At 40.9% G+C, this 57,671-nt stretch carries 36 protein-coding genes, 1 tRNA gene, 1 other RNA gene and 1 pseudogene (2 of these 39 running past the window's edge); 21 read left to right on the top strand and 18 right to left on the bottom strand.

Features of this window, described 5'->3' with window-relative positions:
• Positions 1–1,394: the 5' portion of a recombinase family protein gene (locus CAL6303_RS08230; RefSeq protein ID WP_015197381.1), read on the bottom strand. The gene continues 79 nt to the left of window position 1, outside the view; only the first 1,394 of its 1,473 coding nucleotides appear in the window; the start codon lies at positions 1,392–1,394; its stop codon lies off the left edge, out of view.
• 37 nt (positions 1,395–1,431) lie between these two features.
• Between CAL6303_RS08230 and CAL6303_RS08225 the strand changes: the two genes are divergently transcribed.
• From CAL6303_RS08225 to CAL6303_RS08200, 6 genes are all read left to right on the top strand, one after another.
• Positions 1,432–6,558, top strand: a complete 5,127-nt coding sequence (locus CAL6303_RS08225; protein WP_015197380.1) for a type I polyketide synthase — start codon at positions 1,432–1,434, stop codon at positions 6,556–6,558.
• A gap of 356 nt (positions 6,559–6,914) precedes the next feature.
• Positions 6,915–7,433, top strand: a complete 519-nt coding sequence (locus CAL6303_RS08220; protein WP_015197379.1) for a carboxypeptidase-like regulatory domain-containing protein — start codon at positions 6,915–6,917, stop codon at positions 7,431–7,433.
• A gap of 129 nt (positions 7,434–7,562) precedes the next feature.
• Positions 7,563–9,287, top strand: a complete 1,725-nt coding sequence (locus tag CAL6303_RS08215; protein WP_041740352.1) for an SDR family NAD(P)-dependent oxidoreductase — start codon at positions 7,563–7,565, stop codon at positions 9,285–9,287.
• A gap of 141 nt (positions 9,288–9,428) precedes the next feature.
• The gene (locus CAL6303_RS08210; protein WP_041739263.1) at positions 9,429–14,117 is read left to right on the top strand and encodes a PfaB family protein; all 4,689 of its coding nucleotides are present in this window, start codon (positions 9,429–9,431) and stop codon (positions 14,115–14,117) included.
• A 253-nt stretch (positions 14,118–14,370) separates the two neighbouring features.
• On the top strand, positions 14,371–16,038 hold the full coding sequence (locus CAL6303_RS08205; protein ID WP_015197376.1) for a PfaD family polyunsaturated fatty acid/polyketide biosynthesis protein: 1,668 nt from the start codon (positions 14,371–14,373) through the stop codon (positions 16,036–16,038).
• Positions 16,039–16,239: 201 nt separating this feature from the next.
• Positions 16,240–17,751, top strand: coding sequence for a thioester reductase domain-containing protein (locus CAL6303_RS08200; RefSeq protein ID WP_015197375.1), 1,512 nt, complete (start codon positions 16,240–16,242; stop codon positions 17,749–17,751).
• 401 nt (positions 17,752–18,152) lie between these two features.
• On the opposite strand, the gene CAL6303_RS08195 is transcribed toward CAL6303_RS08200, so the two are convergent.
• A complete protein-coding gene (locus CAL6303_RS08195) occupies positions 18,153–18,896 on the bottom strand; it encodes a 4'-phosphopantetheinyl transferase family protein (protein ID WP_041740351.1) in 744 nt (247 codons plus the stop codon).
• A gap of 820 nt (positions 18,897–19,716) precedes the next feature.
• On the opposite strand from CAL6303_RS08195, the gene CAL6303_RS08190 reads away from it, so the two are divergent.
• Positions 19,717–20,622 carry an amino acid ABC transporter substrate-binding protein gene (locus tag CAL6303_RS08190; protein WP_015197373.1) on the top strand — a complete coding sequence of 302 codons (906 nt, stop codon included), beginning with the start codon at positions 19,717–19,719 and terminating at the stop codon, positions 20,620–20,622.
• A 133-nt stretch (positions 20,623–20,755) separates the two neighbouring features.
• On the opposite strand, the gene nadA is transcribed toward CAL6303_RS08190, so the two are convergent.
• Complete coding sequence (gene nadA, locus CAL6303_RS08185; protein ID WP_015197372.1) at positions 20,756–21,730, bottom strand: quinolinate synthase NadA; 975 nt, start codon at positions 21,728–21,730, stop codon at positions 20,756–20,758.
• Between the two features lie 190 nt (positions 21,731–21,920).
• On the opposite strand from nadA, the gene CAL6303_RS29820 reads away from it, so the two are divergent.
• From CAL6303_RS29820 to CAL6303_RS08175, 3 genes are all read left to right on the top strand, one after another.
• Positions 21,921–22,103, top strand: a complete 183-nt coding sequence (locus CAL6303_RS29820; protein ID WP_015197371.1) for a hypothetical protein — start codon at positions 21,921–21,923, stop codon at positions 22,101–22,103.
• A 275-nt stretch (positions 22,104–22,378) separates the two neighbouring features.
• A complete protein-coding gene (locus CAL6303_RS08180; protein WP_083866362.1) occupies positions 22,379–23,308 on the top strand; it encodes a TIGR04168 family protein in 930 nt (309 codons plus the stop codon).
• Positions 23,309–23,383: 75 nt separating this feature from the next.
• Positions 23,384–23,468: transfer RNA gene (locus CAL6303_RS08175), tRNA-Ser, on the top strand.
• Positions 23,469–23,511: 43 nt separating this feature from the next.
• On the opposite strand, the gene CAL6303_RS08170 is transcribed toward CAL6303_RS08175, so the two are convergent.
• The 6 genes from CAL6303_RS08170 to groL all read right to left on the bottom strand — a co-directional run bounded on the left by CAL6303_RS08170 (position 23,512) and on the right by groL (position 30,147).
• Positions 23,512–24,543: a Gfo/Idh/MocA family protein gene (locus tag CAL6303_RS08170; protein WP_015197369.1), complete on the bottom strand. Its 1,032-nt coding sequence runs from the start codon at positions 24,541–24,543 to the stop codon at positions 23,512–23,514.
• 125 nt (positions 24,544–24,668) lie between these two features.
• Entirely contained in the window at positions 24,669–25,388 is a 720-nt protein-coding gene (rnc, locus tag CAL6303_RS08165) for a ribonuclease III (RefSeq protein WP_015197368.1), read from the bottom strand.
• 247 nt (positions 25,389–25,635) lie between these two features.
• Positions 25,636–26,099: RNase P RNA component class A (gene rnpB / locus CAL6303_RS28730), an RNA gene on the bottom strand.
• A 113-nt stretch (positions 26,100–26,212) separates the two neighbouring features.
• Positions 26,213–26,929, bottom strand: a complete 717-nt coding sequence (locus tag CAL6303_RS08160; RefSeq protein ID WP_015197366.1) for a hypothetical protein — start codon at positions 26,927–26,929, stop codon at positions 26,213–26,215.
• A 63-nt stretch (positions 26,930–26,992) separates the two neighbouring features.
• On the bottom strand, positions 26,993–28,195 hold the full coding sequence (corA, locus tag CAL6303_RS08155) for a magnesium/cobalt transporter CorA (RefSeq protein ID WP_015197365.1): 1,203 nt from the start codon (positions 28,193–28,195) through the stop codon (positions 26,993–26,995).
• Positions 28,196–28,467: 272 nt separating this feature from the next.
• On the bottom strand, positions 28,468–30,147 hold the full coding sequence (groL, locus tag CAL6303_RS08150; RefSeq protein WP_041739258.1) for a chaperonin GroEL: 1,680 nt from the start codon (positions 30,145–30,147) through the stop codon (positions 28,468–28,470).
• A gap of 175 nt (positions 30,148–30,322) precedes the next feature.
• Between groL and CAL6303_RS08145 the strand changes: the two genes are divergently transcribed.
• From CAL6303_RS08145 to CAL6303_RS08130, 4 genes are all read left to right on the top strand, one after another.
• Positions 30,323–31,453, top strand: coding sequence for an MraY family glycosyltransferase (locus CAL6303_RS08145; RefSeq protein ID WP_015197363.1), 1,131 nt, complete (start codon positions 30,323–30,325; stop codon positions 31,451–31,453).
• 646 nt (positions 31,454–32,099) lie between these two features.
• On the top strand, positions 32,100–32,981 hold the full coding sequence (gene cysT, locus CAL6303_RS08140) for a sulfate ABC transporter permease subunit CysT (RefSeq protein WP_015197362.1): 882 nt from the start codon (positions 32,100–32,102) through the stop codon (positions 32,979–32,981).
• A complete protein-coding gene (gene cysW / locus CAL6303_RS08135) occupies positions 32,968–33,813 on the top strand; it encodes a sulfate ABC transporter permease subunit CysW (RefSeq protein ID WP_015197361.1) in 846 nt (281 codons plus the stop codon). Before cysT ends, cysW begins: the two co-directional genes overlap by 14 nt.
• Before the next feature lie 537 nt (positions 33,814–34,350).
• Positions 34,351–35,361, top strand: a complete 1,011-nt coding sequence (locus CAL6303_RS08130) for a sulfate/molybdate ABC transporter ATP-binding protein (RefSeq protein WP_015197360.1) — start codon at positions 34,351–34,353, stop codon at positions 35,359–35,361.
• 169 nt (positions 35,362–35,530) lie between these two features.
• Here the strand turns inward: CAL6303_RS08130 and CAL6303_RS08125 are convergent, their stop codons facing one another.
• The gene (locus CAL6303_RS08125; RefSeq protein WP_015197359.1) at positions 35,531–36,061 is read right to left on the bottom strand and encodes a Fur family transcriptional regulator; all 531 of its coding nucleotides are present in this window, start codon (positions 36,059–36,061) and stop codon (positions 35,531–35,533) included.
• Positions 36,062–36,309: 248 nt separating this feature from the next.
• Positions 36,310–36,795, bottom strand: coding sequence for a phosphoribosyl-AMP cyclohydrolase (gene hisI, locus CAL6303_RS08120; protein ID WP_015197358.1), 486 nt, complete (start codon positions 36,793–36,795; stop codon positions 36,310–36,312).
• A gap of 169 nt (positions 36,796–36,964) precedes the next feature.
• Between hisI and CAL6303_RS08115 the strand changes: the two genes are divergently transcribed.
• A complete protein-coding gene (locus tag CAL6303_RS08115; RefSeq protein ID WP_041739255.1) occupies positions 36,965–38,107 on the top strand; it encodes an alanine--glyoxylate aminotransferase family protein in 1,143 nt (380 codons plus the stop codon).
• An 8-nt stretch (positions 38,108–38,115) separates the two neighbouring features.
• On the opposite strand, the gene CAL6303_RS08110 is transcribed toward CAL6303_RS08115, so the two are convergent.
• The 3 genes from CAL6303_RS08110 to CAL6303_RS08100 all read right to left on the bottom strand — a co-directional run bounded on the left by CAL6303_RS08110 (position 38,116) and on the right by CAL6303_RS08100 (position 42,322).
• Entirely contained in the window at positions 38,116–39,081 is a 966-nt protein-coding gene (locus tag CAL6303_RS08110) for a 50S ribosomal protein L11 methyltransferase (protein WP_015197356.1), read from the bottom strand.
• A 168-nt stretch (positions 39,082–39,249) separates the two neighbouring features.
• Positions 39,250–41,763 carry a response regulator gene (locus CAL6303_RS08105; protein WP_015197355.1) on the bottom strand — a complete coding sequence of 838 codons (2,514 nt, stop codon included), beginning with the start codon at positions 41,761–41,763 and terminating at the stop codon, positions 39,250–39,252.
• Positions 41,753–42,322: a heme NO-binding domain-containing protein gene (locus CAL6303_RS08100; protein WP_015197354.1), complete on the bottom strand. Its 570-nt coding sequence runs from the start codon at positions 42,320–42,322 to the stop codon at positions 41,753–41,755. Before CAL6303_RS08100 ends, CAL6303_RS08105 begins: the two co-directional genes overlap by 11 nt.
• 511 nt (positions 42,323–42,833) lie before the next feature.
• On the opposite strand from CAL6303_RS08100, the pseudogene CAL6303_RS08095 reads away from it, so the two are divergent.
• A pseudogene (locus CAL6303_RS08095) lies at positions 42,834–44,454 on the top strand (IS1182 family transposase).
• 407 nt (positions 44,455–44,861) lie between these two features.
• Here the strand turns inward: CAL6303_RS08095 and CAL6303_RS08090 are convergent.
• The 3 genes from CAL6303_RS08090 to gyrA form a co-directional block, all read right to left on the bottom strand.
• Positions 44,862–45,296, bottom strand: coding sequence for a ferritin-like domain-containing protein (locus CAL6303_RS08090; protein WP_015197353.1), 435 nt, complete (start codon positions 45,294–45,296; stop codon positions 44,862–44,864).
• A 385-nt stretch (positions 45,297–45,681) separates the two neighbouring features.
• Complete coding sequence (lnt, locus tag CAL6303_RS08085; RefSeq protein WP_015197352.1) at positions 45,682–47,259, bottom strand: apolipoprotein N-acyltransferase; 1,578 nt, start codon at positions 47,257–47,259, stop codon at positions 45,682–45,684.
• A gap of 107 nt (positions 47,260–47,366) precedes the next feature.
• Positions 47,367–49,967 carry a DNA topoisomerase (ATP-hydrolyzing) subunit A gene (gene gyrA / locus CAL6303_RS08080; protein ID WP_015197351.1) on the bottom strand — a complete coding sequence of 867 codons (2,601 nt, stop codon included), beginning with the start codon at positions 49,965–49,967 and terminating at the stop codon, positions 47,367–47,369.
• 354 nt (positions 49,968–50,321) lie between these two features.
• Between gyrA and CAL6303_RS08075 the strand changes: the two genes are divergently transcribed.
• A complete protein-coding gene (locus CAL6303_RS08075) occupies positions 50,322–51,254 on the top strand; it encodes a histone deacetylase family protein (RefSeq protein ID WP_015197350.1) in 933 nt (310 codons plus the stop codon).
• Positions 51,255–51,396: 142 nt separating this feature from the next.
• On the opposite strand, the gene CAL6303_RS08070 is transcribed toward CAL6303_RS08075, so the two are convergent.
• Positions 51,397–52,467, bottom strand: coding sequence for a glycoside hydrolase family 10 protein (locus CAL6303_RS08070; protein ID WP_041739246.1), 1,071 nt, complete (start codon positions 52,465–52,467; stop codon positions 51,397–51,399).
• A 30-nt stretch (positions 52,468–52,497) separates the two neighbouring features.
• Between CAL6303_RS08070 and CAL6303_RS08065 the strand changes: the two genes are divergently transcribed.
• The 4 genes from CAL6303_RS08065 to CAL6303_RS08050 form a co-directional block, all read left to right on the top strand.
• Entirely contained in the window at positions 52,498–53,361 is an 864-nt protein-coding gene (locus CAL6303_RS08065) for an alpha/beta fold hydrolase (RefSeq protein ID WP_015197348.1), read from the top strand.
• 561 nt (positions 53,362–53,922) lie between these two features.
• The gene (locus CAL6303_RS08060) at positions 53,923–54,378 is read left to right on the top strand and encodes a pentapeptide repeat-containing protein (protein ID WP_015197347.1); all 456 of its coding nucleotides are present in this window, start codon (positions 53,923–53,925) and stop codon (positions 54,376–54,378) included.
• A gap of 805 nt (positions 54,379–55,183) precedes the next feature.
• Entirely contained in the window at positions 55,184–56,254 is a 1,071-nt protein-coding gene (locus CAL6303_RS08055; protein ID WP_015197346.1) for an LOG family protein, read from the top strand.
• 473 nt (positions 56,255–56,727) lie between these two features.
• Positions 56,728–57,671, top strand: partial view of a hypothetical protein gene (locus CAL6303_RS08050; RefSeq protein ID WP_015197345.1) — the 5' portion only. The gene runs 394 nt beyond the window's last position; 944 of the gene's 1,338 nt are visible here — the first part of the coding sequence; it begins with the start codon at positions 56,728–56,730; its stop codon lies beyond the right edge, outside the window.

The raw sequence follows: 57,671 nt of genomic DNA, 5'->3' as shown, positions 1-57,671 counted from the left end.
GGAGAACAGACGAATGATTCTATTAATTCGGGAAACAGTACACAAAGTTCTTCAATTTCTATATCAAATATCCAGTCTTTATCCAAAGAAAATAAGCCTTTAATAGCTTCTAAATAGTTAACATTCCCAACTTGCACTTGGTTCTCTATTTCCAATCTTCCATAGGCACTTGATAATTTAAATTCTTTGCTCCTGATTACAGGGTCGAGGTCTGGGTCATTGAGTGCTTTTAATTGGGAAATCTGTTGTTTCAGTTCAAGTATTTCAATAGTTTCCCTACGGGGAGAGGATTCTACATCTAGTCGTTTAGCTATTTCCACTGAGGCTAGTTGAATGTGTTTACAGGCAAACGCGATCGCATCTTCCAGCCTGTAGTATTTACGATTATCACAAACTTGTGGTTTACCAGGCTTATTGTAAGCTCCCAAACAACGTAGATGTTGGTGAGATTTTTTAACGTCATCGACGATTCTATCGTATGAGTGAAACTCTAACCTATTACCACATACCCCACAAATTGCAATGTTAGCCAGTGGGTTTTTGCGTTTCTTTTTCCTTTGTCCTACTGGTTTCTTGAGTAATCGAAGAACCTCTTCATGGTCAGACTGAGAGATGATTCCTTCATGTTCAGACTTAACTATTATCTTTCTTCGGCTATCAGTTGGGTAATAACAAATACCTCCCCACAGTTGAGGGTTTAACAACCACCTTTTAAAGGCTGAGATATCACGGGGAAAGTCTTTGTAATTAAGATGGGAAACCCTCTCAACACCATACTTTTCAACTAGTTTACGGATGGTTCCCCCTATCTCTCCAGTTGATATAAATATCTGTATGGCTTCAACTGCGATCGCGGCGTGAGATTTACCAGTGGAACGATACTCTTCTCGATTAGGCTCAACGGTTTCACCTACTTTGACAAACCCGAAAATAGCCTGATATATCTTTTTTTTCTCCCGAAAGTATTTAGCACCTTGAAGGGCATTATACTTATTTTTATCTCTTAATTGTGCAGCCATAGCCGCAAGAATTCGTGATGTAAAAAGCCCTTCAGGTGTTTCTAGGTCTAAGCTTCCCCCATCAAGGAACTGGAGTTCAACATTATACTCCTGAAGTTCGGCTCTGGCTTTTTCCCAACCTAAAGCGCTACGGGTAAAGCGGTCAAAACAGGGAACGATAATTGTATCTACAGCCCGACAGCGTACCAAATCAAGGACGCGGTTATAGCCTGCACGAGTTTCGCTATCTCCAGACTCAATATCATAGTAAATATTGTCATCCGTAAGCCCGAATTCTTTCAACCTGAAGATGTACCGTTCTAGCCCATGACCATCTGTAACCTGGCGTTGAGTAGAGACTCGACAGTAACCAATAGCCCGTGATAAGTCTCTCAAAATCCTTTAAAACCAACTCGATGCAATTGATTTTATCATGGGAAAACTAGCAAGAGGTAAACAACTAGCAATGCCTTTAGCTGCACGCCTAGAATACCCAGTTTGGGAAAAGGTTCTCAGAACTAGCGGACTTTCTGAAGAAGATACTCAGAAAATCATTGCTAAATTCAAAACAGCTTATGTGAAATGGGATGAAAACGCTTTCCCAGGAATGTTAGCAAATGTCGTCGCGGGGAGAATCGCTAACCGTCTCAACTTTGGTGGTACAAATTGCGTTGTTGATGCTGCTTGTGCAAGTTCCATTGCTGCTTTGAAAATGGCAATTAGTGAACTCCTGGAACACCGCGCTGACATCATGTTAACCGGGGGAGTTGATACAGATAACTCCATCATGGCTTATATTTCCTTCAGCAAAACCCCCGCTGTCACCCCTGGTGATAACGTCAAACCCTTTGATGCTAAATCTGACGGGATGATGTTGGGTGAAGGTATCGGTATGATTGTGTTGAAGCGGTTAGCTGATGCCGAAAGAGATGGTGATAAAATTTACGCCGTCATCAAAGGTATTGGTACCTCCAGTGATGGACGCTACAAGAGTATCTATGCACCGCGCCAAGAAGGACAAGTTAAGGCATTACAACGTGCCTACGAGGATGCAGGTTTCAGCCCTGCCACCATCGGATTGGTGGAAGCACACGGAACTGGAACCATGGCAGGCGACCCCACTGAGTTCGCATCTTTACGGGAATACTTCAGTGTAGATAACCCCCGCAAACAATATATTGCCTTGGGAAGCGTAAAATCCCAAATTGGACATACCAAAGCCGCAGCAGGTGCCGCAAGTCTAATTAAAACAGCTTTGGCATTACATCACAAAGTTCTTCCTCCCACCATCAACGTTACTGAACCCAATCCCAAACTCAACATCAAAAATTCAGCTTTCTACATCAACACCGAAACCCGTCCCTGGATTCGTGCAGAAGGTGAAGCACCCCGTCGTGCTGCGGTGAGTTCCTTTGGATTTGGTGGTACCAACTACCATGTGGTTTTGGAAGAGTACACACAAGAAACAGGGAAAAATTCCTACCGCATTAATAATGCACCCTTTGAAGTGCTGTTATCTGCGTTAAATCCTGGTTTGTTGCTAACACGTTGTCAGGAAGTATTAGCAAACTTGCAGTCAGGTAATAGTGAGAAACAATATGTAGAATTGGTGGAGGAATCCAAAACTAAAAACATCCCCCTGAATAATGCAAGGGTAGGTTTCATTGCCGAATCCCCCCAAGAAGCCATCAAGTTTCTGAAAATGACAGTAGACTTGTTGCACAAACAGCCAAACTCCCCAGCTTGGGAACATCCCCAAGGCATTTTCTACCGTGAAAGTGGTTTAGAATTGGGTGGTAAAGTAGTATCTTTGTTCTCTGGGCAAGGTTCCCAATACTTAGAAATGGGTAGGGAATTGGTGATGAACTTCCCTGCACTACGAAACCTTTACGGTTACATGGATAGTTTGTTGCTGAAAGACAACATGCAACCACTATCAGAAATCGTCTTCCCCCATCCAGTATTTGAAGACGCAGAGAAAAACGCGCAAATTGCCGCTTTGCAGCGTACCGAATATGCACAACCTGCCATCGGCATGTTAAGCGCAGGTATGTATAAAATACTGCAACAAGCTGGCTTTAAAACTGACTTCGTAGCGGGACATAGTTTTGGTGAAATTACCGCACTTTGGGCAGCAGGAGTATTTAACGATGAAGATTACTGTAAGCTGGTGAAGGCGCGGGGACAAGCAATGGCACCTCCTCAAGACCCAGATTATGATGCTGGGGCGATGTTGGCAGTTAAGGAAGATCTGCATAAAGTGGAAGCTGTGCTTAGGCATTTTCCACGGGTAATGATTGCCAATTATAACAGCCAAAAGCAAGTAGTCCTCGCCGGACCCACAGCCGAAATCAACCGCGTCAAACAAGCCTTACAAGACCAAAGCTACTCGGCAGTTTCATTACCAGTATCAGCAGCCTTCCACACCCCCTTGATAGCCTTTGCTCAAAAATCATTTGCGATCGCGCTTAAATCGGTACAGTTCCAAACCCCGAAACTACCAGTTTACAGTAATACTACGGGGAATCAATACGCGAACGAACCGCAAACAATTCAGCACATCCTCGAAAGTCACCTATCGAGTTCAGTATTATTCAAGCAAGAAATCGAACACATTTATGCTGCGGGTGGCAGTTGCTTCGTGGAATTTGGTCCACGGAAAATCCTTTCCAACCTCGTAAAAGAGATTTTAGGAGAACGTCCCCACCTAACAATAGCGTTAAATAGCAACAGCCAGAAGAATAGCGATCGCACTCTCCGCGAAGCGGTTGTCCAGCTTAGGGTTGCGGGGATGAATCTGCAAAATCTCGATCCTTTCCAACAACCTCTCACTGTTCCCCCAGTAACCGCAGGGAATAAGACGTTAACTATTAAGTTGAATGGTGCTAACTTTATTTCTGAGAAAACCCGCAAAGGTTGGGAAGAGACATTAAACAGTACCGACAAAGTTCAACTAATGGGTACATCTGACACTGTTGTCACCTCCACCCAGGAAATTCAACCTGTCATCTCTGCAAAGGAACTAGAAACAGTCATTAATTCCCCTGTTTCCAGCAATGGACATCATTTACCCACCGTCAGCAACGGTAAACAACCTAAATTTTCAATTCCTCAACCTGATTCCACTGTGTCGAAAGTAATTTGTTCTGAAGTTTCCCAGAATGAAGATTTCTCCGGAAACTCTGTCGTAAATCCTCAATACTCTGAACTACCTCAACTTACCTCATCCACAAATCAACCAGTTCGAGAGTCCAAAATGCAAACAATACCCAACAACCCCGGCGATTATCAACAAATTTTAGGTAGCCTAGAATATGTGTTGACACAATTCCAGCAAAATCAAACCGAAAATTTACAGGTACATGGGTTGTATCTGAATAATCAAAAGGAATATGCACAAACTTTCTTCCAATTGATGCAGCAGCAAAATGGATTGTTTGCTAAAAATGGCAACAGTGATATTAAACCTGTGGTGATGGAAAGTTTGGAACGTAGTATGATGCAGTTCCATTCCCAACAAGGTGAAACCCTGCGGATTCACGAACAATATCTGCAAAATCAAATTGAATATACTCAAAGCTTCTTGAAGTTGATTCAGCAAGAGTATAAACAGTTGATTGCTGGGGAAGTAACTGTAAGTTCCACAATTTTAACTGAAAGTAAATCTACTCCGGTGTTTGCAAGTGTTCCCACACCAACTCAAGTCACACCAGTTGTTGAAGGTGTTCCCACACCAACTCAAATCCAACCAGTTGTTGAAAGTGTTGCCGCACCAACTCAAATCAAACCAGTTGTTGAAAGTGTTCCCACACCAACACAAATCCAACCAGTTGTTGAAACAACTCCCGCACCAACTCAAGTCACACCAGTTGTTGAAAGTATTCCCGCACCAACTCAAATCCAACCAGTTGTTGAAAGTATTCCCGCACCAACACAAATCCAACCAGTTGTTGAAAGTGTTCCCACACCAACTCAAATCCAATCAGTTGCTGCAAACATCCCCACAGTCACCATCGACTTATCAGACTTAGGTGATAAACTCCTGGCAATTACCAGCGAAAAAACCGGATATCCCGTGGAAATGCTGGAAATGGACATGGATATGGAAGCAGATTTAGGAATCGACTCCATCAAACGAGTGGAAATTTTGGGAGGATTGCAAGAAATTTATCCCAACCTACCTGAACCTAATTTAGAAGACTTAGCAGAATTACGAACAATTGGACAGATAGTAGAATATCTGCAAACCAACAACGCACCCGCTAAACCAGTAGCACCAGTAGAAATGATGATATCAGCAGTACAAAAAGCTACTGATATTCCCATCCCCGAATTGGAAATTACACCAACAATTCCAGTTATTACCCCTGATAACACACCCACTCCAGTCGTTAGCACCACCCCAACAGTTAGCTCAACAGTTAGTAGTGATTTCGCTAACTTAGACAAAAGTTTACTAGAAATCACCAGCGAGAAAACAGGTTATCCTGTAGAAATGTTGGAACTCGACATGGATATGGAAGCCGATTTAGGCATAGATTCCATCAAACGAGTCGAGATTTTGGGAGCATTACAAGAAGCATATCCCGACCTGCCAAAACCCGATAACATGGAAGAATTGGCAGAACTAAGAACAATCGGGCAAATCGTTACCTACCTGCAAAATCTTGCAGGGGGTGAAAAAAAAAAGCCTGAGTCTGACAGCTTAGAAGTAGAGAGCAGGGAGCAGGGGGAGATGAGGCAGGGGGAGCAGGGGAGTAGGGGAGCAGGGGGAGATGAAGAGTTATTACAAGTTTCTTCCTTGCCCATAACAGAGTTTGGAGAAATACATACCCCAGTTAATTGTAATATCAAGCGTCTCCCGGCTCGATTGCTGGAATTGGGGAAACCTGATTTTCTCGACTTTACACTTCCCGAAGGATATGTTGCTATCGTCACCGATGATGGGACATTAACGACAACAAGCGTAGTTCAGTCATTATGCGATCGCGGTTGGAAAGTAGTAGTATTAAATTTCCCTGCATCCCTAGTTCCGGAAAAATCACCCTTACCTCAAGGAGTGAACCGGGTTGCACTAAATGACTTGAGTGAAGAACACCTGCAACAGCAGCTAAGTGCGATCGCTGATTACTTTGGAACCGTTGCTGCCTTCATCCATCTCCATCCCCATTTCCCCAACAATTCTCCCGGCATATTATACCACCCAGACGAGAAAGCGATAGTCAAACATGTGTTTTTCATCGCCAAATATTTGAAAAAACCCCTGGTGGAAGCTGCAAACCACACCCGCAGCTGCTTCCTCACAGTTGCACACCTCGATGGTAGCTTTGGGTTAAAACATCAAAACAACTTTGGGGCAATCGGTGCAGGTTTATTCGGATTAAGCAAAACCATGCTTTGGGAATGGGCAAATGTTTACTGTCGTGCAGTTGATTTGAGTCCGGAACTCACCAGCAATGAGGCAGCAAATAGTATTATTGCCGAAATCCACGATGCCAACCGCTATTTAATCGAAGTTGGTTACAGCAAACAGGGACGTGTCACCCTGATTGCAGATTAAATTTAAAACGCAACAGAAAACCTGATTTATCTGCCTAAATCAGGTTAGCAAAAACCTGTAGAGCGGGTCATGGGTGGCGATCGCAACCCAACATGAATGGAAGAAACTTGCGCTGTAAGAAAATGAAAAAGCACGGTTTTATAGGCTTTTCAGCGCAAGTTCCTTAGAAGACGAGACATGTCACGTCTCTCCATATTTTATTAATCAGATTCACAACCGAATTTACCAAGCTTCCACAAATCTTAACTGTAGCTTGATTCAATTATCATTATTCCTCCCCACATACACAGATATTTAGATTTAGGGGAGGATTATCACCAATATTTCCTTATTCCCCACACACACCTCTCCCTCCAATGGCAAAACAAACAGCAATTAGTTACATAGGTAGAGTTATCGACTATCGCAAACAAGCCCCAATTAGTGGGGCAAAAGTATCATTTACAGCAGAGAATAATTCACTAGTCACCTATACAGATTTGGAGGGAATATACAGGTTTATCGTGAAGCCTGGAGACAAGAAAGTATTACAGGGTCAAATAGTTGTTGATGCCAAAGGTTATCCAGAATATAGTTCATTAATTAGGTTATCAACAGAACGAAAAGATTTAGGTGATATTCGTTTAGGAAGCCGTTCCAAATCAAGTCCTAGTAATTATCGTTCTACATCAGGAAGTAAAGAAGAAAATAGCAATTTAACAGTTGTCATTGCAATTATTGTTATTTCCTTTTTTACAATTTTGGCAATTTCTTTAAAATCTAACCCGCGCAGAGAGCCAATAAATCAACAAGATGATCGAGAATTCTTAAATAGATACCAGAGATATCAAAATAAGGTTCCTGATAGGCAAAGATTGAATGATTTTACATTTTGATTGATTACATAACTCGTGAAAATAAAGAGAGACGTGACATGTCTCGTCTCTACAGAGATGATTTTATTATTTTTAACCCTTGAATTATCATTTAGCACTAAGCAAATAAACAATAACTTCCTAGAAATTATGCCAACACCAATATTTATTAAACCCACATCAATCTTTGTAGTTAGTGGTGGTGCCAAAGGAATTACAGCAGCTTGTACAATTAGATTAGCCCAACAATATCCCTGCACCTTCATCTTACTTGGACGTTCCGAACTTAGTGACAACGAACCAGAATTTGCCCGTGATTGTGTTGATGATGCCACATTAAAAAAACGCATCATGGAACAACTAATTGCCCAAGGAGAAAAACCCACACCCAACTCAGTCCAAAAAATCTTTAATCAAATTACCTCCAACCGAGAAATTAAAGCCACCCTCGCAGCAATCATCAAAACTGGAGGAAAAGCCGAATATCTCAGCGTTGATATTACCGACAGCGAAAAACTCAAAATAAAACTTGCAGAAATTAGTCAAAGACTAGGAAAAATCACCGGAATCATTCACGGTGCGGGAAACTTAGCCGATAAACTCATTGAAAAGAAAACCTCCGAAGACTTCGAGAAAGTATATACAGCCAAAGTCCAAGGATTAGAAAACCTATTTAATAGTATCCCCAGCAACCAAATCGAACAACTAGTATTATTTTCCTCCGTCACCGGATTTTACGGAAACATAGGACAATCAGATTATGCGATCGCAAACGAGATTCTGAACAAGTCTGCACATCTAGTTAAAACCCAACACCCTAACTGTCACGTCGTTGCCATCAACTGGGGTGGTTGGGATAGTGGAATGGTGACACCCCAACTCAAAAAAGAATTTGCCAGACGGGGAATCGAGATTATTCCCGTGGAAGCAGGTACCCAAATGTTAGTTAACGAACTGAGTCCAATCCACCATAACACCGCCCAGGTAGTCATTGGTAGCCCGATGATTCTCCCCCCAGCACCCCTAGGAACCGAACTACGCAGTCACCGTGTACGTCGCAGCCTGATTGGTGGTGATAATCCCTTCCTTTACGATCATAAAATAGCCGGAAACCTAATACTCCCAGCAACCTGCGCCATGTCATGGATTGCTGATACCTGCGAAAGATTGTACCCTGGCTATAGATTTTTCTGTGCCACCAACTTCCGGGTTTTAAAAGGCATCAGCGTCAGCGAAACCGACAGCACCGAGTACACAGTCGAACTCCAAGAAATCTCCAAAATAGACGGAGTAGAAATTCAACTCCAAGCCAAAATATCCAGCAAACTACCCAACGGCAAAACCACCTATCACTTTGCCTCAGAACCCAAACTCCTAGTAGAAATTCCCCAATCCCCCACCTACGAAAACCTCAACCTGCAAACCGACAACACCATCACCCTCCAGGGAAGCCAATTTTATCAACAAAACCCCTCATCCCTCTTCCACGGCAAAACATTCCAACAAATAAATAGAATCCTCAATATCAGCCCCGAAAAAATCACCGCCGAATGTCACTGGGCATCAATAGGCACAAAACAACAAGGGCAATATCCCGTAGACTGGATGAACCCCTACGCCACCGACTTAAGCACCCATCCCCTGTGGATATGGCTATATCACTACCATCAACAAATCTGCCTCCCAGGACAGATGGAAAAATACGAACAATTTGAACGCACCCCCATCAACACAGACTACTACGTAAGCTGCGAAATCCAGCAAAAAACCGCCACAGGCATCAGCGCCAACTTCATAGTCCACAACCAACAAGGAAAAATCTACTCCCAACTCCTCGGCACCAAAGGAGTCATCCTCCCCAAACTCCTGGAATAAAACACAGAGAGACGCGACATGTCTCGTCTCTACATTTCTATATTCTCCTCTCCTCCTCTCTCTTCCTCCCCCTTCTCTGCGAAACTCTGCGCTTCCCTCCGCGCCCTTTGCGTTAAAAAATATTTACCTCCCACCCCCAACATGGAAAAAATAGCAATCATCGGCTACTCCTGCCTCCTTCCCGACGCTAAAAACCCCGAAGAATTTTGGCAAAACCTCATCGCCCAAAAAGACTCCACCTCCCCCATCACCACCGAAGAACTAGGCATAGATCCCCAAACCCACTACCATCCCACCAAAGGCAAACCCGACAAATACTATTCCCTCAAAGGCACCCACATTCGGGACTTCAAATTCGATCCCAAAGGCTACAAACTGCCCCCCCAACTCCTCAACAGCCTCGACAACACCAGCAAATGGTCACTGTACGCCGCCAAAAACGCCCTTCAACATAGCGGCTACCTCAACAACGACCCCCTCCTCGCCCACTGCGGAGTTATTCTAGGAACCCTCTCCCTCCCCACCAGAACATCCAACCAACTCCTGGCACCCATCTACCAACAAATCCTCAACCCAGCCATTCGCCAACTCCTGGAAACAGAGAACTTCCAACTTCCCGCACCCAGCGAAACCTCCCATCACAACGCGATGATATCGGGAATGCCAGCAGCCATCATTGCCCAGGCATTATCCCTTTCCAGCACACACTTCTGTATCGATGCTGCCTGTTCCTCGCCCCAATATGCCATCCGTCTCGCCTCCCACTACTTGTGGACACATAAGGCAGATATGATGTTAGCAGGGGGAGTTAGTGCTGCTGATCCTTTGTTCCTGCGGATGCTATTTTCCGGACTCCAAGCTTACCCCGAAGACAACGACATCAGCCGTCCCCTCGATAAAACATCACGGGGATTGATGACAGGAGAAGGAACAGGGATGTTCGTCCTCAAACGGTATAGCGACGCGGTGCGAGATGGCGATCGCATCTACGCTACAATTACCGGAAATGGTCTTTCTAATGATGGCAAAGGTAAACATTTACTTAGTCCTAATTCCAAAGGGCAGGTATTAGCCTTTGAACGTGCCTACGCAGAAGCGGGAATTAATCCCAAAGATATCGATTACTTGGAATGTCACGCCACAGGAACCCTTTTAGGAGATACCACCGAATTCAACTCGGTAGAAACGTTCTTTGGGCAGCATCAAGCATCACCTTTGGTTGGTTCCGCCAAGGCGAATGTGGGACATCTTTTAGTGGGTGCTGGTTCAGTTGGATTACTCAAAGTCATCCTCAGCATGGGAAAAGGAGTCATCCCTGCCACCATTAATATTGGGGAACCAATTGGCAACGAAACCAACGTAATTTCACCCAAAAAGATTGTTAGAAGCACTACCAATTGGCAGAAAAACGGCAACATCAAACGGGCGGCAATTAGTGCCTTTGGTTTTGGTGGTACCAATGCCCACATGATTGTGGAGGAAGGGGGAAATCAAGCGAGTCATGCTGAGGCACCTTTGGAAGTTGCGAAAATCGCCGTCGTGGGGATGGATGCCTACTTTGGCAACTGCAAAAACTTAGATGAATTTGAACGCAGTATCTATGATGGGATTCAACATTTTATTCCTCTCCCCGAAAAAAGATGGCGGGGTGTAGAAAAGGAAACCGATTTACTCAAACAATATGGATTGAGTGAAGGCAAAGCCCCAATGGGTGCCTATATCCAAGACTTTGAGTTTGACATGATATCTAGTAAGATTCCCCCCAACGAACTAGATAAACTCAATCCTCAACAGTTGCTACTTTTGAAGGTGGCAGAAAGGGCTTTGAAGGATGCCGAAATTCAACCAGGTGGGAAAGTTGCCGTCATTATCGCTGCCGAAACTGAACTTTCAGTACATCAACTTCAACAAAGATGGAATCTATCCTGGCAAGTCAAAGATGGTTTAGATGTGGAGTTAGCAGAAACTTCCCAGTTAGAAACTATCCTCAAAGATAGTATCCACAATCCTGTGGAGTTGGGAGAATTCGTCAGCTACATCTCCAACATCATGGCAAGTCGGATTTCGGCACTGTGGGATTTCAACGCGCCAACTTTCACCATGACAGCGGGGGAAAACTCCACCTTCAAAGCTTTGGAAGTCGCCCAACATCTCCTCACCACTGGGGAAGCTGAATCAGTTTTAGTAGGTGCGGTGGATTTAGCTGGAGGTTTAGAAAATGTCCTCCTCCGCAGCCAACAAACCCCCATGAATACAGGAACCCAAACCCTCAGCTTTGATGCCAAAGTCCACGGTTTGACGGTGGGAGAAGGTGCAGGTGCAGTAGTTTTACAAAAGTACGACCCAAAAGCCACGAAAAAAGTCTATGCTGTGGTGGATGCGATCGCATTCGCTCAGAAACACGCTCTGGGTGTCGCCGATGCTGGCACAATTAAACAAGTAAGCAATCATGCTTTTGCAGTAGCAGGTATCAAACCGGATGCGGTGAATTATTTGGAAGTTTCGGCGAGTGGAATTTCCCAAGCGGATACGGCGGAAATTCAAGGTTTGGTTCAGGCATATCCAGGCAGTGAAAACCGTCTCAGTTGTGCAGTTGGCAGTGTTAAATCTAACATTGGGCATACCTTCACAGCTTCCGGTATCGCCAGCTTCATCAAAACGGCTCTCTGTCTCTATCACAGATACATTCCTGGTACTCCCCAATGGTCTGGAGTGAAGGAACAGGAACAGTGGCATGGTAGCCCTTTTTACGTTGCCCCCACTTCCCGCCCTTGGCTACTCAGCAAACACACCACTCGGCGAGTTGCAGCAATTAACGGTATTGGTGCCGATGGTAGTTATGCTCACCTAATCGTATCGGAAGCGGAGCAGCAAGGGGAACGTCAAAGTCGATATTTACAGCAGATGCCACTGTATTTATTCCCCTTGGCAGGTGATAGTAAGGAGGAACTACTCACACAGTTGGATGCCTTGAAATCTACTGTCCAAAATAGCACCCATCTCCAAAACTCAGCCAGCCTCAGCTTCACCCAATTCCAACAAAAAGCTACAGCTAAATACACCCTAGTTATCCTCGGTAGAAATCACAAAGAACTCCTCCGAGAAATGGAATCTGCCGCCAAAGGTGTCACCAATGCCTTTGAAAAGGGGGAACCCTGGCAAACTCCAATTGGGAGTTACTTTACACCCAAACCCCTGGGAAAAACTGGTGAAATCGCCTACGTGTACCCAGCTGCCATCAACGCCTATGTGGGTATCGCCCAAAACATCGGGCGCTTGTATCCCCAAGTCCACGACGATGCCATGATTACCAGTTTGTATACAGCAGTGGATGACATCGAGAAATTCCTCTATCCCCGCAGCTTAAACAAACTTTCCACCAGACAATTAGAAAACCTCGAAAAAGAACTCCTCGACAACTCCCTAGCGATGTTTGAAACGGAGATTTGCATCGCCAGACTACTGACGACGATTATACGCGATCGCTTCCAAGCGAAACCGAAGTTTGCCTTTGGTTACAGTTTGGGTGAAACCAGTATGATGTTTGCCCAGGGTGTGTGGAGTGATTTTAACGAGGGAATTAAGAAGTTTCACGCATCACCGCTATTTGGGGATAGGGTTTCGGGACAAAAGAATGCTTTAAGGGAGTATTGGAAGTTACCATCATTCGCTGAATCACCCGCCGATGATTTCTGGAGTACCCACGTACTAATTGCCAAACCAGAACAAGTCAGGGAAGCCATCAAAAATGAAACCCGCGTTTACCTTACCCAAATTAGCACCCCCGAAGAAGTTGTAATTGCCGGGGAACCTGGAGGATGTCAACGGGTAATTAAAGCTTTAGGTTGTAACGCTTTCGCAGCACCTTTCAACCATTTGATTCACTGCGAAGCGATGCAGTCAGAATATAACGAAATCGTCAGAGTCAACAATTTACCAGCGCAACCAGTTGGCGATATCGCATTCTACTCCTCAGCTGAGTATACACCAGTGGCTTTGGAAGGAAACGCCATAGCCCAAAGCATCGGCAAGTGTTTAACAACTCCCTTGGATTTCCCCCGCTTAGTCAATCAAATCTATTCCCAAGGTGCGCGCATCTTTATTGAAGCAGGTGCAGGTAACGTTTGTTCGCGGTGGATTGATAAAATTCTCGAAAATCAGGAACATGTCACCGTATCCTTGAATCGCCGAGGTACCGATGATCACTCTTCCATTGTCCGTGCCTTAGCCAAGCTTACCAGTCATCGCGTCAACCTAGATTTATCATCACTTTACAATTGCGAAACCGCAACCACCAAAAAAACCAGCTACAAAACCATTACTTTGGGTGGTGCTTCCATCACAGGTGCAATATTGACTGAGGATAACAAAAAACTCTTCCAAGATGTATTAAAAAAACAGCACTCCCAAGCTGTAATTCCTCAATTGCCTGCTAAATCATTAATTCCAGTTTCAGAAGTAGTTAATTTACCAGAAATTACAAGTCAAAAAACAAACGAGGGTGACATATTTAGCACCACGAAAAAACCAGAACAAAAACTAGAGAAAGTCACCATGAAACATGACATCAATAACAGTTATGCAGCAAAAGAACAACTACAATTTTGTGAGTTGGATGTGAAGCAACACCAAACACCTCAGTTGATTCCCCAATCACAGCAATCTCATTATCCAAGTACGACATTGCATTTTCAAAAACTCAGTCAGAATAATTCCAGAGTTCACAAAACTCACGCTACTTTTCTCCAAAGTAGACAGGACTTTAGCCACAGCATCAGCGAAATCATTCAACTGCAAATTGCATGTGCAGAAAATCTACTCAATGAATAAAGACACTATAGGACTACTATTTGATTTTTGAAATGTAGGGTGTGTAAAGCCCTCCGGGCATGGCTGCGCTAAAGAACGAAGTTCGTAACGCACCATTCACGAGGAGTTGGTACGTTACGACGTTCCATCTGTTCTTGGATACAGTCAAGCTATACACACCCTACTTATCTAATTAAAAATGATTCCTATATACCAACATCCGAATCGTCAAATCTCTCTGCGTTCTTTCTAAATCTCATCAAGGAATAGTTACGTGAAAACTGTAGATACAGTCACAAATCCACGCGACAATGGCTTAAAATTTAATACCTTTTCCTTCTATCAAAATCAGGTTTGGAAAGGTTCTACCGATTGCATATCTTTTGATCAAAATAGCATCAAAGAAAAATTACTTAATTTAAATCAACCCTGTTATGTAGTTCGTGTTGATGGCAGAATTGGGATTGCGAATGGTGGTTATGCAGCACCTCAAGATGATGCTAAAACTGGAGAAGTAGAATTAATCACCGCAGTTCCCCCAATTAAAATTCAAAATTTGGGAGATCCTAATTTTCTCTCCTTCTACGGTACCAAATATGCCTACATGACAGGGGCAATGGCTGGGGGAATTGCCTCAGCAGAAATGATTATTGCCCTAGGAAAAGCCAAATTAATGGGTTCATTTGGTGCTGGGGGTTTAACTCCAAGTCGTCTAGAAGCTGCCATCAATCAAATTCAATCAGCTTTAATAAATGAGCCATATTGTTTCAATTTAATTCATAGTCCTAACGATTTAGCAATTGAACGTCGTGCTGTAGATTTATATCTCAAATATGGTGTTCGAGTTGTTGAAGCTTCCGCTTTTCTTGATTTAACACCCAATATTGTTTATTATCGGGCTGCTGGATTAGGATTAAATTCAGCAAATGAAATCGAAATTAGAAATAAAGTTATTGCTAAGGTTTCTCGGCGAGAAGTTGCCACAAAATTTTTGCAACCAGCGCCAATAAAGATTCTTCAAGATTTGGTCAATCAAGGTTTAATTAGTGAACTTCAAGCTAATTTAGCTGCACGATTACCTGTTGCTGATGATATCACTGTGGAAGCTGATTCGGGAGGACATACAGATAATCGTCCTTTGGTATGTTTACTGCCTTCAATGTTAGCTTTGCGTGATGAAATTCAAGCTAAATATCAATATGAAAAACCAATTAGAATTGGTGTAGCTGGTGGAATTTCTAACCCTCAATCGGCTTTAGCTGGTTTGATGATGGGTGCGGCTTATATAGTTACTGGTTCGGTAAATCAATCATGTGTTGAATCTGGTAGTTGTGAGCATACTAAAAAGCTCCTAGCACAGGCGGAAATGGCTGATATGATGATGGCACCAGCAGCCGATATGTTTGAAATGGGTGTGAAATTACAGGTGCTGAAACGTGGGACTATGTTCCCAATGCGCGCACAAAAGTTATATGAATTATATCGGACTTATGATTCTATTGATGATATTCCGATGGCTGAAAGGGAGAAGTTAGAAAAGCAGATTTTTCGCCAGAGTTTGAGTGAAGTTTGGGAAGGAACTGTGAGCTATTTATCACAGACTAATCCGGAGAAGTTAGCGAAGGCTGTTAATAATCCTAAGTTGAAGATGGCTGCGATTTTTAAATGGTATTTGGGACTTTCTTCTCGATGGTCTAGTTCTGGGGAAAAGGGTCGGGAAGTTGATTACCAAATCTGGTGCGGTCCGGCGATGGGTAGTTTTAATGAATGGGTTAAAGGGACTTATTTGGAGGAGGCTAATAATCGTTTGGTTGTTGATGTTGCTAATCAGATTATGAGTGGTGCTGCTTATTTATATCGAGTTCAAAGTTTGAGGGTTCAAGGGTTACAAATTGGCGATTGTTATGGTCAGTTTTATCCTCAGGTTTCGAGTTTGGAGTAAATAAAGAGAGAAATAAAGAGTTTTAACGCAGAGGAACGCAAAGGTAAGCGCAGAGAAGAAAGAAGAGAGGAAGAGAAAGAGAGGAATATGAGTGTTTTGAAATTGAAAAGAATGTAGAGATGAGACATGTCGCGTCTTTCTCTTGATATTCATTTTCTGATTACTAGTTACTAATTACTAAATACATATAAAGGTGAATCAATGGTATCTCCTAAAAAATCTATGACTGCTGAAGAAATTCAAGTTTGGATGGCTGGTAAGTTGGCGGAACTTTTGAAGGTGGAGGTTGATGAGGTTGATGTTAATTTGCCTCTGGAAGATTATGGTTTAGATTCTGCACGGGCAATGGTTTTGGTGGGACAGGTGGAGAAGAAGTTGGGTGTGGAATTATCTCCGGTTTTACTTTGGCATTACCCTACTATTGCTGCTTTATCTGTACGTTTGGCGGAGGATTCGGAAGATGTTAGTGATGCGAAGTCAACGGGTGTTAGTGTTGTTAAACCTTTGGATATTTCTGTTGATTTAGGGGCAGAAGTAGTTTTAGATCCGAGTATTTATCCAGCGAAGAATTCTTTTAGGTTTAATGGTGAACCAGAGAATGTTTTTGTCACTGGTGCAACTGGGTTTTTGGGTGGTTTTATTATTTATGAATTACTCAAACAAACAAGTTGTGATGTTTACTGTTTGGTTCGAGCAGCTAATACTGAAGCTGGTAAAATTAAGCTGAAGAAAAATTTGGAACAGTACGCAATTTGGGATGATGAGTTTGAACCCCGAATTATTCCAATTCTGGGTGACTTGTCTCAACCTTTGTTGGGTATTAGTCAAGAAGGTTTTGAGATGTTAGCGGCAAACATGGATGCAATTTACCATAGTGCTGCAACTCTAAATTATGTCTATCCCTATTCGGCTTTGAAGACTGCTAATGTTCTTGGTACTCAGGAAGTATTGAGAATGGCTTGTATGATTCGGGTGAAACCTGTTCACTATGTTTCTAGTGTGGCAGTATTTGAATCATCCGCATATGCTGGTAAAATTGTCAAGGAAGATGATGCATTTGAACATTGGCAAGGAATTTTCCTCGGTTATTCCCAAACTAAATGGGTTGCAGAAAAGCTCGTGAAGGCAGCAAGCGATCGCGGTTTGCCTGTAACTATACATAGACCGCCATTAATTGGTGGAGATAGCCAAACTGGGGTCTGTAATGGGGATGATTTTATCAACCTCATGATCAAGGGTTGTATCCAGATGGGTGCTTTCCCTGATGTGGATTATAAGATGGATTTCTCCCCTGTTGACTATGTGAGTAAGGCAATTGTTCACCTTTCTCGGCAGAAAGAATCCCTCGGTAAAGCTTTCCACCTGCAACATCCCCAACCTGTTCCTTTGAAGGAGTTGGTGGAATGGATTAGTTCTTTTGGCTTTAGTGTGAAGTCTATTCCCTACAAGGAATGGCAACAAAAACTCACCGAAATCACCGACAACAGCAATCCCCTATACACTCTACGTCCTTTCCTCCTCGAACGTTGGTCTAAGGAACAATTAACAATCCCCGACCTATATCTACAAACCCAAAGACCAATCATCAGCTGTCAAGCCACATTACATGCATTATCAGGCAGTGGTGTATCTTGCCCTCCCATTGATTCTCGCTTGTTCATGACCTACTCTGCTTACTTGATTCAATCAGGTTTCTTGAGTTTCGGTTCATAGAGTATAGAAAATACCTATTCAAGTTAATTTTAAAACCTCTCCAAACAAGTTATTTAGACTTATGGAGAGGTTTTTGATATTGGGAAATATTATTCCGTAGTACCACCGCTGAAAACAGCAAATTAATCTGGTTTTTACATCGAAAATATGCTTTTAGGCAACATCGCAATATCAGTAAAAAAAGCAAAATCCTACTGATACAACATAAAAATAACCGTTGTATTTGCGAAATTGCTACACCAAAAGCAGAAATCAATCAAGAAGAATTTAAACTTGATGATATTACTGGTATTACTATTCAAAAAGTCCGAGACATCGACATTTAACTAGTTTCAATCAACGGTTATCAGTAGAAAGAGAAAAAATTGGTAGGTATTAAATCCCTTCCACTGATAACTGATTTAATATTGCCAATATCTCAAATTAGCAGCAGTACCAGGAACAGCAACAGCAGCAATGGAATTACGACCTGCTGAAATTTCCAATAATCGCCAATCGGGGACATTTAACTTAGCTGATTCCCCTGGTGTGAGGGTAATTTCAATCTTTTGCAATTGGGAAATTCCTGCACCCGTTGCTTTGAGATATGCTTCCTTGCAAGTCCAGATGCGGAAAAATGCCTGTTGCTTTTGGTGGGGAGGAAGCGATCGCATTAGCGCTGATTCGCTTGCAGAGAAGAACTGTTGCGCTAAAACTAGTACATCTGTAATGGGACGCGCATACTCAAGGTCTACACCAATTGGGCGATCGCGTGACACCGCGCACAAAGCTAAACTTTGACAGTGGGAAAGGTTAAACCAGATCTTGCGATCGCTAAATTCTGCCGATAGCACTGGTTTACCAAATGCTTCATAGTCAAATTTCACCTCCTGGGGGGCAACATCCAAGTAGCGACCCAAAATCGTCCTAAGTATACCACGACCCACCACAAACCGCTGTCTATGCTGCTGAAAATACAATTTTTCGGCTCGACCCCTTTCATCCTCCGAGAGAATTTTGGCAAACTGTTTAATTTGTGATTCTGAGCGCTCTAACTCAATTCGCCAAACGTGAATGTCATCTGGCAGCAATTTTACATCATTTGGTGCAACTAGCCATTGACGATCGCTATCTATAGTTAAGCTACGCAGTTTTGAATTTTGCATTGTTAATTTCAAATGTTGACCCAAATTCAGGGTCATAAATATGAGATGAGGGGAACATGATGTGATACATAATTACGGCAATGTATCTCATCTTTATTTTTGAATTTTTAGAACTAACCAAGATTTTACTGACAACGTGTTTAGCATTGGTTAACCGTAATTAATTCGTTTTAACATCTTGACAAGTAACCATTTAACTCATTCACACCATGCAAATTTATCGAAGGAACTGAATATTTACTTATACCTTCCCCGAAAATCGAAATCAGATATAGCAGATTTCAGGTAAATCAAGTAAATTTTCTCAAATTGAAACCCCTGTAGAGACCTTCTCTTGAGGTAGAATTTCTCTCTTTTACTCAATTAAAACGTATGCTGTTGTATTTACCATCATCTATAAAACCTGAATCAGTTCCTAGCTTACTAATTCGTTTTTTTATAGCTATGACAGTATTTGTCACAGTTAAAGTAGGTTATTAACAATCTCTACGGAGAAACAAGACTGTTAGCACAACACCACTTTGAATTCTATACTTTAATTAGTTTGCCGCAAAGTTCACTAAAATAAAATTACGAAAAAGTGAAGTTATTGATGATGACTTATTTGTCAAAAAATCATATTCATGATTAATATTTAATTGTCCAAATATTCATAATTAACAATTTTATTTTTCCTCTATATTGTTAATCATAGAACCTAATCAAACCCCGATTTATCACCAAAGTCGATAACTGACTGTAGCTTTAGGTATTAAATTTGTGCCAAACAGCTAAAATTGCTGTATTTTGGATTCTGATAGTATTTACACAGAAAATAATTATGTATACCAAAACAGCCCTGATATGCCTCGGTGTTATGTTTTCAAGCGTGATATCTCTCCCTGCTAATGCTGAAACCGTCATGGCTAAAATTAACCGCACCGGAGTTTTAACCGCAGGTACTAGCAAAGATGCGATTCCCTTCGCATATGCTGACAGCAAAGGGAAACTCACAGGCTATTCGGTAGATATGTTGGTGTTGATGAAGGAACAATTAGAAAAGCAATTAGGTAAAAAAATTCAACTGAAGTTAGTATCTCTTTCCCCAGCAGAAAGGATCCCGAAAATTCTCAAGAATGAAGTTGATATTGTTTGTGATGCCAGTAGCTTTACTTGGGAAAGAGATAAGCAAGTTGATTTTTCGGTTAGCTACGCTGTGACAGGTACGCAACTATTAGTCAAGAAAAATAGTAATCTCGATTCTGCTGAATCTTTTGTTGCTAAACAAGTTGGTGTACTCTCAAAAACCACTAACGAGCAAGCGATGAAACGCTTCCAACCCCAAGCAAAGCTAGTTTATTTTCCAACTCGTAATCAAGCATATTCAGCTTTACAACAAGGAAAAATTGATGCATTTGCTTCTGATGGAATTCTTTCTGAAGGATGGTTAAGAACTCAAAAAAATCCCGATGCGTTTAAAATTGTCCCCAGTCTACCTTTATCACGGGAGGGGGTTGCCTGTATGGTACCAGAAAATAATTCCAAGTTCCTGGATACCGTGAATTATAGCTTGATTAAGTTTATGCAAGGATTTGTCAGCGGAAATCCTCGAAATGTAACTATTTTTGACCGTTCATTTGGTGCAAAAGGTGCAGTTTTTATTAACAAAGATATTCGTGATTTAACTATAGAAACTATGCAACTAGTGATTGAATCACGTCAAGAGATTGGTGAGAGAGATTTTTAGAAAAGTATCAATTTTATCTTGTCTATTTTATTTTTTGATTTAGCTGAAATCTATTGTTCTAGGTCTGCGACTTAACTTATATAATTAAATCGCAGATCTAAATACTCTCACAGCCATGATCGAGAACTAATTTCTACTTACTCATTTCTAACATTCTCTGCATTGGCAGCAATGCAGCAGAGCGAATTTCCTCAGACATGGTAATTTCTGGTGTCCGATTTTTCATTGCTAAATATAACTTATCCATCGTATTCAAACGCATAAATGGACACTCATTACAATTACAATTGTTTTCTGGTGGTGCCGGAATAAATTGTTTTTCTGAAGCTACCTTTTGCATTTGGTGAATAATTCCAGGTTCTGTTGCCACAATAAATTTACTGCTTTTACTGTCTTGGCAATATTTTAATAAAGCTGCTGTAGAACCAATGTAATCAGCGTGACGTAAAACTGATGCTTCACATTCTGGGTGAGCGATTATTTCAGCTTCAGGATTTGCAATTTTTAACTGGACAATTTTCTTTTCGGAAAAGGTTTCATGGACAATACAACTACCTTGCCACAGTACCATGTCGCGTCCAGTTTGTTCCATCACATAACGCCCTAAATTACGATCTGGTGCGAAGATTATCGGTTGTTCTTTGGGAATTTGTTGGACAATTTTTACGGCGTTGGAACTGGTACAAATAATATCGCTCATCGCCTTAATCTCGGCGGTGCAATTAATATAAGAAATAACCAAATGTCCGGGATGTGCGGCTTTAAATGCTGCAAATTCTTGAGGTGGACAGGTATCAGCTAAAGAACACCCAGCATCTAAATCTGGTAATAAAACCAGCTTATCAGGGTTAAGAATTTTGGCGGTTTCTGCCATAAAATGAACACCAGCAAAAACAATTACATCGGCATTTGTTTCTGCTGCGGCTCTGGCTAATTGTAGAGAGTCCCCAATATAATCGGCGATATCTTGAATATCTGGTTCTTGGTAATAATGTGCCAATATAACGGCATTAAGTTCTTTTTTTAATTCTGTAATTGCTGTAAATAAATCTAATGGGAATGTACCCAGTTGTTCTTTTTCACGTTGAGGTAGTGCAGTTGTAAACACGGTTTGGTGTCACCTATTGATTATTCAAAAAGTCTAATTTTTATTAAAATACAAGTAAGCTTATGTAGTTATGGCTCGCTGACGCTATATCGCCACCGAATGCTAAGAGCGATCGCATTATGTATACATCTCCTAATACATCTCCAGAAATTAATTACACTTTGTCTCAAATCCTTGTGGAGAGGTAGGAATGCTACGTCTCTACAATCGTTTTCCGAGATGTCCATTACACTATCAACTTTGTAAGGGACTTCCAGAAAATAAAATATCCCGTGGTTTGGGCATCTTGCTCGAAAAGATTGGGATGCTCGGAGGTTTGGCGGGACGGAAACCGACACCGCCAACTTCTCTCTGTTCCACAATCAAAAATTAGATAATTATTTAATTTGAAGTCCCTAATCGTAATTATAGTACTTTTTACCAAAAAGAAGTACCTATAATTACCATTTAAATCTTGAGGATTTTTTCAGGGAGTCAAGAGCCTACCTTGCGTCCTCGTAGTCTTTGTCCGTATAGCGATAACCTTCTGGGGGATTTATTACTCATTACTTATTTTTTAATCCCAGATCCTATTTTTCGATTCGATAAATTTATGTCAAAATCCCCTTGGGTTGCCTATGCTGGAGACAGATGGGAAAGGATTATGGCATGACGAGTGAGACAATAACTTCAAAAATGTTAAAAATTGCTGTAGTTGGAGATGTTCACGACCAGTGGGAAGATGAAGATGCAGCTGCCCTAAAAGCTCTGGAAGTGGACTTAGTACTGTTTGTTGGAGATTTTGGGAATGAATCTGTGGATGTGGTACGAAGAGTTGCATCCCTGGACATTCCCAAGGCAGTAGTGATGGGAAATCACGACGCATGGTATAGCGCAACTGAATGGGGACGGAAAAAATGTCCCTATGACCGCACTCAGGAAGATTGGGTACAATTACAACTAGATATATTGGGTGAAACCCATGTGGGTTATAGCAAACTGGATTTTCCCGATTTCGATTTAACTGTTGTGGGAGGTCGTCCATTTACTTGGGGTGGTCCAGAATGGAAGTTTGCTGATCTTTGTCGAGAGCGTTATGGTGTCCAAGATCAGGAAGAATCGGCGATGAAGATTTTTGAAGCTGTGAAAAGTGCGGCACACAAAACGATTATTTTTCTGAGTCATAATGGTCCGTCGGGGTTAGGAGATAGACCAGAAGACCCTTGTGGTAAGGATTGGCACCCTATTGGAGGGGATTATGGCGATCCTGATTTGGCAGAGGCGATTTCCCGTAGTATGACAACAGGTAAAAATATTTCGCTGGTGACTTTCGGGCATATGCACCATACATTGAGGCATACCAAAAAGGAAATCCGCAGACGTTTATTTAGAAGTCCCGAAGGTGCTATTTATCTAAATGCGGCTAGTGTACCGCGAATTGTCACAAAAGATGACGAAAAACTGCGGAATTTTTCCCTTGTGGAGATGGAAAATGGATCTGTTTGTCAAGCAGGATCAGTCTGGGTTGGCAAGGATTGTACTGTTGTCAGAGAGGAAATTTTGTACAAAAAATCTAATCAAGTGGTGCAAACTGTTTGATAATGATGTATAATTGTTTTTTGTCAGTGATATTTTAACTGACCCGCCGACAGCTACTTGCTGACGGTTTTATTTGGAGAGGTGGCAGAGTGGTCGAATGCGCTCGACTTGAAATCGAGTGATGCGAAAGTATCCGTGAGTTCGAATCTCACCCTCTCCGTTTATTAAACCTGTGGGAAACAGCTATAACCTAAGGTATTAGGTTAGCTGCCATTTGAGCGAGGTTGTCCTACCGATATTGGCATACCCCCTTGCTGAAGCGATCGCGTTAAGGCTGAAAGTACCTCCACTAGGTCTTTACCCACCCAACCTGATGAAACCACATTAGCAGTATTTGCAGTGATTGAAGCCAGGAAGCGATCGCATACTGTTCGCAACGGTTCACTTTTCTCAATTTCTAAAACCTGCTGACTTTGATTTGTTGGGATAAATTGACCATCTTGCTGTTGCAATTCTCCCCGCAACAACATCAACGGGGATATAGCCGACATCTCATCAAAAACTAAACTCCCTCGACTTCCAGCTACAACTAAGCGTCGCTGCTTATCATTATTCAGCCAAGATAAATGAATTGTCGCCTGAAACCCACTAGGGTAAGTCAATACTGCCCAAACTACATCAGCTAATCCTGGTTGTAACCATGTCATCCCTGTTGCCTGTACTTTTACGGGTATTTCCTGTAACCAGGTATTAAAAATTGCAATATCATGAATAGCTAAATCCCACAAAGCATCCACATCTTGACGCACAGGACATAAATGACTGCGAGTTGCATAACCGTAGCGTAAATCCCCCAAATCTCCGGATTCCATTATCTGTTTACCTCGTTCCACTGCTGGATGAAACAAGTAAGTGTGATCCACCATCAAAACTAATTGTTGTTGCTGTGCTAATTCACACAACTCCTGACATTCACCCGCATCCAAAGTCAAGGGTTTCTCAGCCAAAACATGATACCCCCAATTCAATGCATCCCGAATTAACTGGTAGTGGGTTGTAGCAGGAGTCGCAATAATTACCGCTGTTAATCCTGATATTTGTTGTATGGCTTGCCAATCGGTTGTGAGTAAAATCTCATCACTCAACTTGTACTGACGCTTTACAGTTTCTAAGCGTTCAGGATTCGGATCTATCACCGCAGCTAATTCAGCTTGAGAATGTTCTAGGATATTTCGCAACCAGTGAACACCCCAACGTCCAACCCCGACTACTGCCACTTTCGTTAAATTAACCATTTATTTAGAAATTAAAAGTTACAAGTTAACTCCCTTGAAATATAGTGTTTATCACCCATTAATCGGGGATCTGCTTGATTTCAAAGGAACTCCTCAGTCATAACTCTTAAATCTGATGATGCGGCTCAGTCTTTTTGCGGAGGGCTGACAGATAAAAATGCTACTTTGGCGGCAGCTTGTTCCGCAGCCTTGATGGAGCGTCCTTTACCCTCACCAAGCTTAGAACCATGCAGTAAAACTTCTGCAAAAAAACGTTCTTCACTGTGGGTAGGCTGATGGATTTCCATCACTCGATATTCAGGCAAAACTTTATATTGTCCCTGTGTCCATTCCTGTAGAGCAGCTTTATAGTTAAGTCGAGCGGGATCGAGACGAATTTCAGCAGCCATGCTTTTGAAATGGGGATCAAGCCAGGGATGGATGAGTTCAAGATTATTTGTACTTAGATAAAGAGCGCCGAGAACCGCTTCAAAAGCGTCAGCTAGGCGTGATTCTTGTCCAACTTGATCAGTAGTGGCGCTACCAGCCACCAGTAGATATAATTCTAAACCATAAGAACGGGCTAATTGAGCAAGAACGCGATCGCTTACTAGCACCGAGCGAATTGCGGCAAAATCTCCAACCGAACAATCAGCATAATTTTCCCACAACACAACCGCTGCCGCCAAGCGAACTACAGCATCACCGACAAATTCTAGCTGTTCATAGTTGGCAGTATCTGAAGCAGTAGGATGAGTTAATGCCATATCAAGCAGATTCCATCGTATGGGTGCTTGCACAGACAAACCCAATTTTTTGATTAAATTTTCAAGCTGTCGCTGACGACGCGGGTATGCAAGGGACATTAAAAAATAAGTAATGAGTAATGAGTATGTTTTCTAACGGGGATTTAGACAAGGCACATTTGTGGGGGAAGTTTTCACACCTATTGCTGCCGCCCCGACACACAACCCCCTGCCGTCATTGATTACTAGGGAATAAAACCCCCAAACTTTGTTAAATAACTTTAGGTTGACGATATGATCTTTAGGGATAAATATAGCGGAATACAACAAAAAAAAGATTTCTGGGATAAAAATTAACACATTAATAAGGAGAGAGTCGGACATAAGCCGGGTTCTGTTCTCAAAATCTCAAAGTATTAAATTTCTTCATACTTCCAGATTACAAGGGTAGTCATCTATCTGGGACATTTGTTACCAAATGCCTCAAGCGGCTCTCATCAAAGGAACTGGAAAAAGACCAACCATAGCTCCATTTACCTTGCTTCCAACCGGGGTTTACCGAGCCAACACCTCTCGATGTTGCTGGTGCGCTCTTACCGCACCTTTGCACCCTTACCTCATCAGTTAGCAGTTACCAGTTATCAGTTATCAAGTATTACCTGCTCACTGCTCACTGTTCACCGTTCACTAAATTAGGCGGTATTTTTCTGTGGCACTATCCTCACGCTCGCACGCACTGGACGTTATCCAGCAAGTCTGGTCTTTCGGAAGCCCGGACTTTCCTCAAACTAGCCTTTTATGACTAATCTGTAACTACCTACGCCTACTCCCTCCCATGATCAAGTGTAATCTTTGATGGCGTTAATTCAACAACAGGAAATGAGCGGGGGATAGTGAGACTATAAGTTGATTCGTTTGGTTGTATCCCCGCTGCAATCGTTCTCCTATCTCTTTTTATTCCAAGGTAAAGCATATGTCCAAGGCAACTTTCTAATTACGAAAGGACAATTAACAATACACATAGGTGGTTTATTACTGCCCGGTTGTAAACCAGCGCGTACTTCTGAAATTCTTAGGACTAATTGTAATGAAAACTGCAAAGTAGTCTCTTCATTCATAAACTTTTTAAAGAGAATTCTATTTGCTTTCACAGGATTTTTTTCTAATGAGGCGATATCAACAATTACCTTATTCGCCTTATAAGTTCCACTTTCTTTATCAAGTTCAAATGTATTTTCAGCAGTAATCGTTGTGGTGAGTGTTTTCTTGGGAGCTACCAAGCTGGGGCTTTGGGGAACTGCCAAGTCACGGGTGATATCGGGTGATTTGCGAATCACTCGATAAGATTGTTTACTATGTTCCACAACTATGGAACTATTATCCCAATCAACATATACAGCTAAATTTTCAGATTTATTCTCCACAAACATCAATAGTTCTTTCAGATCACCTAGGCTATAAGTAGCACCTAGTTTAAAAGAAATACCCACATCATCTTGAATATTTTGTTCCTTTAATTGTTCAGAAATAATATCCTTTTGCGATGTAAAATTTATTTTTTCATCGATAGAATCAATCATCCGATTAAAGGTATAAGATATACCAATAATGTAGAAAGTCATAACAAGTAAATTATTATCTGCACTTGCGATATTTGCCATAGCTTGAGATTTAAACTCCCTGGATAAGTTTACAGATTTTAACGATATATTTGGGATTTTTGCTCAGGATTTATTATTTTCAGGAGGAATAGTATTGTCAAACCAACCGCTTCGCCAGAATAGGTACATTAGGGAAAGCGCGATCGCAATCATCACAGCCCAGCAAAGTGGATACCCCCAATACCAATTTAATTCAGGCATATTATACGGTGATTTCTCCGTATTAAAGTTCATCCCGTAAATCCCCACAATAAATGTTAGAGGAATAAAAATCGATGACATCACAGTCAAGAATTTCATAATCTCGTTCATTTTATTACTGACTGCGGATAAGTATACATCCATTAAGCCTGAAGCCAATTCTCGATAAGTTTCCACCATATCAATAACTTGTACCGCATGATCGTAACAATCTCGTAAATATACCCGTACTTCAGGACTGATCAAATCTCCACTATCACGAATCAAAGCATTAATGACATCTCGTTGTGGCCAAATCGCTCGTCGCAACTGTAACAACTCTCTGCGGACTCGATAGATTTTTTGCAAAGTTCTACGAGTTGGATTCAAAATTACTTCCTCTTCCAAATCCTCAATTCGTTCACTATATTTTTCTAAAACGGGGAAAAATCCATCAACGATTGCATCCAAAAGTGCATAAGCCAAATAATCAGCCCCATATTTGCGAATGACACCGCGATTCGATTTGATTCGATGTCTGACTGCTCCAAAACAATCCCTAATTGGTTCTTCTTGGATAGTTAACAAATAATGCTTACCCAAAACAAAACTAACTTGTTCGCTATGAAAACCACATTTCTTTTTTTTGGGCATGACCATTCTGGCAATTAACACAAGCTGGTCTTCATAATGCTCAATTTTAGGACGTTCCGTCATATTAATCACATCTTCTAATACTAAATCATGCAACTCAAAGATATCCCCCAAAGCTTGGATAATTTCAATATTTCCTAGTCCTTGAACATCTACCCAGGATACTGACTCTGTATCTAAAAATTCTCCACATTCGTGGGGGGTTAAATCTTTTTTATCAATTAAATAAATTTCGTTGTAATCAATCAACCTAATCTTTGGTTTAACGGCATCTGCGGCTATATTTAGAGTTCCAGGAATTTCTCCGGGATGATGATAAAAATCTTGAATTTCTTCTTCATTTTCACTTTTTTTAACAAGGTGACGACGGCTACTATATTTACGGTTTTTTTTCGATTTTTTAGTCGTTGTTAGGTGAAGTTTTCTAGTCATAAAATGGTGGGTTCAAAATAGGCTAATAGTTGCGTCTGCATGTGGTCTGAACTTCCAAGTTTACACAAGGGCGGGTTAGCACCTACGAAAAATATCCGTAAATCAGGTATTTTACCTCTTTCCCTGGAATCATAATTGACATTTGGTTTACAAGCACCAAAAAACAGCCAGCAAAAAAGCAGCTTGCCGAATTTAGGCAAACTGCTCTGGAACTAATGATAATAAATCTAGGGGTTAATCACAATTAACCATAGGTAAAGCAGATGGAAATTCTACATCATTCCCATACCGCCCATACCCATGCCGCCCATACCCATACCACCCATGCCACCCATACCACCCATACCGCCCATATCAGGGGCAGCAGCGGATTTCTTCTCGGGTTTCTCCACAATTACAACTTCGGTAGTTAAAACCATTCCGGCAATAGAAGCGGCATTTTGTAGTGCTGAACGCACAACCTTGGCAGGATCGATAATACCAGCCGCAATTAGATCTTCGTATTTGCCTGTGGAAGCATTGTAACCAATATTTAAATCCGATTCACGGACATGAACTACAATTACAGAACCTTCAGCACCAGCATTATCAGCTATTTGGCGCAGGGGCGCTTCTAAACTGCGGGCAACTATGTCAGCACCAATTGCTTCTTCAGGGGTGAGATTTTTCTTGATTTCTTCAATCTTTTTAGATAAGTGAATCAAAGTTGTACCACCACCAGGAACAATTCCTTCTTCAACGGCGGCTTTAGTAGCGTTTAAGGCATCTTGGATGCGTAATTTACGATCTTTAAGCTCAACTTCAGTTGGCGCACCAACCTTGATTACAGCTACACCACCCGCTAACTTAGCAATCCGCTCTTGTAATTTTTCTTGGTCATAGTCGGAATCATTATTTTCCAACTGCTTACGAATTTGAGCGATGCGCTTTTGCACATCTTCTTTATTTTCGCCAGCGGCAACAATTGTGGTGCTTTCTTTGTCTATAGTAATTTTACGAGCTGTTCCCAACATTTCTAATGTTGCGGTATCCAAGTTCAAGCCGATTTCTTCAGAAATCATTTGTCCTTGGGTTAAAACAGCAATATCTTCTAACATTGCTTTGCGACGTTCACCAAAACCAGGGGCTTTAATTGCACATACTGCTAAAACACCACGGGCTTTGTTGACAACTAAAGTCGCTAATGCTTCGCCGTCAACATCTTCGGCAATAATTAACAGAGGTTGACCAACACGGGCAACTTTTTCGAGAACAGGAACTAACTCTTGGATATTGCTAATCTTTTTGTCAACGATCAGAATTCGAGCATTTTCAAACTCAACTGTCATCCGTTCGTTGTCGGTGATGAAATAGGGGGAAATATAGCCCCGATCAATTTGCATCCCTTCGACGACTTCTAACTCGGTGGTGAGGGATTTGGATTCCTCAACTGTAATTACACCATCTTTGGTTACTTTTTCCATCGCCGAAGCCAACATAGCACCGACCTCTTCATCGTTACCAGCACTGACTGTGGCAACTTGTGCGATCGCACTACCTTCTACTGGCTTTGCCATTTTGGCAATTTCTTCCACCAGTACTTCGATAGTCTTGTCAATACCACGCTTAAGGCTAATTGGGTTGGTGCCAGCGGCAACATTTCTTAAGCCTTCGTGAATCATCGCTTGTGCTAAGACTGTGGCGGTGGTGGTACCATCCCCAGCAACGTCCTTAGTTTTGGAAGCAACTTCTTGAATTAGACGCGCACCAGTGTTTTCTAGAGGGTCTTCTAATTCAACTTCCTTGGCAACAGTGATACCATCATTGACAATCTGCGAGGAGCCAAACTTTTTCCCCAAAAGCACATTGCGTCCTTTTGGTCCCAATGTAATTTTTACGGCATCCGCCAAAGCGTTGATTCCTCGTTCTAAAGCGCGCCGAGATTCGTCATTAAATGCTACTATCTTCGCCATATTCCAGTTTTTAATCCCTACACTAGACAATTTAGCACTCAACGTTCCAGAGTGCTAAGGAGTAAAAACCGTCAAATTGTGAATCAACACCAAATCAATACCAAAAAAAAGTGAAAAAAATGATTAATATACAGTTGAAGCTCAGTTGGATTAGCAGTAATGCTTGATTCAGGGGATGAATATATACCGATTTCTTCAGGCTTTGGGAATTGTCCAACCTAGCGGTTCCGGCTGGTTGGCAGTGGTGTTTACATTTTTATTAGCTTGGGTTGTGACTTGGCGCTTGATCCCCACCGTTCGGAAGTTTGCACTTCGAGTTGGGTGGGCAGATCAACCCAATGCTAGACGACTCAACCGCGAACCATTACCGAATGCAGGAGGTTTGGCGATTTATGCAGGTGTAATCGCTGCGATAGTACTGGCTAGCTTACTACGTCCGATTGAATTTCAAAATGTACCAGTTCAGGTATTAACGATTTTACTAGGAGGCTCCATCCTAGTTTTGGTGGGCTTTATTGATGATCAATTCGGCTTACCATCCTCTGTTCGTTTGTTAGTGCAGATCCTGACTGCATTGTTGTTGGTTGCCAATGGCATCAGTATTAAAGTTGCTATGGGAACTCCCATTGACTCAACCCTCTCTATTTTGGTGACGGTTCTGTGGGTGGTGGGAATCACCAATGCCATCAATTTGATGGATGGAATGGATGGTTTAGTTGGGGGAGTGGGTTTTATTACCGCGATGAGTTTGCTGGCTGTCTCCGCTCAACCTGGTGAAAACCGGGCAGCTGCAACTTTAGTTTTGGCAGCTTTAGGAGGTGGTGCTTTAGGATTTTTGCGCCATAATTTCCACCCGTCACGCATTATTATGGGTGATGCTGGTGCATACTTTTTTGGTTATGTGCTAGCAGCTACAGCTATTTTGGGTAAGTTGCAAACATCGACGATTTTTGGTTTGGTACCTTCAGTATTATTTCTGCTATTACCAGTGCTAGATACAACTCAGGTTGTAATTAGACGATTGATGGCGGGTAAAAATCCGATGAATACTCCCGGAAAAGATCACCTACACCATCGGCTATTGGCTTGGGGATTATCACAGCGTTACGCAGCGTTAACTATGTGGTCTATTGCCTTGATTTCTAATCTATTGGCAATGTATTACCAGCATTTAACATTTCTCCAAATGTTGATCACTGCGGTGGCGATTGTAATCCTTTTAAGCTTTACTGTCTGGCAGCGTATTCGAGCAGCTAGAATGCCTGTAATTGATAAAGGTGTTGCCAAGGTGAATAAGGGAGAGTGAAAAGAAGCAGGGGAGCGGGAGCAAGGGAGAAGACTCTCAGACTCCGCACTCTTTTAGAGCGTCCTAGAAGGGTGTAGCTCTGTCTACGAGACGCTCCGCGCGGATGGGTAGGGCTTACTCCCCCTGATGAGGAAGCCCCCTTCCCCTCTACCTATTCGGTGAAACAAGTCGCAAGTAAGTTTTGTAAGGGGGATAGGGCATTTTCCACTTGTGCGATCGCTTTTAACTATCAACTACTACAAATCTCCCTTTGACTCAATATCAGACAAGCTCAAAGCTCAACAAAATTATCCAGCGTTAGCCGTACTTTGTAACAAAATATTGATAAATATTTAGATACATCACGTTTCTGCAAATAGGCTTAGTGACGAAATTAAAAGTCCGAAAATTAGGAATAATTAAAAGTCTGGGGAAGAATTACAGCCTAATCGATTACTCTAAACTCTAGCTTTAGCCAAAATCTACTCTACTATTGATCAATCGGTAAATAGTGGATAAATCTATTGATTTTTTAATCTTATAACTGTAATATTTATGTCACCGAACTAATCGCGGTATTCCGATAGAGAAACCGTTGGTTAAAGTTTTGCCTTCTGTGGGAAGCTAATAGTCAGACTTCTCAACCCAATTCTTAATTCTGGAAATTATGGCTGTATCATCTTCTCCAACTCCTCCGCAGCAGATAAACCCCCGTAGAGAAAAAACACCATCACCTAATAATATTGTCAACCAGGTACTTAAATCCTCTTGGACTTGGAAAATAACATTTTTTTACCTGACGGTGATGTTGTTTATACCCATCCTTGCTATGTTCCAAAAAGCAGCTACGGAATCTCCTGCTAACTTTTGGAAGATTGCCACTAGTCCGGTTGCCCTTTCTGCCTACGAGGTCACATTTGTGACGGCAGTTGCGACTGCTTTGGTTAATGGTTTTTTTGGAACCTTAATTGCTTGGGTGATGGTACGCTATGATTTTCCATTTAAGAGAATTATTGATGCCTCAATAGATTTACCGTTTGCTTTGCCAACATCGGTAGCAGGTTTAACACTGGCTACGGTTTATAGTCAGAATGGTTGGATTGGCTCCCTATTACCCTTTAAAGTATCGTTTACTCGAACTGGGTTAGCGGTGGCAATGCTATTCATTTCCTTACCCTTCATTGTGCGAACAGTGCAACCTGTACTGCAAGAATTAGAAAAGGAAGTGGAAGAAGCTTCTTGGAGTTTAGGTGCTTCCAAATGGCAAACATTTTGGAAAGTAATCGCACCTCCTTTGTTTCCCACGGTTTTAACTGGTGTCGCGTTGGGATTCTCCCGTGCAGTTGGGGAATATGGTTCAACGGTAATTATTGCTTCTAACACACCATATCAAGATTTGATTGCACCAGTGTTGATTTTTCAACGTTTGGAACAGTATGACTATTCGGGTGCAACTGTGATTGGGGTTGTATTGTTGACCATTTCTTTGGTTTTATTGTTGTTAATCAATCTCTTGCAAGCTTGGGGAAGACGCTATGACGCGAGATAGGAACGGGAAACAGGGTTTTGATTGGGAAAGGTTCACCCCAGCGATTTTAATTGGTATAGCGATCGCATACTTGGGATTAGTCATGTATATCCCAGCTATCAATGTTTTTTACCAAGCCTTTAAAAAGGGAGTTGGACCATTTTTCGCTAACTTGACCCATGCTAGCTTTCTCCACGCTGCTTGGTTAACAGTGATTTTAGCAGTTATAGCGATCCCATTAAATACGGTATTTGGTCTTTGTGCAGCTTGGGCGATCGCAAGGAACAAATTTCCCGGTCGTGCTTTTGTTTTGAGTCTAATTGACTTGCCTTTTTCAATTTCACCTGTAGTTGCAGGTTTAATGATTGTCTTGTTATACGGACGTACAGGTTGGTTTGGTGGTTGGTTACAAGAGCATGGTATTCAGATCATTTTTGCGTTTCCAGGAATGGTGCTAGCCACATCCTTTGTGAGTATGCCATTTGTAGCCAGGGAAGTAATCCCGGTTTTAGAAGAACTAGGTGCAGAACAGGAAGAAGCAGCAAAAACCTTGGGTGCGAATGAATGGCAAATATTTTGGCGAGTTACTTTACCCAATATTCGCTGGGGTTTACTTTACGGTTTAATTTTAACTAACGCGAGAGCGATGGGTGAATTTGGTGCTGTTTCTGTAGTTTCTGGAAATATTGCTGATAAAACTCAAAGTTTACCGTTATTCGTCGAAGATGCTTACAAACAGTATGAAACAGAAGCAGCTTTTTCGGCTGCTGTACTTTTAGGATTGTTAGCTGTTGTTACTTTGGTTTTAAAAGAGATTTTAGAGCGCAAAACCCGGATCAAAGAAGTGGAATAAAAATTAAATTGATAGTTTAGGAGTTAGAAAATTTCCAAATTAAAGACTCTCTAAATAAACTTCCAAACCCCATAGATTTATCTAGTGGTCTGTCAAGATAAAAATGACGGTTGTAGAGACGTAGCATTGCTACGTCTCTACAGGATTGTGGATGTCTACATAATCATCAAAATAAAATTGAGAGACTACTAGGGGGTTATTCTCATATATGCTGAATAAATTCTGGTTAAGTAAGTAGGCGGAAATAAACGGAACTATGTAACAGAATGTAAATTCATCTCAAAGCCTTCTTACAAACTAAGGCGGAAGCAAAGCTACACGCCTTGTTTGCGCTTACCCCTACTCACTACTCACTACTCCCTGACCAGAACGATAATTTTTTCTACCCACCTACTTAATTCACTATTTGAATTGCAGGATAACTAATGGTAGAGATCTAGTAATACTACATCTCTACAAACACTTTATTTTAATAAATACTGTTTTCCGATAAACTAGCGGTAGTATTAAAGATATCAGTTTATTGGAGGATTTCCTATGGGTATAGCAGTAGAAAACGTATCAAAGCACTACGGGTCTTTCCGAGCAGTTGATGATGTGAGCTTGGAATTTAAAACTGGTTCATTGGTGGCATTGTTGGGACCTTCAGGTTCTGGTAAATCTACATTGTTGCGAATGATTGCGGGATTGGAAACTCCTAGTTCAGGGGAAATCTACATCACAGGTAAAAATGCCACTCACAAATCTGTACAGGAACGGAATATCGGGTTTGTGTTTCAGCATTATGCTTTGTTCAAACATTTGACAGTTCGTCAAAATATTGCCTTTGCTCTGGAATTACGCAAAACACCTAAACGACGAATCCAGCAACGAGTTGAAGAACTATTGGATTTAGTCCAGTTGAGTGGATTAGGCGATCGCTATCCATCACAACTATCTGGTGGACAAAGGCAAAGGGTAGCATTAGCGCGATCGCTTGCTGTCCAGCCACAAACTTTATTGCTAGATGAACCATTTGGTGCATTAGATGCGAAAGTGAGGAAAGAATTACGGGTTTGGTTGAGACATCTCCATGAAGATGTGAATGTGACGACTATATTTGTCACCCATGATCAAGAAGAAGCAATGGAAGTAGCTGATCAAATTGTGGTGATGAACAAAGGTAGAGTTGAGCAAGTTGGTAGTACTGCCGAGATTTATGATCAACCAGCAACACCCTTTGTGATGAGTTTTATTGGTCCGGTGAATATTTTGTCTAGTAATGCAGGAATTCAGCCCAGTAAAGGAGTTGTCACCACAAGCGATAATCGCATCTTTCTCCGTCCCCACGATATTCTGATCCATCAGAATGCATCAGTGGATACTGTACCTGCAAAAGTTGACCGAATTATCCATCTGGGTTGGGAAATCCGGATCGAGTTACTCCTAGAGTCGGGAGAACTTGTAAATGCTCACTTAAACCGAGAACAATTTAACCAACTTCAACTGCATGAAAATCAGCACGTATATTTGAAACCAAAACAGGCAAGGGTGTTTCAAAGCGTCTAATTTGTAGATAAGTCACTAATATGTAACTAAGCAGAAGTAAACTACACAATGTCATTCCATAGTTTACTTCCACTAATATAAATTGCAGAAAATTATAAAATAAATGTTAGGTGGCGCAAATATTAAATAATATGGACAAAAAGACGATATAACTTTTTATCCTGCTTTGTTATAGTAAGCTTTTCTGCTCTTCTTCCGTGAGTTTATTTGCTGCTTTTATCGCACGAGAACAAGCCCAATCATTAGACATAACTGCGGGAAATCCTTTACGTATTGCTTCTGGGCAAATTGCATAAATTGTTAATTGACAATCAATCAATTCCAAACCAGATTTTTCCACTTGCTTCATTGCTTGCTTGAGGATGATACTATTTTCAAACTCAATTGTCATATTACATTGGGTACAAACAACATGATGATGATGATTCGGGGAAGTTGTATTTAGCTCATAATGTTTGTGGACTTCAGCTAATTCTAGCTCACGCAAAATTCCCATGCGTGTCATTAATTTTAAAGTTCTATAAATAGTAGATAAACTAATTCCTTCTTCACGCTTTTCCAGCATTTCAAATAATTCTTCAGCGCTGAGATGTTTTCCTCTTGGCAAATTTTGGAACACTTGCAAAATTACCTCGCGCTGCGGAGTTAATCGCCATCCTTTTGCATTGAGTTCTGCCTTGAGAGAATTTGCACTGTACATCAGATTATTCCTTGCTTATTGGGATTATAGCTAATAATGCGCTTGCTCAGATCTGTGTTAATTACTCGTATTATACGCGCATCAGGTATATGAGTTTTAAGAAAATTTGGGGGGTTAATTCCCCAGCAATCAACGACGGCAGCGCGTTTTCTGTCGAGGTTTGTCTTACAAACTTTAACGGAGGCACACCCCCCGTTAAGTTTGCGCTAAATCTCCGTTACAAAACATACATACTTATTACTCATTTTTTAAAGTTGTGTTGGGTTGGGTGCATCACCATAAACTGCTTTCGGGTCGAAAGTTTTCTCAGTTTCGGTAAAATCTAGATTAAGCGATCGCTCTGAAGAAACAGCCTTTTGCCCGATGGGAATACTCCGGTAAAAACAAGAACGATAACCGACATGGCAACTTGCTCCAGAACCAGCAACCTCAACCCGCATCCAAATGCAATCTTGATCATCATCTATTAACAACTGCTTGACCTTCTGCACCAACCCACTAGATTTACCTTTATACCATAGTTGTTGACGACTACGACTGTAATAATGAGCCTCACCAGTTTCAATGGTTTTTACTAATGCTTCCTCATTCATGTAAGCGTGCATTAGTACCTCTCCGGTGTTCGCATTGCTCGTCACAACTGGAATTAAACCGTTACTGTCAAATTTTGGAGATAGTTGAGAACCTTCTTCTACCTGTTCTACTGAGGTACGAGAGCTAAATAAACGATTCATATCTAAGGGTTTGTGAATGATTATGATAATTATTATTGTTGCTTAAAAGTGTCTGTAAATTCTATTTCGTTTTTCAGCAATTGAAGTGAAAATACCTCCTTCCCACTCCACTGCTTTTTCTGTTCCCAGGATGATTTAGGATTGCTATATGTCAATTTGGTGCATAAACATGACACAAGCTATAGCCATCAACAACAATCACAAATTAGACCTCAAACCCTTAGCAATGCCTGAACGTTTATTGTTGGGTCCTGGTCCTTCAAATGCCCACCCGGCCGTACTTACAGCGATGAATACTTCTCCTGTGGGACATTTAGATCCAACCTTTTTGACGCTGATGGATGAGATTCAATCGTTACTACGGTATGTTTGGCAAACCAGTAATTCCCTGACAATTGCCGTTAGTGGTACCGGAACTGCGGCAATGGAGGCAAGTATCGCTAATGTGGTGGAAGCTGGTGATGTGGTCTTGATTGGTGTAATGGGGTATTTTGGGAATCGGCTTGTGGATATGGCAGGACGCTATGGGGCAGATGTCCGGGTAATTACGACACCATGGGGTCAAGTTTTTAGCTTAGATCAACTAAAAGAAGCATTAGAAACCCACCGTCCTCGCATTCTCGCACTTGTTCACGCAGAAACCTCCACGGGTGCGCGTCAGCCGATGGAAGGGGTGGCAGAACTTTGTGAAAAGTACAACACACTCCTGTTAATTGATACGGTAACAAGCTTGGGTGGAGTGCCAATTTTCTTAGATGAGTGGGGTGTTGATTTAGCTTATAGTTGCAGTCAAAAGGGCTTGGGTTGTCCTCCTGGTGCGTCACCATTTACTATGAGTAGTCGGGCGATGGAGAAGTTGCAAAATCGACCGACAAAGGTGGAAAATTGGTATTTGGATATGAATTTATTAGGGAAATACTGGGGAAGTGAGCGAGTTTATCACCATACTGCCCCAATTAACATGTATTATGCATTACGGGAGTCTCTACGTTTAATCGCGGAGGAAGGCATTGAAAATTGCTGGCAGCGTCATCAACAAAATGTTGAATACCTTTGGGAAAGCTTGGAAAGTATTGGTTTGAAGATGCATGTGGAAAAGCAATATCGATTACCAACCCTAACAACCGTATGTATTCCCGAAGGTATTGACGGTAAAGCTTTTGCGCGAAAACTCTTGGATGAATATAATCTGGAAATTGGCGGTGGTTTAGGAGAACTTGCTGGAAAAGTTTGGCGAGTTGGGTTGATGGGGTATAACAGTCGTCCGGAAGTTGTGGATAATTTTGTTGATGTATTAAAAAAGGTATTGTGATACTGAGGTTAAGAATTCAAAATTGCTGCTAATGCCACCCATTCGTCGCTGGTTTCTTGATCAATAATATTGAATCCAGAGGCTTGAAACGAAGATGCGATCGCGTCTTTGTAATCATCGGTAAAACCCGCTGCTATTAATATCCCACCTGATTTTAGTGCTCGTTGATATTCTGGGGCAAGAGTTGTATGGATTCTGGCGAAGATGTTAGCAATAATTAGGTCACAATTTCCTGATGGTGCAATATTAGTTACATCTTCTTCCACATTTCCCCCTAGCCAATGCCCCATTTCACTCCCACAACCCAAGCTTCCCAGTATCACTTTTACTTGTGATTCTACTTCATTTAGTTTCACCGCATCTTGGGTTGCCTTCACAGCCACAGCATCGTTATCTAGGGCTAATACGTTTGCGCCCAGTTTTGCCATGGCAACGCTTAAAATTCCGGAACCTGAACCCAAATCTAGTGTATTCATTCCTGGGGTTAAATGCTTTTCTAAAAGTTGCAAACTCAAAATAGTAGCTGGGTGTAAACCACTACCAAAAGCAAAACTAGGATTCAATTTCAGGATAATTTTATCGGTTGTTGGCAAGGGGGATAATGTATCAGTGGGAAAAATAGTAAAACGTTTGCCAATGCGACGAATCAGAGGTTGAGATGCATTTTCATGTTGTGGTTTCTGATCAATTACACTTGCTTTTAACTCAGAAATTAATCCAGTACGTTGTAAAGAAGAAAGTAAATTTTCTATTTCTAAACAACGTATATTTGCATCTGAATCATAGGGAAAATAGAGCCAAACCGTAGATGTCCAGTTTGATGGCTTGATATCCTCAATATACTTAGTAATGGAGATATCACAGATATAATTAGTAGATTTCAGTAATGTCGCAACCCAATCAACAGCCTCATCACTAGCTTCGACACTTAATTCAATCAAGGGAATATTTTCGATTGGGGGAGATGGCTGCATGATTGTAAAAGGTTAATGATTGACGCAATTTAGAGTATATTAAAGCTCATGCGATCGCATCATACAAGTAAGTCGGTGTTAAAATGGGTTAAATAGAGCATAAGCCTAGGCTGAAACGCCTACGCAATGGACAATTGGGCATTTTTTACTTGGAACACTACTAGTAGATTATTTGAACACCATATTTTTGAGAACTACTTCAATCGCATCAAAACGAATTGGTTTGCTAATATAGTCATTCATACCTGCATTTAAACATTCTTGACGATCTTCTGGACGAGCATTAGCTGTCATGGCAATGATTTGGGGTTGTTTAGATAGTTCTTTGCGAATCTGTCGAGTTGCTTCTAAACCATCCATTTCCGGCATTTGTACATCCATGAATACAACATCGTAAAGTTGCTTTTGTGTGGCTTTAACAGCTTCAAGTCCGTTATTTGCCACATCTGCTTGATAGCCTAATTTCTCTAGCAACTTCAAAGCAATTTTTTGATTTACTAAACCATCTTCAACTAGTAATATCTTTAAAGGCAGTTTTTCAGCAAATTTATGATCATGAACAGGAAGATTTTGTGGTTCAGTACGGGAGTAGGAAAGAATTTTAGTTGAACAATTTCCACTTTGTTTAGACCAAATACCGCGAGCAACTTGTAATAAAGTATTATGCAACTGATAGTGCCGTAAGGGTTTTTGTAAAAAGGCAGTAAATTCAGTTGCAATTGGTTGATGTTCTAGATTTTGCTTACCTTGAGAACTCAACATGATTAAAGTTAAATCTCGCTGGTTAGGAATAGCACGAATTTTTTCTGTCAAGTTGATGTGATGAAAGTCAGGACTGTCAATATCAATTATGGCTATTTGAAACGAATTTTCCTGCATGTAATGCAGTGTCATATTACTTGATTCAGATGATTTCACGTCTAATCCCATATTTTGTAGCTGCCAAGTTAAACAATTTCTCAACTTGGCATTGCCTACTGCTAATAGTAATTTCTTATTAGTCAGTTCTGGTTCAATATGGCTAATGTTGAAGGAAGCAGGATGAACTTGTAGAATGGCAGTGAAATAAAAGGTAGAACCTTTACCTTCTTCACTTTCTACCCACATTCTACCACCCATGATTTCTGATAGTCGTTTACCGATGGCTAATCCTAAACCAGTGCCACCATAACGTCTGGTAGTGGAAACATCAACTTGACTAAAAGCTTGAAACAACCTATCTAAACGATCACGAGGTATACCAACGCCTGTATCACTAATCGCAAATTGCAGTTCGCAATCATGTTGTGAATTTTCCTCTGGTGAAATTTGCTGTTGAGTGGAGATAGTAACAAGAATTTCGCCATCAGTGGTAAATTTTACAGCATTACTAACCAAATTTAAGATAATTTGTCGTAGTCGGGTAATATCCCCAATAATTTGGGTGGGAGTATGGGATTCCAGCTTGTAGATTAATTCAATACCTTTTGCGGTTGCTTGTGAAGCTAACAAATCCAAAGCTTCTTCAACACAAACCCGTAAATCAAAGGGATGTTTTTCCAACTCTAACTTGCCAGATTCAATCTTAGAAAAGTCGAGAATATCATTAATAATAGTTAGTAATGTATCACCACTATTACGAATAGTTTCCACATAGTCTAGTTGTTCTGGTTTCAGGGATGTATCCAACAGCAAATTTGTCATCCCAATAATGCCATTCATGGGTGTACGAATTTCGTGACTCATAACAGCCAGAAAATCACTTTTGGCAAAATTTGCTGCTTCTGCTGCTTGCTTGGCAATTTTGAGTACCTCTTCTGCTTGTTTGCGATCGCTTATATCTAAATGGGTTCCCACCATTCTCAGGGGTTTTCCTTTGCGATCACGACTAACTAATTTGCCTCGATCTAAAATCCACTTCCATTTTCCAGACTTAGTTCGCAAACGGATTTCTGCTTCATAGACAGGAGTTTTACCTTTTAAATGAGCAATTAACCGCTGTTGCATTGAATATCTATCATCTGGATGAATCAAACTATTTCTAGCTTGAATATTATTTTCTAATTCATCTGGCTCATAATCAAGGATTGAAAAGTAGTGTTTGCTACGATAAACATCACCAGTCTGCAAATTCCAATCCCAAAGTCCTTCCTCGACAGCATCAAGGGCTAATTTTAATTGTTCTTCGCTTTTACGTAATTCTCCCCTTTGGGTTGTTAGTTTTGTGTTGAGTTTCTTGGCATCTGCAAGAGATGCATTTTTAGCTTGTAACAAAAATAAATAATCAGAAATAGAGTCATGCAGAGGAAAATCATTAATATTTAAACCTAACTTTTTCAAGTCGGAAATATCAGTTATCCAGGGAGAAGCAAGAAATAATAAAGTATCCAATGCTTCTAAGTATATCATCTGTCCCTTAAGTTGGATATCTTGGTGATGGCATTGCAATAAAAATAGCGATCGCGTTTGCTCTAAAATAGCTTCAAAGCTAGTGGAACATTTAGGACGATTTATTTGAAAATGTAATTCGAGGGGAGCATTAAGGATATCTATAGATTCAAGAAGACGTTGAATGACCTGACCCATTTGAATAACTTTCATTTCCCTATTTATCATCAAATGAAAAGGAAATAAAGAAGCAAATTGGTCAAAGTTAAGACTGAATTTTAATTGTCCTAACTCTGTAATAGGTTCATTTGTCATAGGACTGAGAATTGTCGTATTCAATAGAGAAGCTATCGTAAGTAGAACCTTCCTCACGAGAACGAGTTTGAGTAATATCTATCTTTGTATTAAAACGTTTTCCCAACCCATGCAACAAACCAATTACCATGGGAGTCAATCCTTTGCGAGTTGATTGGTAGTGAAGTTCCATTGATTTCTCGCTGGTATGTTCGCAGTCAAAAGATGGTGGACGGAGTTGAGAAAAACTTAAACCGACTCGTGCGTGGAGATTATCAAGATTCTCCACAAACTGGGGCAAAGAATCACCCGCACTATCTAAAAGATCTCCATAACCTTCAGCTGCTGTGTACGTCACCCAGTATTCTCCAAATGCTTTGAGAATATCCTCTGCTGGCATTTTAAAGACCTCACAAGCAGCTTCTACTAGACGATAAGTTATGTCGTCAGAATAAGCATCCATACTAATAAAAAAATCAACATCTTCAAGTCCAGCTTTTTGCTTAATATTTTCCCAAACTTCTTCACCGTGATTTTGGCAAATCATATCTTGAATTGCTTTATTTACTAAACCATACATATATTTATTTCCTGAATATTTTCTGAATATTTTCTGAATATTGAGATTAATAAAATGTATAATTTGTTTGTTTTATCAAACAAAAACATTTATTAATTTAGAATAGTATTGATAAACAGATGCAGTATATCTTATTCATCAGATATATGTCATCAGGGATAATATTTAAGCTTGAATTAAGAGGCTATTGACAAGCGGCAAGAATAAAGCAGACTAGATGATATTTGAACAGTTATACAAGGTCTAAAATAGGTATCGCCTCAAAATTTAGGCGATAAAGAATCATCCAGGAAGCCATGATTAAGCATCAGGATTGAGGAAGACTTTTCGCAAATAATAATTCCAAGAGATGTAATGTCAGTAATTTTGGAACTTCGTTTTACGTTTCACCGAAAACAATGGGTCTGAAGCTAGAGCACCAGTCCAGTAGAAGTAGTTGACAAGATACATAGTTTTTGCAGAGGCTAATTTATAGGAGAATAAGGAGAATAAGGTATGAGGAGTGCAAACTATGCGTCCATTAATATGGGAACCTCCAATCTCCCTGTCAAGCAAAGAAGAAAAAGTTGCGAAACGTATACGCAAAGCAAAGTTATTTGTATTTTTGCGGCAAATACGACACGAATTATTTGACCCAGACTTCCAAACGGAGTTAGCAAGGGTATTCAAGGACAGTAGTGTTGGTTTATCTCCAATACCACCAGCACAACTTGCACTTGCAGTAATTTTACAAGCATATACAGGGGTTTCAGATGACGAGGCAATAGAAGCGATTGAAATGGATAGGCGATGGCAGCTAGTTTTAGATTGTCTCGATTGTGAACAAGCTCCATTTGGCAAAGGGACACTAGTTAGATTTCGTGCGCTTTTGATGTCAAAGTCTCTTGACCAGAGGATTGTGGCGAAAACAGTTGAAATGGCACATTTTCATGAAGGTTACAATCCGAAGTCGTTAAAAGTAGCCTTAGATTCAAGCCCGTTATGGGGAGCGGCACGTGTGGAAGACACGTATAATTTGTTAGGTCATGCACTAAGGAAAGCATTATTCGTAATAGCTCAGAATTATGAACAGGACGATTCTGGTGTTACAGGCGTTACAGCGACTATCGGTGCAGAAATCATCACGGGAACGAGCCTGAAAGCTGCCTTAGATTTAGATTGGGATGACCCGGAAGCTCGTAATGTTGCACTATCTACAATATTGCAAACATTAGACTCAGTTGAGTCTTGGGTCAAACAAAAAACTGATTTGGATGAAAAAACAAGCACTCAAGTCAACAAGAGCATTGAAGATGCGAGGCAAATTGAATCACAAGATGTTGAGGAGAAATCTGATGGCTCCCCAAAGCTCCGTAAAGGTGTTGCTAAAGATAGACGCATTTCAATTGAGGATGAGGATATGCGTCATGGTCGTAAAAGTCGCAGCCAAAAAAATTGATGGTTACAAACGTCATATTTTCAAAGACTTAGAATTGCAAATGGTAAGAGCTGTTGGTGTTACCAGAGCAAACGAACCAGAAGCATCTGTAACTATGGCAATTGAGTTCGACTTAAATGCCCAGAACGTAACAACTCTTGACATCAAAGAGCTACATATTGACCGTGCATATTTAGCTAGTCATTGGGTTAAACAACGCACACCTGATATGACTATTATTTGCAAGGCATGGAAAGTCCGCAACGGTAATTTTTTTGATAAAAATGCCTTTGTTCTGGATTGGGAAAATCATTTCATTCGCTGTCCCAATGGAGTTAGTTTACCCTTTAATGAGGGGACTGTTGTCCACTTCCCCAAACACGAATGTCAAACCTGTCCTTTACGCTCTCAATGTACAGAGAGTAAGCAAGGTCGCAGTATCTCTATTCACCCTGACGAGTCTCTACTTGTAGAGCTACGGGAACGTCAAACTACACAGAGTGGACGTGAGAAACTCCGCGAGCGCGTTAGTGTTGAGCATAGTTTAGCTCATATTGGTCAGTGGCAAGGAGATAAAGCTCGCTACATTGGCTTACGCAAAAACCTTTTTGACCTTCGACGTATGGCTGTTGTTCATAATCTCCACGTTCTTGCTCGTATGTTTGAAACTAATAATAAAGAAATTTCTAATTTTAATAATTCATACTCTGCCTGATTTGTCAATATCTTCTACTGGACTGGTGCTCTAGGCTGTTGACTCTATACTTTTTTTGAGCTAAAATTTCATACAATATCTGTGACATAACTGGGCTAGAGGCAGAGCCTCAAAGTCAAGGTTCCCAGGCAGAGCCTAGGAACCAGTCGATGACACCAAAATTGTATGAAAGAAAAGTGTTGAAATTACATCAAAATTAACAGCCTAGGTACAGCCTCGTTAAGTTTATGCTGTTTTGTATCGGGGTTAAATCCCCGTTACAAAAAATAATTCCGTAGTTCGCTTCTCGCTTTGCGAGTATTGCGTAGCTTGCTTCCCGCGATAGCGAGTATTGCGAATTGTTTTAAGATCGGGGATTGCCAACAAAACTAATTAGATATTAGCTATTAGCTATTAGCAAAGCTGAACTAACTAAAATCACGGAGCATTTTTTTCAACTCTATACTATGCAATTCTTCCTGTCCAATCATGGTTTTTGCAAATTCTTCTAGATAAATGCTAGCACCTTCGACAATTTCTAATAAAGATTTATAGAGTTCTAGTGCTTTCTTTTCATGTCCTACACTTTCCGATAAAATATCCTTAACAGAATGTTGGTATGATTCTTCCATCGGGGCTATTTTCAAACTAGGATGTCCATCCAAACCAGTCAGAATTTCACCCGCTTGTTGTGCATGTAATAAAGATTCTGTAGCTTGTGCTTGGAAAAAAGTCACAATAGGAATTCGATTAGGACCTGTCACCATTAAAGAGTAGTGAGTGTAGCGAACAACACCCGCTAATTCAAATTCCATAATCGTATTCAGCAAATCAATTGCTTTCTTTTGATCTAGTTCACGCATTTTTGGTTAATTTACCTAAAAAAATAAAACAATAAGTGGAGTCGGTAAGGAGTCAATTTGTACGCACCTAGATTTCATCGGTCTTGTCAGATATTATGACTCTTTACTTTTGACTAATTTCTCGCCTTTCAATAATTCTAACCTCCCACCATAACTATTTCGAGCAAAAACTGATATTCCAGTATTCAATGCTTTGAATATGTTCCTAATGAAATCTCAGTTTCAGTAAATAGAATTTTTGTGTAAGTCAGTTTAGGGACATGGGTTTTGAAAGATACGTTTAGTAAATAACCTATCGATTGAATAGACTTGAGTTGTGGAAAAATTATTTCCAAATATAATTTTGCACCTAATGCGATATTTTATCAATATTTTTGAGAATATTTTAACTTTTGACCTGCCTGTACTGCCTCAAACCCAAAATCAATATTCCCAAAATTAACAATAGAGGCGTTAACCAGTTGCCCCAACGCACATATAGTGTTTTACTCTGACGACGGTAAATTGTCTCTGCGTGGGTTTCGTAGGTGTTGTGTCCGGAAATCCACAAAGTTTTACCATGAGGGTTAACAAAACCAGAGTAACCTGTATTAGTCGCTCTGACTGCCCAGCGATCGCTTTCGATGGCGCGCATGATATCTTGGGCATGGTGCTGCGCTGGCATGGCAACACTGTAATGGGCATTATTTGCCGCACTCAGGATAAATTCTCCGCCAGCGGCAGCTTGACGACGGAATTGCTCAGGAAAGGCTGATTCGTAGCAAATTCCCACAATTGCCCGTCCAAACGGCGTATCAAATATCTGATTTTCTGCACCGGGAACTTGGTGTGCTTCCAAGGGTGACAAACGATTAATAATTCCCCCCAATATCTCTTCAAAAGGAATATATTCTCCGACGGGAACTAATTTGTGTTTGTCGTAGCGGCTAAATACCTCACCAGTTGCTGTAAAAGTAAACAGACTATTATTGTAACTGGTGCCGCGTTCACCAAATCCACCAACCCAAGCGGTTATACCTTTTTCCTTAATTGCTGCAACCAAATTACTATTTTTGATATCCCGGAGAAAAAACGGTAAAGCACCTTCGGGAGTCAAAACAGCATTTACACCTTCATCCACTAATCGAATATACCCTTTAGTGTATCCAGCGATCGCACGTTGAAATCCGACAGGTGACAGCTTAATATCATTACCGATATTCCCCTGAATCACTCCCACCTTCAAAGCTGTCTCTACTGATTCAGCTAGGGGGGTGAGATACAACCCATAACCCACTGCATGAAGTATCAAACATAAACCCAAAGGAGGTAAATAAAAAGGTAATTTAATGGTTCTTCTACGTAACCAACCCTCAGCCAGCAAAGCATTTACAGCAACAATTGCCCCAGTTACCGCACTAGTTCCCGACAACTGTCCCAAATGTAGAATTACAAGATTATACGGAGACTGGGTGTAAGAAATCGAAGTCCACCACAAAGCACCCATACTCCAAAACTGTTCCAAAGCACACCATAGGGCAGTTCCAATAATCACAGAAGAGAAAATTGGCAACGACTTACCCCGATGACTAAGCCGGAATAAAACAGCCCAAACAGAAACTAAAGCCACACCCCACAGTGTAATCAATACCCAACACAAAAACGCGATCGCTAAACTAGTCAACCAAGGTATACCCATCCAAGTCATCGGATGAATCCCAGTAATCCAGAATAAAGCCAAACCGTGATAACCAACACCCCAAAGCGCCGGATAAACCAAAAACCTCCACCACTTCAAACCAGAATCTTCACACCCTTCCCGCACCAAAACCCACAAAGGACTTAAAGCCACCCAAGCCAAAAACCACACATTAAAGGGTGCGACAGTAACACCCATCAACACCCCACCCAGCAAAGCAAATAATTCTCCCCATCCCCCTCTCTCCCCCTCTCTCCCCCTCTCTCTTCCTCTTCTCTGCGGCACTCTGCGCTTCCCTCTGCGAAACTCTGCGTTAAAAATATTAAATAAAAAATATTAAATAAAAAAATATTCCCTGGCATCATCCCACACCAGAGAATATATAACGAATTCTACTCCTCCTCACCCTCAGCCAATTCAGTCATTTCCGCAGTATCGGGAGGAACCACAGCAACCCCAGTTAACGCATCATCCTCATCCAGACGTTGCACCCGCACACCAGTTGCAGAACGGGATTGAACAGAAATAGCATTCACAGCTTGGCGAATAATAATTCCCCGACTAGTCACCATCATAATTTCATCATCATGATTGACAATATGGAGTGCCGCCAGCTTATCCTTACTCTTCTTATTCTTAAACTTAGTTGCCATCAACCCTTGCCCTGCACGGTTTTGGAGACGGAACTGAGCTACAGGTACGCGTTTACCGTAACCACCCATGGTAATTACTAATACCCAAAGACCTTGGGGATCAGCTTCAATTACTTCCTCATTTTCAACCTCTAAAACCTCATCTAGGTTTTCGATTTCTTCTCCCTCAACCTCTTCTACTGGGGCAATTTTCTCCAGAATTGCGGCTGGGAGAATATCCATCCCCACCAATTCATCGCCTTTTTTCAACTTCATGGACTTCACGCCACGGGTTGCCCTACCTAGGGGACGTAATTGGGAGTGATTGCAGCGGAAGTGAATCGCCATACCCTGACGAGAACCAATTAAAACGCTGTCTTCAGGTTTTGCCCGACGTACCCAGCGTAATTGATCACCTTCTTCTAGGGAAATAGCAATCAAACCGTTGGAACGAATATGACTAAAAGCTTCCAAGGCAGTCTTTTTAATGTTGCCACCCCTTGTCAGCATCACCAAATATTCTTCACTGCTAAATTCATCCACATGCACCACCGAGGTAATTTTTTCCTCTTTGGGAATGGGTAGCATTTGCACAATGGGAGTTCCCCTACTTGTCCGGGAACTTACGGGAATTTGGTAGGCTCTGAGGCTGTAAACGACACCGCGATCGCTAAAAAACAACACGCTATCGTGGTCACAGCAAGTTAAGAAATGCTCGATATTATCGTCATCTTTCACCTTGGCAGCAGCTTTACCCCTAGTGGCGCGGTTTTGCGATTCAAAGGTATTTACAGGCATCCGCTTAATGTAGCCCTGTTGGGTGACTAAAATAATTGCCTTCTCGTTAGCGATGAGGTCAATGTCTTCTAAATCACCTTCCCCGTGGGTAATAATTGTCCGTCGTGGTGTCGCGTGGGCTGTCTTAATTAGGGTGACTTCAGTCTCGATAATTTCGAGAATCCGTTCGCGTCTGGCTAAAATATCTTGTAAATCGGCAATTGATACCTGTAAAGCTTCGTGTTCATGACTAATTTTGTCAGCTTCCAGCGCAGTGAGTCGTCGCAATTGCATCTGGAGAATGGCATCTGCTTGAACTTCTGAGAGTCCATAACCAGTAATTAATTCGCCCTTTGCCGTAGGTGAATCTGCCGATTGCCGAATTAAAGCGATGATGGAATCAAGTCGTGCCAATGCAATCAGCAAACCTTGGAGGAGGTGATCTCGTTCTTCGGCTTTGCGGAGTTCATATTGAGTTCGACGGGTAATTGCTTCGACGCGGAAATCGAGGAATACCTGTAAAAACTGCTTCAGTTCGAGAACTTGGGGTTCCCCATTTACTAAAGCCAACATATTCGCGCCAAAATTGGCTTGGATTGGCGTTAATTTGTAGAGATTATTGAGGACAACACGGGGATAGGCATCGCGTTTTAATTCAATCACGATTCGCATCCCATCACGATCGCTTTCGTCGCGGATGTCAGCAATTCCTTCTAGTCGTTTCTCATTTACCAACTCGGCAATTTTTTCTATGAGTGCAGCTTTGTTGGTTTGATAGGGCAACTCGGTGATGATAATTGCTTCTCTGTCGGGACGATTGCGCTGTTCGATGGTTTCAATGTTTGCCACCCCGCGCATTGTGATTGATCCGCGTCCAGTGAGATAAGCCTCTTTGATCCCCGATGTCCCGAGAATTTGCGCTCCTGTGGGAAAATCAGGACCATGGATATACTGCATCAACTCGGCGGTAGTCATTTCCGGGTTGTGAATTAGTTGCACCAAACCATCGATTAATTCGCCTAAGTTGTGGGGAGGGATATTTGTTGCCATTCCCACCGCAATCCCCGAAGAGCCATTGAGTAGGAGTTGGGGAATCCTGGCTGGAAGAACTGTGGGTTCTTGCTGTGAACCATCAAAGTTGTCGGCAAAATCAACAGTTTCTGACTCAATATCTTGAAGGAGTGCCGCACTCGTCAAAGCTTGCAAACGACACTCTGTGTACCGCATCGCCGCCGGGGGGTCATTATCTACCGAACCGAAATTACCATGACCCGATATCAAAGGCGATCGCATGGAAAAATCCTGCGCCATCCGCACCAAAGCATCATATACCGCCGTGTCACCATGGGGGTGATACTTACCCAAAACTTCCCCCACGACACGGGCGCACTTCCGGAAAGGGCGGTCTGACATTAACCCCAACTCGTGCATAGCATAGAGAATACGGCGATGCACGGGTTTGAGACCATCCCTGGCATCTGGTAAAGCCCTACCAACGATGACGCTCATCGCATACTCAAGGTAAGACCTGGACATCTCGTTCCGTAGGTCGGTTGGGATAATCCTCTCCTGAGAGGTTGTCATAACCTAAATTGCTCCAAAAATCGGTGATTTTAGTCTCTTTTGTACAAAAAAAGCGAAATTATTCCCCGCTTATCTCGAATAATTGCTGTATATTGATACAATTTTAGCATGTAGCTTCATTTTTTAGTGACAAAAGCCATTTCTGGGCAGATGAAAAATCGCAAATTAAAAATTAAAAACTGAAAAGACTTTTTCTAAATTATCCTTACGAAAGATGCTTTCGAGAATAGGCGATCAAACATCAAAAGTATTCTTCAATAATTGCTATAGATAAAATTAATTATTTAACTAAAACTTACATTTTATATAAATAATTTTAATCACGATCAAATTAGTCTAAATCTCGGATCTCATATGCCATTCCCAATTATCTATTCCGACGAGTTTCTGGATCACCTAACTGGTGTAGGTCATCCAGAAAAACCTCAGCGTCTACGTGCCATTACAGATTATTTACATACCAGTAAATTTAGCTCACAACTGGAATGGAAATTACCGACACCAGTAAGTGAACGTGATACTATGTCGTTAATATCACAAATACATCAACCAGAATATATTCAGAAATTAGCCCAAATATCTAGTTCAGGCGGTGGTTATCTGGATTATGAAACCATAGTATCTCCACGCAGTTATGAAGTAGCATTATTGGCAGTTAACGCTTGGGTAGATGGCGTTGATATCGTCCTGGAAACTGGAAAACCCAGCTTTGTTTTAGCACGTCCACCTGGACACCATGCTGAAAGAGAAACAGGAATGGGATTCTGTCTATTTTCCAATGCAGCGATCGCATCCGTCTACGCACTCAGCAAACCCGATATCAACCGTGTTGCCATCCTCGATTGGGATGTCCACCACGGTAACGGCACCCAAGCAATCGTTGAAACCAACCCCCAAATTATTTACTGTTCACTCCACCAATATCCCTGTTATCCAGGAACTGGAAAGTATACTGAACGGGGATTTCATCAAAATGTTCTGAATTTGCCCATTCCCCCCGGTAGTAACATCACCACCTACAAATCAGCATTTGAGAAATCTGTAGTCCCATTTATCCAGGATTTTAACCCTGATTTACTCATCATCAGCGCTGGTTATGACGCAAATGCAGCCGATGAACTTGCCCAAATCAACCTTCAACCCCAAGATTACGGCTTATTTACCGAATATTGTCTGGGAATCACTAGTAAAATCCTATTTGGTTTAGAAGGTGGTTATGATTTAGATGCTTTAGCACAATCAGTTATTGCCACAATCGAAAAATGTTTACCTGTAGCTTGTGGGTAATTCCTCATTCAATGTCAGGTATGAATTAATCTGAATTATTGCCTAAGATTTCAGGCAAATACAGCAATTTTCGGGTAATAAACCAGAAGACGTTCCAGTGGAACGTCTCTACAAGGATTTTCGATCCTCAACAAACGCCAAATTAGTTAATATTTGGCAACTCAGCAGATTCAGCATAATAAGTCTCTTTAAGAATTTTAGCCAATTCATCGTTATTTTCTCGTAAACCTTCATAAAAGAAGAAAACTTCACCATGGATGGCAGATTCACGATTGTACTTTAACACCTTCAATAAATCATCTCCACTAATTCTGTAAGAACCAACTTTAGCCAGAATTCCCGGTGCAAATCTAGATAGATATATATTCAAATACTTATCCTTAATTATCCTGTCCAAAACAGCTTTATAACTAGGAAAATCACGACGATAAATTTGGGGATGAATCATATCCACAATTCCCCGTCGTAACCATGTAGGAGTATCTTGCAAATATTCCTTAAAAGCCCAATCATGGACATTGGGAGACATAGAAACAATTAAATTAGGCTTAATTGCCTTGAGTTGTTGATAAAGACTTGCCCAAAACTCCGTCAAAATATCAGCACGCCACTGTAACCATTGTGGAACCTGATGGTGGGGAGGATTAACACCAAATTGCCGACGATAGCGATCGCATGTAACATCATCATAGCCACCTTCCGTTGGTAAGGCTGGTAAACGGTCATCTCCCTGGATGCCATCCACATCGTAATTACTCGCAACCTCAAGTATTAAACTTGACATAAAGTTTTGAACATCCGGATCCAAAGCATTCATCCATTCAAAACCATTTTTCTTCAATAGATTACCACTGCGATCGCGTGCAGCCCAAAGCGGCTTTTCTGCAATTATTCTTCCTCCCTGAGAATTATAAGAACAAGCAAAGCCATATTCAAACCAAGGTATCACCTTCAAACCTACCCCGTGTGCAGCTTCCACAACCTCAGCCAAGGGATCCCGCTCTTGGTATAATGGATTAATGCTAATCCCAAAATTTTCCTGCATCACTTCGCTAGGATATTGAGTGACACCCTGATTCCACACAACCGGGAAAACAACATTAAAACCAGTATCAGCAATAAACTCCATTGCTTCAACAATATTTGCTTGGGAATCAAGAACATGACTATCAGTTGTAGTTAACCAAACTCCCCGAATTTCTGGATTACTCATCATAAATCTACGTCTTAGCTATCTACCATCATGACAAACCAATGGCAACACGAATACATATATACTAACGGCATCGGACTCCACTACGTCACCCAGGGAGAAGGTGAATTAATGTTGATGCTACACGGATTTCCCGAATTTTGGTATTCATGGCGGCATCAAATTAGTGAATTTGCTAAATACTACAAAGTAGTTGCTTTAGATTTACGAGGATACAACGACAGCGATAAACCCACTCAAAAATCTGCCTACACCATGAATGAGTTTATCAAAGATATTCAAGGAGTAATTACAGGGTTAGGATATGACAAATGTATTTTAGTGGCACATGATTGGGGTGGTGCAATTGCTTGGAATTTCGCGCATACTTTCCCCGAAATGTTAAATCAACTAATTATCCTTAACTTGCCTCATCCCGCAAAGTTTGGACAAGGTTTACGCACCTTTCAACAGTTACAAAAAAGCTGGTACATATTTCTATTCCAGCTACCATTACTACCAGAATTTTTAATTAGACTTTCAAATTATAAATTAATTGGATCCATATTCACAAAAACAGCAGTTAATCAAAGCACTTTCCCGATGGATGATATAAATGCCTATAAAGAAGCAGCTGCTAAACCTGGAGCTTTAACAGCAATGCTTAACTATTATCGGAATATTTTCCAACAAAACACATTTGGACATCAATGGAAATTAATCGAAGTTTCCACACTTATTATTTGGGGTGAAAACGATATGGCATTAGGAAAAGAACTTACCTATGGTACTGAAACCTATGTCCGAGATCTACAAATCAAATATATTCCCAATTGTAGTCATTGGGTGCAACAAGAAGAACCCCAATTAGTTAATCAGTATATACGTGAATTTCTCAGTATTACCGCACAATAGCGATTCTGAAACTCAGTGAGCGATATCCCATAAGTATATTGACTTAACTAGTATAGGAATCCGATTTGATTATTGTTGGCGTAGCCTGTGCCTTGCGCTTAAAAATTTCAAAAAATTTCAAAAAAAATTCAGTATATGTAAGGTGTGTTATGGCTTTAGCCTAACGCACCAAAATCCGCAAGACGGTGCGTTACACCTGGTGATCACACACCCCAGGTGTGTGATCAAATCAAATATGATTCATATATTAATATTTCATAAAATTAAAATGAACTATTTCCCAACGAAAGTAAAAATACTTATTTCACCAAATCTGAGAAAAACAATTCACAACTTTTAACAAAGATACTAAAATTGTCATATCTCTTATTAATTAATCAAAAACCTTGCTAAATAAAGATATTAACTCATCCAGAAGCATAGATTTTTAATTAAAGTACTCATTCTTGAGATAGAAATTATCATTATAGTTTCGATAAACTAACACACTAATCGAAATTTAGTGAGATAATTGGAACTGTGAGGACAACAGAAGTAATTATTGGTATTTAAGGGGGATTTATGAAAGTGAAGCTATTGGCTATTTTAACCCTGGCAGCACCCCTAGTATTTAGTAGCGCAGTTCAGGCAGAAAACCCACAGCAAGTACAGCGTCTCTTACAGACAGGCGAGTGCATCAAATGCAATCTGTCGGGCGCTGACTTAACAGGCGCTCACTTAATTGGATCTGATTTACGTGGTGCAAACCTAAAGGGCGCTAACTTATCAAGAGCGAACATCGAAGGCGCTGACTTGACAGGTGCTAACCTAGAAGGTGCTAATCTCAGTTCCACCTTTGCCACCAATGTCAACTTTAAACAAGCAGACCTTGACAGAGTTAACTTTAGTAACGCTAAAATCCATAATTCCAACGTCTACCAAGCATCAATGAACGACATGACTCTTGATGGAGCCGATATCGCTGAGACAGGAATCGGTGTTGGAGGTGAAGACGTTACCATACCTGACTGGGATTAAGCTTAGATCCCAACTTCAAAAAACTAAATAACTTTAGTAACACTTAAGCAAATATTTGTCAATAGTAATACATCTAAAATTAAGGTGAGTTAGCAAGCAATGGGTCTTGCGCTCACCTTTAATTTTTCCCACACCCTCTTCCTATTCTCGATTGAAGCCTGATTTAGGAATCTAGATTCAAGAAACTTCAACAAAGTTTGGGGTTTAATTCCCTGGCTAATGACGGCAGCGCGTTTTGTGTCGGAGTCTGTCTTACAAACTTTAACGGAGGCACAGCCCCCGTTAAGTTTGCGCTAAATCCGCGCTACAAAGCATACTCATTACTCATTACTTATTACTTATTTTTTAACCTCTAAGGGCGCAATACCTTCTGCCCTGATGTTCCTTAGTAGCCCTTGCAACTCAGATACAAACTGAGTTAAGTTTGAAAAGCAAAAAATTAACACCTTTGGCAAAATTCCCTAAAAGGTGACACTATATTGCGATAAAGTAGTCATTGATTAAACTTTGCTACAGAAGGCGATACTCAGCGAGAGTTATCTGAAAATGTTCCAACAAATAAATGATCAAAAATCCGTCATAGCGTAGTTTACTTCCATTTAATGGCATGTAGCGTAAAGCCCTTTGGGCATAGAAGGGATACGCATCGCTGGCACATTTTTTTCGTAGGGTGCGTGACACTTCGATCAATTTGAAACGAAAAATAAGGGTTCTGGTGTCAGACACCAACCTTCTGATTGTGACAATCGCGTAAGTCCTGACCAAATCTAATTTAAAGTATATAGCAATCTCAGTAGCATTTGATATGACATCGGAAACGTCGTTTGATATTTTAGATTCTCTCCAAACGGATATTGCAGAATTAATTGAGCGCTTACCGTCATTAAAAAATCGGCAATTCATCCAGCAAGCCTTATCAACTATTTTACGCCTGACAGATACCGAACTTGAACGAATAGACTGGAAAATACTATCTTCTTCCTTGGCAGATATGGAACGTGGTTTTGAACTTTTCCATACTTACCGCCATGTACGTAAAGTCACAATTTTTGGTTCCGCACGGCTAGCATCAGAAACTCCAGAATACAAAATGGCGGCTGATTTTGCCCGCAATGTTGCCCAATTAGGATTTATGGTCATGACTGGGGGTGGTGGCGGAATTATGCAAGCTGGAAATGAAGGTGCTGGACGAGAAAATTCCTTTGGTTTAAATATTCAGCTTCCCTTTGAACAAAGTGCAAATCCGATAATTGAGGGAGACCCCAAATTAATTAACTTTAAATATTTCTTTACTAGGAAATTATTTCTACTCAAAGAAAGTGATGCAGTCGCTGCATTTGCTGGCGGATTTGGAACCCAAGACGAAGCTTTTGAATGTATGACTTTGAGCCAAACAGGTAAATTTGGTCCTGTACCTTTAGTACTAATTGATCATCCAGGTGGTGATTACTGGCGTTCTTGGAGTGAATATATAGATAAGCATCTACTGCAAACAGGCTTAGTCAGTCCAGATGACCCCAATCTCTACACAATTACAGATAACTTAGAAGTTGCCTGCAATGCCATCACCAGCTTTTATCAGGTTTATCATTCTAGCCGCTATGTAGCAGGTAAACTAATAATTAGACTTAAAACTGATATATCTGATGCGGAACTCGACCAACTAAATATTAACTTTAGTAGTATCCTCATCAAAGGAAAAATTGAAAGAACCCAAGCATTATCTCAAGAAGGACAAGACGAAACTGCTGAATTACCCCGTTTAATCCTACATTTCAATCAGCGTGATTTAGGAAAACTCTATGAGATGATTGCTACAATCAATCGTATGGGTAAACCATCCGCAGAAGATATTGCACATCCAGAATTGAAATAAAATCATATGAAATCAATTGCCTTGTCATAATGACAATTTTGAACACCCACCTACTTAAGGAATGCATATTAAATAAAATGCAAATTTTGATTTTGTGGAAGAGTCATCCTGCCTGCATAATTACATTAACGAGCAAGATGTCCATTCCACAAGATATGTATATTATTTAATTGCTAATTTTTAAGCAGAGTGTGGCAATCCCATCAACTCATTAATATCGGAGATTATGGGATTGCTACCCTGTAGGATGCAAGCTAGGTAATGAAAAACTTATTCTTTTTCCGCGAAATGATACCAATTTGAAAAAACAATGCGACAGATAGATATTTGTAGAGACGTAGCACTGCTACGTCTCTACCGTTGGATCTGCTGCAATCATTATTTGAATTGGTATGAGAACTGAGATGCAACCAACTACAGTCTTCAAGTAGATAGCCTTTAATTATATTTACACAAACGCAAACAATAACATTATGCAAGTTTCCTCCCAAGATTTAACAACAATTTATACGTTGAAACAAAACCTGATTGATTTTGTTTTAGATGCAGAAGATGAACTTGCAAAAGCCTTGGAAAATTATGCAGCAAAGCAGGTTCGTCGAGGTTTTAGTGATAACCTTAAACAAGATACAATTGTTGAGAACTTCGCTTTTGAAGGGGATCAAAATTATTCACCAATAGATTTATTTTTGCAAACTAATCCCCAATTATCAGAATCAGAAAAAAATCTAATTAAAACCTGGCATCAAAGCTTTATGGGTTTGTTTGCAGTCAATCAAATACTAGCTGATGGCTTTGAAGTCATGAATTGGCTGACAGCGAAAAATTACCTTGTAAAACCCGATAACCAAAAAACTCAGCAAGAACTATCTCGCCTGAAAGTTGGGGAAATTATCCATACTCGATTGATTCCCATCACTAGCAATGAATGGACTTTTGCTAACTCTTATATTTTAATGGGAAAATTAGGCAAACCTAAGCTAGCGGTAGCTATTGGAAATTTCAAAGATAATTATAAGCAGCATCTTTATAGTGATGCTCCTGAATTATTAACTGAAGCTTGGGAGTCAGTAGAAATTTATCATCAAGAATTCCAAGATTTTTTCCATGCAGATGAAGTTACTATGTCTGGATATCAGTTAAGTCAGAATATTAATGAGTTTCAAGAAATTATTACCAAAAAGCGTTTAGAAGCAGCTGGCATTGATCCGTCGAAATCGTTTGCAGAAATCATCGAAACAAGCGAAGAACAGGAAGAAATTATCAATAGGGCAGCGGAGGCTGGTGTAGATCAAAAGTTAGTGTCCCAAATATTAAATAGTAAGACTAGCACAGCTAAAATGATTACACCCAAAGTTGATTTACCTGCTGAGATAAAAAAAGCCGACGAAGTTACGGCAATTTCTGATCCTCGTTG

The sequence above is a fragment of the Calothrix sp. PCC 6303 genome (assembly GCF_000317435.1).
GTDB lineage: Bacteria > Cyanobacteriota > Cyanobacteriia > Cyanobacteriales > Nostocaceae > PCC-6303.
This window is presented reverse-complemented; position numbering and strand designations above follow the sequence as displayed.

Coding starts and splice junctions, on each gene's coding strand:
- CAL6303_RS08210 (WP_041739263.1), top strand. CDS start 9,429: ATGGAAAAAATAGCAATCATCGGCTACTCCTGCCTCCTTCCCGACGCT.
- CAL6303_RS08145 (WP_015197363.1), top strand. CDS start 30,323: ATGAATATATACCGATTTCTTCAGGCTTTGGGAATTGTCCAACCTAGC.
- CAL6303_RS08105 (WP_015197355.1), bottom strand. CDS start 41,763: ATGACAAATGAACCTATTACAGAGTTAGGACAATTAAAATTCAGTCTT.
- CAL6303_RS08200 (WP_015197375.1), top strand. CDS start 16,240: ATGGTATCTCCTAAAAAATCTATGACTGCTGAAGAAATTCAAGTTTGG.
- CAL6303_RS08170 (WP_015197369.1), bottom strand. CDS start 24,543: ATGGTTAATTTAACGAAAGTGGCAGTAGTCGGGGTTGGACGTTGGGGT.
- CAL6303_RS08110 (WP_015197356.1), bottom strand. CDS start 39,081: ATGCAGCCATCTCCCCCAATCGAAAATATTCCCTTGATTGAATTAAGT.
- CAL6303_RS08055 (WP_015197346.1), top strand. CDS start 55,184: ATGACATCGGAAACGTCGTTTGATATTTTAGATTCTCTCCAAACGGAT.
- CAL6303_RS08125 (WP_015197359.1), bottom strand. CDS start 36,061: ATGTACAGTGCAAATTCTCTCAAGGCAGAACTCAATGCAAAAGGATGG.
- CAL6303_RS08115 (WP_041739255.1), top strand. CDS start 36,965: ATGACACAAGCTATAGCCATCAACAACAATCACAAATTAGACCTCAAA.
- CAL6303_RS08160 (WP_015197366.1), bottom strand. CDS start 26,929: ATGGCAAATATCGCAAGTGCAGATAATAATTTACTTGTTATGACTTTC.
- CAL6303_RS08060 (WP_015197347.1), top strand. CDS start 53,923: ATGAAAGTGAAGCTATTGGCTATTTTAACCCTGGCAGCACCCCTAGTA.
- cysW (WP_015197361.1), top strand. CDS start 32,968: ATGACGCGAGATAGGAACGGGAAACAGGGTTTTGATTGGGAAAGGTTC.
- CAL6303_RS08215 (WP_041740352.1), top strand. CDS start 7,563: ATGCCAACACCAATATTTATTAAACCCACATCAATCTTTGTAGTTAGT.
- corA (WP_015197365.1), bottom strand. CDS start 28,195: ATGACTAGAAAACTTCACCTAACAACGACTAAAAAATCGAAAAAAAAC.
- groL (WP_041739258.1), bottom strand. CDS start 30,147: ATGGCGAAGATAGTAGCATTTAATGACGAATCTCGGCGCGCTTTAGAA.
- cysT (WP_015197362.1), top strand. CDS start 32,100: ATGGCTGTATCATCTTCTCCAACTCCTCCGCAGCAGATAAACCCCCGT.
- CAL6303_RS08220 (WP_015197379.1), top strand. CDS start 6,915: ATGGCAAAACAAACAGCAATTAGTTACATAGGTAGAGTTATCGACTAT.
- CAL6303_RS08100 (WP_015197354.1), bottom strand. CDS start 42,322: ATGTATGGTTTAGTAAATAAAGCAATTCAAGATATGATTTGCCAAAAT.
- CAL6303_RS08065 (WP_015197348.1), top strand. CDS start 52,498: ATGACAAACCAATGGCAACACGAATACATATATACTAACGGCATCGGA.
- CAL6303_RS29820 (WP_015197371.1), top strand. CDS start 21,921: ATGCTACGTCTCTACAATCGTTTTCCGAGATGTCCATTACACTATCAA.
- CAL6303_RS08130 (WP_015197360.1), top strand. CDS start 34,351: ATGGGTATAGCAGTAGAAAACGTATCAAAGCACTACGGGTCTTTCCGA.
- CAL6303_RS08225 (WP_015197380.1), top strand. CDS start 1,432: ATGGGAAAACTAGCAAGAGGTAAACAACTAGCAATGCCTTTAGCTGCA.
- CAL6303_RS08180 (WP_083866362.1), top strand. CDS start 22,379: ATGACGAGTGAGACAATAACTTCAAAAATGTTAAAAATTGCTGTAGTT.
- gyrA (WP_015197351.1), bottom strand. CDS start 49,967: ATGACAACCTCTCAGGAGAGGATTATCCCAACCGACCTACGGAACGAG.
- CAL6303_RS08190 (WP_015197373.1), top strand. CDS start 19,717: ATGTATACCAAAACAGCCCTGATATGCCTCGGTGTTATGTTTTCAAGC.
- CAL6303_RS08195 (WP_041740351.1), bottom strand. CDS start 18,896: ATGCAAAATTCAAAACTGCGTAGCTTAACTATAGATAGCGATCGTCAA.
- rnc (WP_015197368.1), bottom strand. CDS start 25,388: ATGTCCCTTGCATACCCGCGTCGTCAGCGACAGCTTGAAAATTTAATC.
- CAL6303_RS08090 (WP_015197353.1), bottom strand. CDS start 45,296: ATGCGTGAACTAGATCAAAAGAAAGCAATTGATTTGCTGAATACGATT.
- CAL6303_RS08070 (WP_041739246.1), bottom strand. CDS start 52,467: ATGAGTAATCCAGAAATTCGGGGAGTTTGGTTAACTACAACTGATAGT.
- hisI (WP_015197358.1), bottom strand. CDS start 36,795: ATGAATCGTTTATTTAGCTCTCGTACCTCAGTAGAACAGGTAGAAGAA.
- CAL6303_RS08075 (WP_015197350.1), top strand. CDS start 50,322: ATGCCATTCCCAATTATCTATTCCGACGAGTTTCTGGATCACCTAACT.